This is a genomic window from Herbaspirillum frisingense GSF30, assembly GCF_000300975.2.
Lineage (GTDB): Bacteria > Pseudomonadota > Gammaproteobacteria > Burkholderiales > Burkholderiaceae_D > Herbaspirillum > Herbaspirillum frisingense.
In genome coordinates, this window is the sequence record NZ_AEEC02000013.1 from 56,542 (window position 1) to 114,212 (window position 57,671).

Here is a 57,671-nt window from a genome sequence, read left to right on the forward strand (position 1 = left end):
TCCCCACCGCCGACGAGACCAACGACAACATCGTGGCCTACTGGCTGCCGTCGCAATTGCCGGCCCGCGGCACACCGGTGGCCTACGACTACCGCATCCACTGGACCATGGACGAGCCGGCCATCCTCAACAACGAGGTGGGTTGGGTCAAGCAGACCTTCCATACCGATGGCGAGCTCACGCAGGCCAACCTGATCCGTGCCTTCGACGGTACCACGGCCCTGCTGGTGGACTTCACCGGCGGCCCGCTGGGCAAGCTGCCGGCCGGGACCCAGGTGCAGCCGCAGGTGAGCGTGTCCAACAATGGCGAGCTGATCGATGCGCAACTGCAGCCCAATCCAGCCATCAACGGCTGGCGCCTGACCTTGCGGGTGAAGATCCGCAACGTTGCACAGGCGGTGGAATTGCGGGCCGCGCTCACCGCCAACGGCAAGCCGCTGACCGAGACCTGGAGCTATCAGCTGCCGCCGCGTTCGGATGTGCAGCGGACCTTCTGATCCCGAGGTACAGAAACAGTAAATTGTTTATATCAATAAAAATGGGCTGCAAGTGATATCACTTGCAGCCCATTTTTTTCGGCATCGCATCTTGCATCGTGCCGTGCATCACATCAGGCGCAAACATGCGCAAGCTGGCGATCAGCTCTCCACCGACTCGCCGCGCAGGCGGGCGATGACGCCATCCAGGGCATCGAGGTCGTTGAAGTTGATGATCAACTGCCCCTTGTTGCGGGCGCCGGTCTTGATGCTGACCTGGGTCGCCAGGAGGTCGGAGAGCTCTTCTTCCAGCCGGGCGATGTCACGCGACTTGTCGCGGGCTTCGCGTGGCTTGGCGGCCTGTTCGGCGGAGGCGCGGGTGACCAGCTTTTCGGCGTCGCGCACCGACATGCGCTTGGCCACGATCTGGTTGGCCAGCTGGATCTGGGTCGCCGAATCCACCGCCAGCAACGCGCGGGCATGGCCCATGTCGATGTCGCCGGCCATGAGCATGGTCTGCACCGGCTTGGCCAGGTTCAGCAGGCGCAACAGGTTCGACACCGCACTGCGCGAGCGGCCCACGGCCAGCGCTGCCTGCTCGTGGGTGAAGGCGAAATCGGTGATCAGGCGATGGATGCCCTGGGCTTCTTCCAGGGGATTGAGGTCCTCGCGCTGCATGTTTTCGATCAGCGCCATGGCGGCGGTGGTCTGGTCGTCCACGTTCTTCACCAGCACCGGCACTTCGGTCAGGCCGGCGATCTTGGCGGCGCGGAAGCGGCGCTCGCCGGCGATGATCTCGTAGACGTCGCGGCCGTTCTTCTGGCCGATGGCGCGGATCAGGATGGGCTGCAGCAGGCCCTGTTCCTTGATGGAAGCGGCCAGCTCGTTGAGCGCGCCCTCGTCCATGCGGGTGCGCGGCTGGTACTTGCCGGCCTGCAGCTCGGTGACGGCCATCACGCTGGGCAGGCCGGCCTTGGCCGCTTGCGCCTGCGCTTCTTCGGTGATGTCGGAGGAGCCACCCAGGAGTGCGTCCAGTCCGCGTCCCAGTCCCTTGGATTTTTTCGGTAGAGTTGCCATGCGATTGCCTGATGAAAACGATGCCTGATTACAGCGTCTTGATGCGCTCGACCATTTCCGCGCCGAACGCGATATAGGCCTGCGCACCCTTGGAGGAAGGATCGAAGGTTACGCCCGGCAAGCCGTACGAAGGCGCTTCGGCCAGTCGCACATTGCGCGGGATGACGGTCTTGAAGACCTTGTCGCCGAAGTGCTGTTCCAGCTGGTCCGAGACCTGTTGCGACAGCGTCATGCGCGGGTCGAACATCACCCGCAGCAGACCGATCACCTTCAACTCCGGGTTCAGCTTGGCATGCACCTTCTTGATGGTGTTGACCAGGTCCGACAGGCCTTCGAGTGCGTAGTATTCGCACTGCATCGGGATGATCACGCCATGCGCCGAGCACAGGCCGTTCAGGGTCAGCATGGACAGTGCCGGCGGGCAGTCGATGAGGATGAAGTCGTAGTCTTCCGCCACCTCGGCGAAGGCAATCTTCAGGCGCGCCTCGCGCTGCTCCAGTTCGACCATCTCGACTTCGGCACCGGCCAGCTCACGATTGGCCGGCAGCACGTCGAAACCGCCCGCCTCCGAACGCTTGCGCACGCTGCGGATATCGGACATGCCCAGCAGCACTTCATAGATCGACGCTTCCAGCGTGGCCTTGTTGATGCCGGCACCCATGGTGGCATTGCCCTGGGGATCGAGGTCGGCCAGCAGCACGCGCTGGTTCAGCTGCGCCAGACCGGCGGCCAGGTTGACCGCGGTGGTGGTCTTGCCTACGCCACCTTTCTGGTTGGCGACACAAAATATTTTTGCCATATCTTTTTTATGTGAGCGTTATTGCGTGGTCAACTTGATGCCGAAACCGATCAGGAAGATCCCGGCCGCACGCGAGGCCAGCTTGGCGATGGTGCGATTGCGGGCCATGCGACGGGCGGCGGCATTGCCGACGAAGATCAGGAAACTGCCGTAGAACAAGGTGCAGGTACTGATCACGGCGCCCATCGTGAAGAAGGTGAGCGAGCCCTGTTGCGTGGCGGGGTCCAGGAACAGCGGGAAGAACGCCATGTAAAACACGATGGCTTTCGGGTTGAACAAGGTGACCAGAAAGCCGCGCCGGAATTCTGCGGCGTTGGAAAAGGGTACGACTGTACCACCGCCCTCGCCTCTTGCAAACAAAAGACGCCCGCCGAGGTAGGCCAGGTAGGCCGCGCCCAGGTATTGCAGGCCGTGGAACAGCAAGGGGTTGGCGTGCAGCAGCGCGGCCACGCCGGCCGCCGCCAGGAACATGAGCACGATGTCACCGAGCATGAGACCCGCCTGCGCCATGAAGCCACCGCGCAAGCCACCCTTGGCCGCGCAGGTCAGCACGCAGAAGGTACCGGGGCCGGGCAGCAGCAGGAACACCATGGTGGCGGCAATCAGTTGCCAGATATCGGTGATGCCGAGGGAATGAAAGATCGCCTGCATGGTGGGTCTCCTTGAATGTGAGCGGCCCGGGTTGCTGCCCGGGCCGCCGGCCTGATGTCAGGTGCCGTATTACGGCTTGCTCTTGACCACCCGCGCGGTATCGAAACCCTGCTTGGTGGCGTTGTTGAGTGCGTTCTCGTATTGCTCGTCGCTGATGGTCGGCGTGCGCGAGAGAATCCACAGGTATTCGCGCGAGGGGCTGCCGACGGTGGCCAGCGTGTATTGCTCGTCCAGGTCCATGATCCAGTAGTCGCCCCAGACCATCGGCACCCACGACAGCCAGGCTGGCGCAAAGCGCACTTCCAGCTTGCTGTTGTTGCTGCCCGGGACCACCCGTGCCACGCCTTTGGCTTCATCGATGCCATCGGCGGTCTTGCAGCGGTTGGTGACGTCGATCATGCCATCGTCACGGCCAGCATACTCGGCGCTGGTGCCGGAGATGCATTTTTTCTGGAAGCTGTTGGGAATCTTGGCGATTTCGTACCATTTGCCCGCATAGCGCTTCAGGTCCACGGAGGGCACGGTCTTGACTTCCTGGGCGCTGGCGGTGGCGATGACGCCATAGGCTGCCATCGAGACCATGGTGGCCACCAGGGCCTGTTTGAGTTTGTTCATCAGGTCGCTCTTTCCATGAAGATGAGATGCCGTTCGGCATCCAGGCCCGGCACCTGCAGGGGCTGCACTTGCTGCACCTTCCACCCCGCCGGCAACCGGTCGATTTCCTCTTGCGGCAGCACACCCTTGAGGGCGATGTACTTGCCACCTTGTTGCAGGAGGTGGTTCGACCATGTGACGAAGTCCTTCAGTTCCGCAAAGGCACGCGACGTGATGACATCGTACTGTTGCTCGACTGGCAACTGCTCGACGCGGGCATGCAGGACCGTCACATTGCCCAGTTGCAATTCAGCCTTGACCTGGTTGAGGAAGGCGGTCTTCTTCTGGACCGTATCGACGAGGGTGATCTTCATCTGCGGCTCGGCCTCGGCGGCCCAGATCGCCAGCACGATGCCCGGCAGGCCACCGCCGGCGCCCACATCCAGCACGCGCTGCGCGCCGGCAAAGGCGGTCATGGCCGAGAGCGAATCCAGCAGATGGTGCGACACCATCTGGGCCGGGTCACGCAAGGCGGTCAGGTTGTAGACCTTGTTCCACTTCGCCAGCAAGGCCTGGTAGGCCATCAGCCTGGCGATCTGCGCCTCCGAGAGCGTGAGCCCGAGGGCCTGGGCCCCCTCTTTCAGAGTGCGGGTCAGTGAGGACAGGTCTGCAGTGTTGCTCATCCGTGATGCCTTGTTATTGATCTGGGTCGGTAGTGCCGCGGGCAGTAATGTGAAGCTTTGCGCAGCTTCAGGCCGCCTGGTTGTCGCTGGCGGCCAACTGCTTCAGGCCGCCCTTCTTCAGATGCACCAGCAACAGCGACAGCGCCGCCGGGGTCACGCCGGAAATGCGCGAGGCCTGGCCCAGGGTCTCGGGGCGATGCTTGTTGAGCTTCTGGCGTACTTCGATGGACAGTGCCTTGACGTCCATGTAATCCAGATCGGCGGGCAGCTTCAGGTTTTCGCTATGGTCCTGGCGGCTGATCTCGTTGGCCTGGCGGGCGATGTAACCGGCGTACTTGACCTGGATCTCGACCTGCTCGCGCACCGGGCCGTCTTCGATGCCGGGGCCGGCCAGGGGCTGGCCTTCGGTACCGGTCAGGCTCATCAGGCTGTCGTAGTTGACGTTGGGACGGCGCAGCAGGTCCAGCAGGTTGTATTCGCGCTCAATGGCCTTGCCCAGCACGCGCTCGGCTTCGGCAGCGGCGAGGATGCGCGGATTCACCCAGGTGGATTTGAGGCGTTCCATTTCACGTGAAACGGCTTCGCGCTTGCGTTCGAAGGCTTCCCACTGGGCATCGCCCACGCAACCCAGTTCGCGGCCGATTTCGGTCAGGCGCAGGTCGGCATTGTCTTCGCGCAGCGAGAGACGGTATTCGGCGCGGCTGGTGAACATGCGATACGGCTCCTGCACGCCCTGGGTGACCAGGTCATCGACCAGCACGCCCAGATAGGCTTCGTCGCGGCGCGGAGTCCAGGCGTCGCGGCCCTGGGTCTGCAAGGCGGCGTTGATGCCGGCCAGCATGCCCTGGGCGGCGGCTTCTTCGTAACCGGTGGTGCCATTGATCTGGCCGGCGAAGAACAGGCCCTGGACCTGGCGGGTCTCCAGCGAGGACTTCAGGCCACGCGGGTCGTAGTAATCGTATTCGATGGCATAGCCGGGGCGCAGGATGTGGGCGTTTTCCATGCCCTTCATCGAGCGCACCAGCTCCAGCTGCACGTCGAATGGCAGGCTGGTGGAGATGCCATTGGGGTAGAACTCGTGGGTGGTCAGGCCCTCGGGTTCCAGGTAGATCTGGTGAGAATCCTTGCTGGCGAAGCGATGGATCTTGTCTTCGATGGAGGGGCAGTAACGCGGGCCCACGCCTTCGATGACGCCGGTGTACATGGGGCTGCGATCCAGGCCGCCACGGATGATGTCGTGGGTACGGCTGTTGGTATGGGTGATCCAGCACGGCATCTGGCGCGGATGCATGGCGGCGTTGCCCATGACGGAGAACACCGGTACCGGATCGAGATCGCCTGGTTGTTCTTCCAGGATGGCCAGGTTGATGCTGCGGCCATCGATACGCGGCGGCGTGCCGGTTTTCAAACGGCCTTGCGGCAGCTTCAATTCCTTCAATCGGGCGGAAAGCGAGACGGCTGGCGGATCACCGGCACGGCCGCCGGAATAATTGTTCAGTCCTACGTGGATTTTCCCGTCCAGGAAGGTACCCGCGGTCAATACCACTGCATGGCCCGCGAAGCGGATACCGGCCTGGGTCACAGCGCCGACGACGCGGTCACCTTCCAGCATCAGGTCATCCACTGCCTGCTGGAACAGCCACAGGTTGGGCTGGTTCTCCAGACGGGAGCGGATCGCTGCCTTGTACAGGATGCGGTCAGCCTGGGCGCGGGTAGCGCGCACGGCCGGCCCTTTGGAGGAGTTCAGGATGCGGAACTGGATGCCCGCCTCGTCGGTGGCAATGGCCATCGCCCCACCCATGGCATCGACTTCCTTGACCAGGTGACCCTTGCCGATCCCGCCAATGGAGGGATTGCAGGACATCTGGCCCAGCGTCTCGATGTTGTGCGTCAAGAGCAGGGTTTTCTGGCCCATGCGGGCTGCGGCCAGTGCAGCTTCGGTGCCGGCGTGACCGCCGCCAACGACAATGACGTCAAATTGTGTGGGGAATAGCATGATGCGGGCCTCGTGGTGAGGTGAGAACAGAGGCGAGATTATAAGACCTTTTATCCGGAGGGGTCGGCAGGCAGGTCCCTGGCTGTTGGTTTACCGCACTTCCCTGCCCTGTCTAACGCTATCGGCGATGACTTCCGATAGGTATAGCTGATCAATGAAACAGCATCGCTACTGTTTCACGTGGAACATCGGGAGGATGTCTTTGTGCTTGGATGAAATTCAACGAGCAAATAAAAACGGAGCCATCGGCTCCGTCTTCAACTTCATTCACGCTGTTTCACGTGAAACATCAAACATGCTTTCTAGCGAAGAAACGCGTCGTACCCGGACTTCAGGATCAACGCTCCGACCACGATCAGGAACAACTTGCGCACAAAGACGCTGCCATGCTTCATCGCCAGTCGGGTGCCAACCAGCGAGCCACCGATATTGAATATTGCCATCAGCAGACCCAATTGCCAGATCACATGGCCGCTATACCCGAACCAGCACAAGGCTGCGAGATTGGTCGCGATGTTGACGAACTTGGAGACCGCCGATGCCGACAGGAAGTCATAGCTGAACACTCGTACGAACAGGAAGACCAGGAAGCTCCCCGTACCCGGGCCGAACACACCGTCGTAGAAACCGACCGCACCACCGATCAGGGCGGCGTAGATCATTTCCCTGCTCCCACTCAACGTGGGCGCATGGGTCGTACCGAAATCCTTCTTCTTCAGCGTGTACAGCGCCACCGCGATCAATACAAAGGGCAAGGCCTTGCGGATCAGATCCGTCGGGATATGCGTCACCACGTACGCACCGAAGAAGGAAAAGGCAAACGCCGCCATGGCCGCCGGTGTCACGGTGCTCCAACGTACTGCCACCTTGCGCGCAAAATTGATGGCGGCAGCACTGGTACCCATGACGCCGGCCACTTTGTTGGTACCCAGCAGCGTGGCCGGTGCGGTATTGGGAAAGACCGAGAACAAGGTCGGCACCAGCACCAGCCCTCCCCCGCCCACCACCGCATCGATCAGACCGGCAACGAACGCAGCGCCGCACAGGATGACGTAATCAAGCATGCCTCACCTCCATGACGAAACGGACCGGACCGGCATAAGGTGATGTGGACAAGGGGAAGATGGGACCGATAGCAGTGACGCAAGGCTGTGCATAAGATAAGACGCGGATTGGTGATCTGGATAATCGGAGAACGGGAGCACGGGAACGGCAGACACGTGACGCCGAGCGCCCTCCGACCGGCCCACATTCTACCGCCCCGGCTCCGTCGGCATCAGCAACAGATGCGGCCAGCATATTGCTGTTCCGGAACATGAACGATCTGTTATGCCTGGCAGCACGACGAAAAGCCTGTGGACAAAAAATTACCGCCGGGAAATCACCTGATCGGTGACTTGCCGGCGGCAAGCGGATCATCCTGTGGGTGACCCGCGCTCTGTCGAAGATGGGCTAGTGCGAGCTCTTGGCCTGCCCTTTCCCGATCAGCGCCTGGATTTCCCCGACGATGCCCTTGCGGAAGGCCAGCACGCAGACGATGAAGATGAAGCCGGTCACGATGGTCACCGAGTCACCCAGCGTGTTGAACCAGTCGATACTGGTGGCATTGGCCAGCCAGCTGCCGATGTCACCAAGCTTGTTCTCCAACATGATGATGATGACCGCGCCGACGATGGGACCAAGGATGGTGCCCAGGCCGCCCACCAGAGTCATCAGCACCACCAGGCCGGACATGCTCCAGTGCACGTCGGTCAGGGTCTCGAAGCCCAGCACCAGCGTCTTGGTGGCACCGGCCAGGCCCGCCAGACCAGCCGACAGCACGAAGGCCAGCAGCTTGTAGCGCGCCACGTCATAGCCCAGCGAGATGGCGCGGGGCTCGTTCTCCTTGATCGCCTTCAACACCTGCCCGAAGGGCGAATGGATGGTGCGCACGATCAGGGCAAAGCCCGCCACCGCGATGGCCAGCACCACGTAGTACAGGGTCATGTCGCTTTCCAGGCTCAGGAAGCCCAGCAGCTTGCCACGCGGCACGCCCTGCAAGCCATCCTCGCCACCGGTGAACGGCATCTGCAAGGCCACGAAGAAGAGCATCTGCGCCAGTGCCAGGGTGATCATGGTGAAGTAGATGCCTTGCCGGCGGATCGCCAGCAAACCCATCACCAGGCCGATCAGGGCGCCCACCAGGGTGCCAATGATCAAACCCAGCTCGGTTGGCAGTCCCCATACCTTCAGCGCCTGGCCGCACATGTAGCCGGCCCAGCCGAAGAAGGCGGCGTGACCGAAGGACAGCAGGCCGGTGTAGCCGATCAGCAGGTTGAAGGCGCAGGCGAAGAGCGCGAAGCACAGCATCTTCATCAGGAACACCGGATAGATACCGAACGGTGCAGCCAACAACAATATTAGTAAAACAGCAATTCCGATTTTCTTGTTCATGCCGGTCTCCGATTATTTCTCTTTGCCGAACAGGCCGGCCGGACGGACCATCAGGACGATGGCCATGATGATGAAGACCACGGTGGCCGACAGCTCGGGGTAGAACACCCGGGTCAGGCCCTCGACCAGACCGAGCATCAGCCCGGTCAGGATGGAGCCGAGGATGGAGCCCATGCCCCCGATGACCACCACCGCAAACACCGTGATGATGAGGTTGGAGCCCATCAGCGGCGAGACCTGGATCACCGGTGCGGCCAGCACGCCGGCGAAAGCAGCCAATGCCACGCCGAAGCCGTAGGTCAGGGTCACCATCAGCGGCACGTTGATGCCGAAGGCTTCCACCAGCTTGGGGTTCTCGGTACCGGCGCGCAGGTAGGCACCCAGGCGGGTCTTTTCGATCACGAACCAGGTGGCGAAACAGACGATCAGCGAAGCCACCACGACCCAGGCGCGGTAGTTCGGCAGCACCATGAAGCCGAGGTTGGTGGCGCCCTGCAGCAGGTCAGGCACCGAATACGGCTGGCCGGAGACGCCATAGATGGAGCGGAAGATGCCCTCGATCATCAGCGTGATACCGAAGGTCAGCAGCAGCCCGTAGAGGTGGTCCAGCTTGTAGAGCCAGCGCAGCATGGTCTTCTCGATGACGATGCCGAATGCGCCCACCAGAATCGGTGCCACGATGAGCATGACCCAGTAGTTCAGGCCGAGATAGGACAGGCCCATCCACGCCAGGAAAGCGCCCAGCATGTACAGGGTGCCGTGCGCGAAGTTGATCACGTTGAGCAAGCCGAAGATCACCGCCAGGCCCAGCGAGAGCATGGCGTAGAAGGAGCCGTTGACCAGTCCCAGCAGGAGCTGGCTCAACAGGGCTTGCAGGGGTATGCCGAATAGTTCCATAAAAACCCGTTCATCCAGATGGGTGAAAATCACCATCGCCCGGCGCTTTACAGCAAAAATCTGCCATCCCCGCGTGAACAGAAATGACAGATTTTGCTGGGCTGTGCGATGGCCTTACTGCTTGTTGCGCGCTGCTCGGTGCGTCCTGCTTACTTCCAGGCCGCGCACTTGGATTCAGCCTTGGTAGTCCAGGCCTGCTCGGCAGGAATGGTCTGCACCAGCTTGTAGTAGTCCCACGGATACTTCGATTCCGACTGGGCCTTGACCTGGTACAGGTACATGTCGTGCATCACGCGGCCGTCGGCGCGCAGGTAGCCGTTCTTCTGGTACATGTCATTGAACTTGGCCTTGCGCAGGGCAGCCATGACCTTGTCCGAATCGTCGGTACCGATTTCCTTGACCACCTTCAGGTATTGCAGGGCGGCCGAGTAGTCGGCGGCTTGCAGGGACGACGGCATTTTCTTGCGCACGGCGAAGTAGCGCTTGGCAAAGGCACGAGTCTCTTCGTTGGCATCCCAGTACCAGCTATCGGTCAGGTACAGGCCTTCGGTGTTCTTCAGGGTCAGCGAGTGCACGTCGTTGATGAACACCAGCAGACCGGCCAGCTTGGCGGTCTTGGTGATGCCGAACTCGTTGGCAGCCTTCACCGAGTTGATGAAGTCGCCACCGGCGTTGGCCAGGCCGATGATCTGGGCCTTGGAGCTCTGTGCTTGCAGCAGGAAGGAGGAGAAGTCGGACGCGCCCAGCGGGTGCTTGACCGAACCCACCACGGTACCGCCGGATGCCTTCACGACGTTGGCCGTGTCGGATTCCAGGGAGTGGCCGAAGGCGTAGTCAGCGGTCAGGAAGAACCAGCTCTTGCCGCCCTGCTTCACCACTGCCGAACCGGTACCCTTGGCCAGGGCCACGGTGTCGTAGGCGTAGTGCACGGTATAGGGCGAGCACTCTTCATTGGTCAGACGGGCCGAACCGGCGCCGATCTGCATGTAGACCTTCTTCTTCTCGGCCGCTACCTTGGCGCTGGCCAGGGCGGTACCGGAGTTGGTGCCGCCGATGAGCATGTCCACGCCCTGCTGGTCGAACCATTCACGGGCCTTGCTGGCGGCCACGTCAGCCTTGTTCTGGTGGTCGGCCACGACCAGTTCGATCTTCTTGCCGTTGATGGCGCCGCCCATGTCGGCGATCGCCATCTTGATGGCTTCTGCGCCACCCTGGCCGTCGATGTCCGAATACACGCCCGAAATATCGGTGATGAAACCGATCTTGATCACGTCGCCCGAAATCTGGGCCGAAGCCGATGCCGTCGCGAATGCTGCCGCTGCTGCGGTGATCGCCAGTGCCATTGCCTTAAGTTTCATATTCATCTCCTCTGTTATGAAGCCCGCGTGTCATAGTGAAGCGAGACAACTTGGTGGAACGGGGAAAGGATCGCTCACCCCGCTGACGTACTTGTTTGGCAGTACTTCTTGTTCTGGTGATGCAGGTGCTACGGAAAAATCAGGAAGGCGGCGCAGCCGTGGCGCCGCTCACGCGAGCGTGGATCGGGATCAGACGCCCAGCAGCTCGTTCAGGGTCTGCATCTTCGCTTCCAGCTGCGAGGAGGCGAAGGACTCGACGATCTGGCCATGTTCCATGACATAGAAGCGATCGGCCAGGGGCGCGGCGAAGCGGAAGTTCTGCTCGACCATCACGATGGTGTAGCCCTTGGCCTTCAGGGTCGTGATCATGCGCGCCAGTGCCTGCACGATGACCGGTGCCAGGCCTTCGGAAATCTCGTCGAGCAGCAGCAGGCGGGCGCCGGTGCGAAGGATGCGGGCCACCGCCAGCATCTGCTGTTCGCCACCGGACAGACGCGTGCCCTGGCTGTTGCGGCGTTCCTTCAGGTTGGGGAACATGTCGTAGATCTCTTCGATCGACATGCCCTTCTCGGTCTTGGAGACGAAGGGCGGCAGCATCAGGTTTTCCTCGGCGGAGAGCGAGGAAAAGATGCCGCGTTCTTCCGGGCAGTAACCGACGCCGTGGTGGGCGATCTTGTGGGTGGCCAGGTTGATGGTTTCCTGGCCGTTGATCTTGATCGATCCCTTGCGGGTACCGACCAGGCCCATGATGGAACGCAGCGTGGTGGTGCGGCCGGCGCCGTTGCGTCCCAGCAGCGTGACCACTTCACCCTGGTGCACGTTCAGGTCGACGTTGTGCAGGATGTGCGATTCGCCGTACCAGGATTGCAGGTCACTGATCTGCAGTACCAGCGGCGCGTTGGAAGACGAGGTGCTGGTGGTGACATTCATGGTGGCGGTGCTCATCAGTGCGCTCCCTGCAGTTCGACCGAGGTGCTGCCCATGTAGGCTTCCATCACCTGCGGATTGCGCGAAACTTCTTCATAGCTGCCTTCGGCCAGCAGCGCGCCACGTTGCAGCACGCTGATGCGGTCGCAGATGCCGGAGATCACGCTCATGTTGTGCTCCACCATGAGGATGGTGCGACCGGCCGAGACCTTCTTGATCAGTGCCGTGACGCGGTCCACGTCTTCGTGGCCCATGCCCTGGGTGGGCTCGTCGAGCAACATCAGTTCCGGTTCCATGGCCAGGGTGGTGGCGATCTCCAGCGCGCGCTTGCGGCCGTAGGGCAGGTCCACCGTGGTGGTGTGGGCGAAACCGGTGAGGTCCACTTCTTCCAGCAGCTGCATGGCACGCTCGTCGAGCTGCTTCAGGCTCTCGCCGTTCTTCCAGAAATGGAAGGAGGTACCGAGCTTGCGCTGCAGGCCGATGCGCACGTTCTCCAGCACGCTCATGTGCGGGAAGACGGCCGAAATCTGGAAGGAACGGATGATGCCCTGGCGCGCGATCTGCGCCGGTGCATCCATGGTGATGTCTTTGCCGTTGAACAGGATCTGGCCCGAGGTCGGTACCAGGAACTTGGTCAGCAGGTTGAAACAGGTGGTCTTGCCGGCGCCATTGGGGCCGATCAATGCATGAATATGGCCGCGCTCAATTTGCAGGTTGACCGCGCTCACTGCCGTGAAACCCTTGAATTCCTTCGTCAGGTTTCGTGTCTCCAGAATGACGTCTGTCATGGTCTCTTCTTTCCCTTTGATGCCCGCGCCGGTTGATCCGGTCGTCAAGGCCTGCCTGCTGCGGTTGGCCGGCATCTTGTGGATGCAGGCGCCGCCGTTTTCTACCTGGCGAATCGAGAAGCTCGTTTTAATATTTGGCGCATAGTAGCCGGTTCGTACCATTCATACAATACGTATAAACACCGTATCCGCCAGCGGCTGAGAATACCCCGTTTACGCCCGGGAAAGCAGGCTGGAAGCGACTTTCTCGGCAATCATGACGGTCGGCGAATTGGTATTGCCGGAGGTGATGGAGGGCATCACGGAGGCATCGGCCACGCTCAGTCCCGACACCCCGCGCACGCGGCAATGCGCGTCCACGACGGCGGCGGCATCGTCGCTGCGCCCCATGCGGCAGGTGCCGACCGGATGGAAGATGGTGGTGCCCACGTCACCGGCGGCGCGGCGCAGATCCTCTTCGCTCTGGTACTGCACGCCAGGCTTGTACTCCTCGGGCCGATAGCGTGCCAGGGCGGGAGAGGCGGCGATGCGCCGGGTCAGGCGCAGGGCGTCGGCGGCGACCTTCAGGTCTTCTTCGGTGGACAGATAGTTGGTGGTGATGCGCGGCGCCAGCGCATGATCGGTGGAGGCCAGGCGCACGTGACCGCGCGAGGTCGGACGCAGGTTGCACACGCTGGCCGTGAAGGCCGGGAAGGCATGCAGCGGATCGCCGAATTTTTCCAGCGACAGCGGCTGCACGTGGTACTGCAGATTGGCGCTGGCCTGCTGCGCATCGGACCTGGCAAAGGCGCCCAGCTGCGAAGGCGCCATCGACATCGGGCCACTTTGCATCAACAGGTATTCCAGTCCGATCTTCATCTTTCCGAAGAGGGTCGAGGCCATGGCATTGAGGGTCCTGGTGCCGTTGACCTTGAACACCATGCGCATCTGCAGGTGATCCTGCAAATTCTCGCCCACGCCGGGCAAGGCGTGGATCACCGGGATCTGGTGCTGCTGCAACAGCGCAGGCGCACCGATGCCCGACATCTGCAGGATATGCGGCGAGCCGATGGCGCCGGCGCACAGGATGGTCTCCTTGGCCTCGGCCAGCCACTCGCTGCCACCACCGGTGAATTCGACGCCGGTGCAGACCGGTCCGTTGGCGCCCTGCTCCATGCGCAGCTTCCTGACGTGCGAGCCGGTCATGATGGTCAGGCTGCCATCCTTCATAGCGGGCCGCAGGAAGGCCTTGGAAGCGTTCCAGCGCACGCCGCGCTTCTGGTTGACGTCGAAGTAGCCACAGCCCTCGTTGTCGCCCCGGTTGAAGTCATCGAGCTTGGGGATACCGTTCTCGGCGGCGGCGTCGCGGAAGGCATCCAGGATGTCCCAGCGCAGGCGCTGCTTCTCCACCCGCCACTCGCCCCCGGCGCCGTGGAATTCGCTCTCGCCCAGGTGGTAGTCCTCGCTCTTGCGGAACCAGGGCAGCACCTGGTTCCAGCGCCAGCTGTCGTCGCCGGTGACGTCCGCCCAGTGCTCGTAGTCACGCGCCTGACCGCGCATGTAGATCATGCCGTTGATGGAAGAACAGCCGCCCAGCACCTTGCCACGCGGGTAGATCAGGCTGCGCCCGTTCAGGCCGGGATCGGCCTCGGTACGGAACATCCAGTCGGTGCGCGGATTGTTGATGCAGTAGAGATAGCCCACCGGAATATGGATCCAGATGTAATCGTCCTTGGCGCCCGCTTCGATCAGCAGCACCTTCTTGCCGGTCTTCCTGGACAGCCGGTTGGCCATGACGCAGCCGGCTGTCCCGGCGCCGATGATGATGTAGTCGTATTGCCCTGCCGATTGCATGTTGTCTCCGCTATGTTCTTGTTCTTGCCGTTGAGTTGCTTCGGCCGTTCAGCCTGAGTAGTCGCGTAGCGACGTATCGAAGGTGCGTCTACGGAGAATCTTCGATACGCGCCTGCGGCGCTACTCAGTCCGAACGGTCGGTATTGTCTCGTCGGCCTTACTTGGCCACCGGCATGGTGAACTCCGCCCCCTTGCCGATCGTCGCCGACCAGCGCTGCATGATGGACTTGTAGCGCGTATAGAAGCGGATGCCCTCCTCGCCATAGGCATGGGTATCGCCAAAGAGCGACCGCTTCCAGCCGCCGAAGGAATGCCAGGCCATCGGCACCGGGATGGGCACGTTGATGCCCACCATGCCGACCTGGATGCGGCGCGAGAACTCGTGCGCCGTATTGCCATCGGCGGTGAACAGCGACACACCGTTGCCATATTCGTGGGCGTTGATCAGCTGCACGGCCGAGGCGAAGTCCGGCACCCGCACCACGCACAGCACGGGGCCGAAGATTTCTTCCTGGTAGATCTTCATGTCGGTGCCGACGTTGTCGAAGAGCGTACCGCCGATGAAGAAACCTTCTTCATGGCCCGGCACCTTCAGGCCGCGGCCATCGACCAGCAGCTTGGCGCCGGCATCCACACCGCTCTGGATATAGCCTTCTACCTTGGCCTTGTGGGCCGCGGTCACCAGCGGGCCCATCTCGGCATCGTCTTCCATGCCGTTCTTGACCTTCAAGGCCTTCACGCGCGGGATCAGGGCGTCCACCAGCTTGTCGGCCACGCTGCCCACGGCCACCGCCACCGAGATCGCCATGCAGCGCTCGCCAGCCGAGCCATAGGCCGCGCCGATGAGCGCATCCACAGCCTGCTCCAGGTTGGCGTCAGGCATGACCACCAGGTGGTTCTTGGCGCCGCCCAGGGCCTGCGCGCGCAGCGGGAAGGTGCCGGCGCGTTCGGTGGCCTTGCGATAGATGTATTCGGCAATCGGGGTGGAACCGACGAAGGAGACCGCCTGCACCTCAGGATGCTCCAGCAGCGCATCCACCGCCACCTTGTCACCCTGCACCACGTTGAAGACGCCATCGGGCAGGCCGGCGCGCTTGAACAGTTCAGCCAGCATCAGCGAAGGTGAAGGATCACGCTCGGAGGGCTTGAGCACGAAGCTGTTGCCGGTGGCGATCGCAATCGGCGCCATCCACAGCGGCACCATCACCGGGAAGTTGAATGGCGTGATGCCGGCCGTCACGCCCAGCGGCTGGCGCAGGTTCCAGTTGTCGATACCGCCGCCGATGTTGTCGGTGAACTGGGTCTTGAGCAATTGCGGGATACCGGTGGCGAATTCGACGATTTCCAGGCCACGCGTCACCTCCCCTTTCGCATCCGAGAACACCTTGCCATGTTCCAGCGTGATGGCGCGGGCCAGGGCATCGTGGTTCTGCTCGATCAACTCCTTGAACTTGAACAGCACACGGGCGCGCTTCAGGGGCGCGGTCTCGGCCCAGGCCGGTGCGGCGGCACTGGCAGCGGCCACTGCAGCGTTGACTTCGGCCACCGATGCCAGCGACACCTTGGCTGCGACGGCGCCGGTAGCCGGATTGAAGACATCCTGGCTGCGACCGCTTTCCGAACGCGAAAGCTGGCCATTGATGAAGTGGTCGATGTGCGGGAGGCTCATAAGTTTTCCTTTGGTGTTGTCGATGTCGGGTGAAGGTGCCGTCTCCTGCGCCTTCCTGCGATGCGTCGACCAGGTCGGGGTCGGCATGGAACAGCAAGAATAGTCCTCGCCCGAGCCCGCATCCAATGAGGAATTATCAAGAGCAATATAAAGGATGCTTATAATCCGTCTTTATTGTTCACATACTACCCACACGATTCCCACAAGCTATTCACCAGGATATCCACGGCCTTATCCACAAGTGTGGCAAGCCAGGATAGACCTGTGATCGCTGGAGATGATGATGGATTTGACGCAATTACGCGCATTTATCTCGGTTGCCCATGAAGGCAACCTGACCCGGGCCGCTGAAAAGCTGCATCTGACCCAACCCGCTGTCAGTCTGCAGATCAAGGGGCTGCAGGAAAGCCTGGGCCTGCAATTGTTCAATCGCAGTGCATCCGGCATGGTCTTGACGGTGGAAGGCAATACCTTGCTGCCGCTGGCCGAGCGCATCCTGGCCGATGTCCAGGAATTGCGTCGCCATGCCAGCGGACTGCGCTCCAGTGACAATGTCCTGACCGGAACACTGGCCATCGGCACCATCCTCGATCCGGAATTCATCCGTCTCGGTGCTTTCCTGAAGTTGCTGGTCGAACATCATCCGCGTCTGTCGACCCAGCTATCGCATCACATGTCGGGATCGGTCCTCAACGAAGTGCGGGCCGGCCATCTGGACGTCGGTTATTTCCTGGGCGATCCCGGCAAGGGCTTCCACGCCATGACGCTGACCTCCTTCACCTACAACGTCATCGCCCCGGCGGGATGGAAGAACCGGGTCTCGGGCAAAAGCTGGAAGGAACTGGCACGCCTGCCCTGGATCTGGACTCCGGCAGAATCAGCACATCATCGCCTATTAAGCCGTATCTTCGCGCAGAATCAATCAAAACCGCACACGGTTGCACTGGTGGACCAGGAGTCATCGATGCTGGACCTGGTCAAGTCCGGTGTCGGGCTGTCCCTGGCGCGCGAGTCGATTGCCTTGAACCAGGCACAGGCGCATGGCCTGGTCATCGCGGATGCAGTCGAGTTGTCCACTGACTTGAGTTTTATTTCATTAGAAAAAAGACAACACGAAGATGCCATCAAGGCAGTGTTTCAACTATTACAAGAAGTCTGGCAAGCCTGATGAATTGAAATATCGACCAGACAGCGGCGTTGCCGATACTAATGATGTATCTGTATGGCAACAAACTGATTGATCTCACCGTTTTCCTGCCGAACCTAAAGGGCTGTCGTGCCGCTATATGCCTTTGCCAAGGGCTTTTTGCCTGGTTTTGGTGTTTGAAAGCCAAGTTTTTGGAAAGATGTCCACCGCGTGCGCTCTTCTGCTCTTTTAATTTAGATGTGGATATATATAAGTAGTAGTAGTAGTTAACGTCGCCAAAAACTGTGGATAACTCGGTTTACACGAAAAAAATCAAGCATTTAGCTTTCTGATAAACGCTTGGTAAGCTTATGCACATCAAAGGCACAGATTCTGGACAAAAAATCGGAGGTGGATAAATTATCCAGATATACCCAAAGCGCCCAGCAGATATGCAAAGACTTATCCACAGACGCCTTCAAACCCTGGCCAAACCGACAAGACCGAGATGACAGAAGCCAAACGCTACCGGGTTGTCCTGCAGCCCTCGGGTTTGCAATTTGAACAAGTACCGCATCTTTCCTTGTTGCAATCGGGACTAGCCGCCGGCATCCGCATGCCCAATTCCTGCCGCAATGGCAGCTGCCGGACCTGCATGTGCAAACTGTCCACAGGCGAAATCGCCTACCAGATCGAGTGGCCCGGGCTGACCCGGGAGGAAAAGGACGAGGGCTGGCTACTACCCTGTGTCGCCGAGGCCCGCAGTGACCTGGTGTTGCATGTGCCGGATGCGGTTTCGCTGCGCGGCGACTGATTTATCCACCGCCGATTTCTGCGAACGGCGGCAATTGGCTTTTTTCACCCTGGCTTGTGGATAAAAAACCTTCCCAGGCATCCCATTTGCCCACAGGCGGCGCGATCTGCCTGCGGTGACCTGCCCCCTGCATTGAATTTGGACGCTGTCCGTGGCGCGGCTCTGACGGCCCGTGCCTGGCAGAGAGCGATATCACGGCCTTTTTCAGCCGTGTGTGATTCCCCTATCTGCCAAACCAAAGTGCGTGGGTCCTGCCCTGCTGGCAGAGGGGGGGCGCTGCGAAAGCTCGCGCACCTAGACTTTATATCTAAGCTGTTTATAAGATTAGTAGTGATGGTTAACGTCACCGGTTTACTGTGGATAACTTGGTTTACTGGCGAAAAATCAATCGATTGCGCTCGGGATAAACACAAGGGCAAACTCTGTATGAGCCGATTACCAATCTTGGATAAAAATTCAGCTTTGGATAACTTTTCGAGTTTTCCCCAATCGATGAAAAAGTTATTCAGAACTTTATCCACAGGCGAATCGAATTTGGGGGAATGACGGGCTTGGAAACGGCAAAAGTGACGAAGTGGGTGAAATCAGTCATTTGGTCACCGATTTCGGTCTTTGACGGGGTAGTGACAGGGGTAAAGCGGGGGAATTTGTCTTGTAATGGCAACGACCCCCGAGGCGGTCAATTCCACTGTTGCGAAAAACGTGGCTAAAACGAGGCGGGGACAGGAAAGTTATCCCCTGCCCCCGCCGATAAAACAACAGTATTTTCGTGCTGCCTATTTTTTAGGCGCCACCTTGTCGGAGGCACTCTTGCCTGGTGGCGGCGCCTGCGGCGCCTTCTTCACTTCTTCGAGCAGGTGATCGCAGTCGGCCTTCTGGTCGCCGTCCACATTGATCAGGGGCAGGATGGCCGTCACCGGTGCCAGCAGGCCCAGCGCTACCGCGCCACCCGCCCGCAAGGCCAGCACCCCTTTGTTCACGCCTACGTCCGGATCCTTGAAGCTGCCCTTCACGTACAACGGCGAACGTAGCGAGATGATGCGCAGGCCCTTGCTGCGTGGATGCACGTTCAGGTTCAGCAATTCGCGCTTCATGTCGATGTCGCCGTCCACCACGATCAGGGCGTCTTCGGTGTCCAGCAACAAGGTCTTCACCTGCATCACGCCGTCCTGCACCGGCAGGTCACCGGCCAGGCAGTTCAGCTTCACCTCCTTGTCCCCGAACAGTTTGCTGATGACCACGTTGCCCACATTGAGCCCGGCGGCCTCCAGCAGGAACTTGCTGATCGCACCCTTGTTGACCAGGGTCTTCACCTCGCCGTTGGCCGAGCCCAGCATGGCTGCGACCGAATTGCCGGTGGCCGACAGCCTGGCGTCGCCGTTGATCTCGCCGAAGCTGGTGCGCGAGGCATCGAGCTGGGGATACAGCTTCTGGATCTTCAGGTTGCGGGCGGCCAGTTTCAGCTCCGATTTCATCTGAGCCGCCTGGCCGTCAAGCCGGATGGTGGAGCGCAGATTGCCGCCGGCCATGCCGAAGTTGAGCGGGTCCAGGCTCAAGACCTTGTCCTTCAGGATGAGGTGGGCCTGCAGGTCGGTGATCGGCAAGTCCTTCTGCCGGATGATGCGCTTGCCGGTGAACCGCACATCGGCATCCAGCGCGCCCCAGGCCTCGGTGCTGAAGGTCTTCACCGGCAGCACCTTGTTGCCCGGCTGGCGTTCCTCCGCGCCACGCTGCGCCTTCTCGGCGTTGGAGTCGGCGCCGATCAGCGGTGCCAGGTCATCGAAGCGCAGCACATTGGAGGTCAGCGCCCCCGTCAGTTGCGGACGCGCGCCCCCGGTGACGTAATCCAGGCTGCCGTTGAGATCGCTGTCCCCTACCTTGCCGCTGAAGTCCTGGTAATGCCACTGACTGCCACTCTCGCCGATCTTGCCCAGCAGATGACCTTCGGTGGCGAAGGGCGGCGTTTCAGGCAACAGGATGCCGGTCAGCGGATACAGGTTGCCCATGCTGGCCCCGGCCACCGACAGGCGCAGGTCCAGCGCAGCCAGTTCGGCCGGTTTGGTGAGCGTCCCCTGGATACCGATGCTGGTCTTGCCCACCTTGACCTGGGCCTGCAGCGGATACGGCTGCTGCTGGTCCTGCAGCGAGAGCACCCCGCCGGCCTTGCCCTGCCCGCTCACCGGGGCGCCGTTGAAGGTGCCGCCGAGCTTCCAGCCCAGTCCGTAGAGCTTCTCCTTGTCCGGGTCCAGGGTGTCGATATCGGCCTTGATATTGATCTTTTGCACAGCATCGTCCAGCGCCAGCTTGCCCTGGCTGAGACTGATGCGGCCCAGGCTGAGCTGCCAGGCCGAGGGAGCGCTGTTGTTGCTGGCAAACGTCCAGTTGTTCACAGCCTGACGGTTGCGCAGCAAGGAAACCGAGGGCGCCTGTACCTCCAGCGACGGCAGGGAAATCCTATGCACAAGCAGCGGCAGCGGATTGAGGGTGAAGCTGACCAGGCGCACGGTGGCCATCTGGCCAGCGCTGCTGAAGGTGGGGGGATTGCCGACCCGGATATCCTCCGCCTGCAGCCGGGGCCACGGCACCCAGCGCGCCCAGAAGCCCGGTGGCGCCGCACCTGGGGTGGCGTCCGTGCCAGCGCGCTGCCAGTGCAGGGAGAGATTGCCGTCGATGGCGAACTCGCGCCCGATCGCGGTCGAGACGCGTTCGTTGATCCAGGGTTTTGCCCGGTTCCAGTCGAAGGTGAGGATGAAAATGACCGCGGCGGCGATCAGGATGAGCAGACTGGCAAGCAGCCAGAGCAGGATGTTGGTCAGGCGCGACATCGCTTCGGCGTCCCCTATGGAGGGTTATCAACATGCGCCAACGCCCGCCGACAGCGGCTTTCCCGCGCGCCAGTCTCCATGGCGCCTGTGGATAGATCAGACCGGGAAAGCCGTTTGCTGCCAGCGCCGCATCAGCGCTTCATGTTGATACGACCGAATTCGTCATGTGTTGTTGCAGACAAGTGAGCTCGCAGCCACTTATGGGCCGGATTACGGGCGTCGCGTTCATGCCACAACATATCCACATGCTCTTCCGGCGTCTGGAAGGGCAGCTCCTTCACCACCAGCACCTCGGCCATGCCGGTGGCGGCCACCAGGTGGCGCGGCAGCACGGTGATGAGCTCCGAACTGGCCACGATGCGACCGGCCGTGAAGAACTGGTTCACCGTCAGCAGGATCTTGCGCTCCCGGTTCATGCCGGCCAGCACGTCGTCGATCACCGCGTGCGGCTTGCCCGACAGGCTCACCAGCAGGTGGTCGGCGCTGCAATAGCTGTCCAGCGTCAGCGGTTGGCCGGCCAGCGGGTGGTTCTTGTGCATCACGCAGACATATTGCCCGGTGTAGAGCCGGGCATGGCTGATCTGGCTCTTGGCCATGCCCTGGCCATCGGCCAGCTGTGCAGTCACGCCGGGGAAAAAGCCCACGGCCAGGTCGATATCCCCGCGCAACAGCATGGCACGCGGGTCACGCGTGGTCAGCGGCATCATCCGGATCTTGATGCGGGGGGCGTCGCGCATGATGGTGCGCACCAGCGAGGGCAGCCACAGCGCGGCCGTGGCATCCACCATGGCCATGCGGAAGGTGTTCTGGGCGCGCGAGATATCGAAGCTTTCCGGCGCGATCACCGCTTCCAGCTCCGACAGCGCCCGGCGCACGGTGGGCCACAGTTCCTCGGCGCGGGGCGTGGGCTTGACGCCATGGGCGGTGCGGATCACCAGATCGTCATTGAGCGTGTCGCGCAGCCGGCGTAGCGCATTGGAGACAGCCGGCTGGGTCATGGCCAGCAAGTTGGCCGCACGCGTCAGATTCTGCTCGGTCATGACGGCGTCGAATACGCGCAACAGGTTCAGGTCCAGGGTGAGAAAGCTCATGGGGCGGGCCTTTGCGGCAGGAAGGAAGTCGTGGGGGCGGCAGATGAGCGCGGGTGATCGCCGGCCAAAATATTATTCACAGATTATATAACTGATATCCGAAATGGAAAGTGGTCAAACAAATGTGAGTTCTCTACACTGCAATGCAACATAACACACAACGTCAAGGATCGAATCATGGCAACCATCGCACAAAGCACCAACAGCACCTTCAAGAGCAAGTTCGCCGCCGTCATGCGCAACATCTTCATCCACTTCGTCAAGGCCCATGAGCTGCAAGCCGTTGCTCTGGTCGCCGCCGAACAGGATCGCGCATCGGGCACCCGCCAGCTGAACCGCATGGCCGACAAGTTCGAAGCCACCCAGCCGAACCTGGCTGCTGAACTGCGCTTCATCGCTTCGCGCGGTTAATCGAAGGTTTCTGCTTCACCAGATTCAGGTTTTACCCGTCGCGCATGACACTTGCGTGACGCTGGCATCAGGTCCTGGAGACCGGTGCCGGTATCAAGGATTTCGGTAGTTCCGGCGCGTACGGCGCTTATGTTGACGCTGATTCGATCAACGCGTCAGGACACCGATCCGTTGTCTCCTCCTCCCTCTTTAGGAAGGATTAACCCCGTAGGCCATGCCTGCGGGGTTTTTTTTCGTGCATTGCGAACAGGCTGTTCACTATCCGCGACGACTTCCGTTCGAGATATTCACAGGCCCTTCGCGCTCAGTCAAACGGCGTTGCAAATTTGCCGCATAGTGGTCAGACAAGCCATCGCCATCTTGCCAGCCGGCTAATGTAAAAAATGCAATGAAGGCCAGCCATCAAGGGTTTGCGGGAGATTGTCCGGTGCTTGCTGGTCGCTGAAGACCTATATTCACAAACCCTATATCTGATATGAGAACTCTAAAGTAGTCATACAGGAGGCCAAACTGCATACTGCGACGCAACAACAGTGAACTTGAACGCCGCGCAGTCGTGTCGCGGCCTGATTATCAGAGGTAGAAATATCATGTCCTTCCTGAACCTGGCCTTTCCTGCTGAAGCAGCCCTGCCCTTCGCGCAATCCCTGATGGGCATGCTGGTGGCGTATATCCGCCCGGCACTGGGTCTGGGCGCACTGGTCACGCTGGTCATGGTGTTCAAGCCGCTGATCCTGGGTCTGGCGCAAGCCGCCGTCCTGCTGGTCAAGCCCCGCAAGTCGCTGGAGCAACGCATCCTGGCGCACAAGTTCAGCGGCAAGCGCATGCTCAACCGCATGGCCAACGAATACAGCATGACCCAACCGAATTTTGCAGCCGAGCTGCGCAACATGGCCGCGCGCGACTGAAGTCCGGTCCCCGCATGTGGTGCGACCTCTGATCCGTCTTCTGGTCGTTTTGTAGTTTTGTAGTACGTACTGTGTCTCCTCCTCCCTCTTTAGGAAGGATTAGCCCCGCCAGCGCAAGCTCGCGGGGCTTTTTTTATCCACAGCCCGGACCCGGGCCGGCGGCAACGTGATAACTTGTTCACCCGCCAACCTTCACAGCGTTTCTGCAACACATCATGTGCCAGCTCCTCGGGATGAACTGCAATACCCCCACCGACATCGTCTTCAGCTTCACCGGCTTTGCCACCCGGGGCGGCCTGACCGACCACCACCGCGATGGCTGGGGCATTGCCTTCTTCGAGGGCTCGGGCGTGCGCACCTTCGTCGACCACCAGGCGGCCGTCGATTCCCCGGTGGCCGAACTGATCAAGCGCTACCCGATCAAGTCGCAGCACGTGATTGCCCACATCCGCAAGGCCACCCAGGGCCGTGTCACACTGGCCAACTGCCACCCCTTCGTGCGCGAACTGTGGGGGCGCTACTGGGTATTTGCCCACAACGGCGACCTGAAGAACTTCACGCCCGAGCTCGATGGCCCCTACCGCCCGGTCGGCACCACCGACAGCGAACTGGCCTTCTGCTACATCCTGCAGGAAATGCGCAAGCGCTTCGGCGACACCCTGCCTCTGCTGGCCGACCTGCGCGCGGCCCTGCGCGAGATCGTCGACGGCATCGCCAGCCACGGCACCTTCAACATGCTGCTTTCGGACGGCTCGGCGCTGTTTACCCACTGCTCCACCCATCTCTATTACATCGTCCGCCAGCACCCCTTCACCACCGCCAAGCTGTCCGACGACGACCTCTCGGTCGACTTTGCCCAGGTCACCACCACCAATGACCGGGTTGCCGTGATCGTGACCCAGCCCTTGACCGACAATGAAGTCTGGACCGCTTTCCAGGCCGGTGAAATGAAGGTCTTTGTCGACGGCAACGTGGTCGACTGAGCAAGCCGACTGCCCACCACAGTCACCTGTCCACAGCCAAATCCGCCGCCAAAATCCACTTTTGCACAGGCTGTTACAAAAAAGGCGGGCAGATTGCCCGCCTTGTCTTATCCACAGATCATGACTCTGTCCCCCTAACACCGCCCGCTCACGGGCTTTCCGGTGTCAGGGTGACGATGCGCTGCTGCGCAGCCTGTGGATAGTTCAGATTTTTCAGGGATTTTTGCCGGTCGACCTGTGGATAACTTGGGTTTACCGGAGTAAAATGCGTCCCTCGTTTCGCGCCCGGACGACTTCGTCCATCCAGGCCCGTCCTCCGGACGCGGCAGGCGGGCGCCGCACTTATCCGATAAGAAAGCTTCATGGAAAACTTCTGGCAGGCTTGCTCCCATAAACTCGAGCAGGAGCTGACCCCTCAGCAATACAGCGCCTGGATCAAGCCGCTGGTGCCGCTCGACTTCGAGGATGGGCTCTTGCGCATCGCCGCGCCCAATCGCTTCAAGCTGGACTGGGTCAAGACCCAGTTCGCCAACCGCATCACCGCACTGGCCTGCGAATACTGGGACGCACCGACCGAAGTCCAGTTCGTGCTGGACCCGCGCGGCAACCAGGGCCGGCGCCCGGCCGCCAGCCCGCAAGCGGCCGGCGGCGGTGCCAACGGCCTGGGTTTGCCCAACCACGAACAGTTGCACCTGGATCCCGAACCGGCCCAGCCCGTGCGGGCGGTGGCGCCGCGTCAGGAGCAGTCGCGCATCAACCCGGTCCTGACCTTCGATAACCTGGTCACCGGTAAGGCCAACCAGCTGGCCCGCGCGGCCGCCACCCAGGTCGCCAACAACCCCGGTACCTCGTACAACCCGCTGTTCCTGTATGGCGGCGTGGGTCTGGGTAAGACCCACATCATCCACGCCATCGGCAACCAGGTGCTTGTGGATAACCCGGGCGCCAAGATCCGCTACATCCACGCCGAACAGTACGTGCGCGACGTGGTCACGGCCTACCAGCGCAAGGGTTTCGACGACTTCAAGCGCTATTACCACTCGCTGGACCTGCTGCTGATCGACGATATCCAGTTCTTTGGCGGCAAGAGCCGCACCCAGGAAGAATTCTTCTACGCCTTCGAAGCCCTGATCGCGGCCAAGAAGCAGATCATCATCACCAGTGATACCTATCCCAAGGAAATCAGCGGCATGGATGACCGCCTGATCTCCCGCTTCGACTCCGGCCTGACGGTGGCCATCGAGCCGCCCGAGCTGGAGATGCGCGTGGCCATCCTGATGAAGAAGGCCGCCGCCGAGGACGTGGTGTTGTCCGATGACGTCGCCTTCTTCGTCGCCAAGCACCTGCGCTCCAACGTGCGCGAGCTGGAAGGCGCGTTGCGCAAGATCCTGGCCTACTCGCGCTTCCACGGCAAGGACATCACCATCGATGTCGTCAAGGAAGCCCTTAAGGATCTGCTGTCGGTGCAGAACCGCCAGATCTCGGTGGAAAACATCCAGAAGACGGTGGCCGACTTCTTCAACATCAAGGTCGCCGACATGTATTCCAAGAAGCGTCCGGCCAACATCGCCCGCCCGCGCCAGATCGCCATGTACCTAGCCAAGGAGCTGACCCAGAAGAGCCTGCCGGAGATCGGCGACCTCTTCGGCGGCCGCGACCACACCACGGTGTTGCACGCGGTCCGCAAGATCGCCGCCGACCGCGCCAAGAGCCCGGAATGCAACCACGAGCTGCACGTGCTGGAGCAAACCCTCAAGGGTTGATCCTGGCTGCCACCGGCAGCGCCTGTGGATAAGATGACAATGCCGCCCGCGTCCGCGCCGGCGGCATTTTCTTTTCCACAACGAAACTTCCAGGTTCCCCTCGTCGCGCAAGCCTGTGGATAAATCAACTGCTCCGCATGCGACGCTTCCTCTGCCCGGGGAGCGGGAATTTTCCCTCCCCAACCACCGGATTTTTGATGCCCAGGCGCCCACCCTCCCCCCTGGCGGACTACTCCGAAGAGGGGATGATTGGTACAATGGAAGGCGTTATTTCGCAGGCGGACGCAAGGGCCGGCCACGGAGCAGGAAATCCGCGGGATAGCACGGAAACTTCGAATAAATACCCGGAAACACCCGGCAAAAGTATTCAAATGTTCCAAACGTATAGCCAAGTGTTTCTGGCTGCCCGCCATTGTCTTACCTACCTGGACAATCGCGGGTCGCTGTATCACCAGCTTTGCGGGAACGGATTCCGGACCGGTCGCTTACCGGTCATGCCACATGCAGGAGCGTTGCATATTCAGGCAGGTTGCAGTGCAGACAGCGTTTTTCACCAGAGGAGGAACACGCGCAAGATGGGCATGACGCAAAGCCGGCCGACGGCATCCTTTAAACCATTACTAGCAAGGACAAACTGACTATGCAATTGGTTAAAACCCAACGAGACACGCTCCTGCGTCCTCTGCAGATCGTGAGTGGTATTGTCGAGCGTCGGCACACATTGCCGATTCTGGCCAATATCCTCATCCGCAAGGACGGCGAGAAGGTCTCTTTCCTGTCCACCGACATCGAAGTGCAGATCACCACGCACGCCGACGTCGGCTCCGGCGATGAAACGACCGCCACCACCGTGGCCGCCCGCAAGCTGCTCGACATCCTGCGCGCCCTGCCCGACTCCGGCGAAGTCGCCATCTCCCTGTCCAACAAGCGCCTGACCGTGCAATCGGGCAAGTCCCGCTTCGCGCTGCAGACGCTGGCCGCCGAGGAATTCCCGACGGTGGCCCAGGCCGAGCACTACAACGCCCAGGTCAACCTGCCACAGAAGACCCTGAAGCACCTGTTCAACATGGTCCACTTCGCCATGGCCCAGCAGGATATCCGTTACTACCTCAACGGCCTGCTGCTGGTGGTCGAAGGCAAGAACGTGATCGCGGTCGCCACCGACGGCCACCGCCTGGCCTTCTGCCAGGTCGAGACCGAGCAGGACTTCCCGCGCCAGGAAGTGATCATCCCGCGCAAGACCATCATCGAACTGCAGCGTCTGCTCGACGACAGCGACGATGAAGTCCAGCTGCAGATCGCCAACAACCAGGTCAAGCTGACCTTCGCTGACATCGAACTTATCTCCAAGCTGGTCGAAGGCAAGTTCCCCGACTACACCCGCGTGGTGCCCAAGGGCTACAAGAACAGCTTCACCATCAGCCGCGACCAGCTGCTGCGCTCGCTGCAACGCGCCGCCATCATGACCAGCGACAAGTTCAAGGGCGTGCGCTGGGTGATCGCCCCCGGCAGCCTGAAGATCAGCTCCACCAACGCCGACCAGGAAGAAGCGGTCGAAGAACTGGAAATCGACTACGGCGGCGACACCGTCGACATCGGTTTCAACGTCAGCTACCTGCTCGACGTGCTCAACAACCTGAAGAACGACTACGTCAACATCGCCCTGGGCGATGCCAATTCCTCGGCCCTGATCACCATCCCCGAGAACGCCGACTTCAAGTACGTCGTCATGCCGATGCGGATCTGAGCAACACCGCTCCACGCGCCCGAGGGGCCGTCCCAGACGGCCCCTCGGTTGCTTTTAAGAATTCCAAGAATCCTCCGACGAATTCCGTTTTTTGCAGTCCCCTAGTCGTTTGGCTAGCAATTTCAGAAGGTAACCATGTCCTCCAGCCCCGCAGACAACACCAATTCCGCGCAACAAAGCTATGGCGCTTCTTCCATCCAGATCCTGGAAGGCCTGGAGGCGGTGCGCAAGCGTCCCGGCATGTACATTGGCGACACCTCTGACGGCACCGGCCTGCACCACCTGGTGTTCGAAGTGCTGGACAACTCCATCGACGAAGCCCTGGCAGGCTACTGCAGCGAGATCCACGTCACCATCCACGCCGACAACTCCATCTCCATCACCGACAACGGCCGCGGCATTCCCACCGGCCTGAAGATGGACGACAAGCACGAACCCAAGCGCTCCGCCGCCGAAATCGTGATGACCGAGCTGCACGCCGGCGGCAAGTTCGACCAGAACTCCTACAAGGTCTCCGGCGGCCTGCACGGCGTGGGCGTGTCCTGCGTGAACGCACTGTCGAAGAAACTGAAGCTGACCATCCGCCGCGACGGCAAGCACTACGCCATGGAATTCGCCAAGGGCATCGTCCAGAACCGCGAACTGGAAATGATCGATGGCGTGCAGGTCTCGCCCATCAAGGTCGTGGGCGAATCCGACAAGCGTGGCACCGAAGTCCACTTCTGGGCCGATGAAGAAATCTTCACCCACGTCGAATTCCACTACGAGATCCTGGCCAAACGCATCCGCGAACTGTCCTTCCTCAACAACGGCGTGCACATCAAGCTGACCGACCAGCGCACCGGCAAGGAAGAAGACTTCGCCTTCGAAGGCGGCACCCGCGGCTTCGTCGAATACATCAACAAGAACAAGAGCATCCTCAACCCGACCATCTTCCAGGCCACCGGCGAGAAGCAATCCGACCAGGGCACGCTGGTCTCGGTGGACGTCTCCATGCAATGGAACGACGCCTTCAACGAACAGGTGCTCTGCTTCACCAACAACATCCCCCAGCGTGACGGCGGCACCCACCTGACCGGCCTGCGCGCCGCCATGACCCGCGTCATCAACAAGTACATCGAAGAAAACGATCTCGCCAAGAAGGCCAAGGTCGAAATCTCCGGCGACGACATGCGCGAAGGCCTGACCTGCGTGCTCTCGGTGAAGGTACCGGAACCCAAGTTCAGCTCCCAGACCAAGGACAAGCTGGTCTCCAGCGAAGTGCGCGGCCCCGTGGAAGAAATCGTCGCCAAGACCCTGACCGACTTCCTCGCCGAGAAGCCCAACGACGCCAAGATCATCTGCGGCAAGATCGTCGAAGCCGCCCGTGCCCGTGAAGCCGCCCGCAAGGCCCGCGAACTGACCCGCCGCAAGGGCGTCATGGACGGCCTGGGTTTGTCGTCCAAGCTGGCCGACTGCCAGGAACGCGACCCGGCCCTGTGCGAGCTCTACATCGTCGAGGGTGACTCCGCAGGCGGCTCCGCCAAGCAAGGCCGCGACCGCAAGTTCCAGGCCATCCTGCCGCTGCGCGGCAAGGTGCTGAACGTGGAGAAGGCACGCTTCGAGAAGATGCTCTCCTCCGAGCAGATCACCACCCTCATCGCCACCCTGGGCACCAGCATCGGCGCTGACGAATTCAACCCGGACAAGCTGCGCTACCACCGCATCATCATCATGACCGACGCCGACGTCGACGGCGCCCACATCCGCACCCTGCTGCTGACCCTGTTCTATCGCCAGATGCCGGCCCTGGTCGAACGCGGCCACATCTACATCGCCCAGCCGCCGCTGTACAAGGTCAAGGCCGGCAAGGACGAGCGCTACCTCAAGGACGACATCGAGGAAGCGCAATACATGATGCAGATCGCCCTGAACGACGCCGAGATCAAGCCCGCTGAAGACGCCCCCGCCATCAGCGGCGATGCACTGATCGAACTGGCCCGCCAGTACAACACCGCCAACGCCATCATCATGCGCCTGTCGCGCGCCATCGATGACGCCGCCTTGAGCGCCATCATGACCGGCGGCGTGGTACTGAAGATGGAAAACATCGAACAAGCCACCGCCACCGCGGCCGAACTGAAGAAGGCCATCAACGACAGCAACATCGACGTGCAAGCCCGCGTGGACGAGCTCAGCGAAAAGGTCGCCCTGCACATCCACCGTCGCCAGCACGGCAACATCAAGGCCACCGTGATCGATGCCGACTTCGTCAGCGGCCCCGACTACCAGGTGCTCTCCACCGCCGCCGAGACCTTCAAGGGCCTCATCCGCAAGGGCGCCACGGTGGCCCGTGGCCAGGGCGAAAAGCGCAAGGAATCCGCCATCACCGACTTCCGCCAGGCCATGGGCTGGCTGCGCGACGAAGCCGAACGCGGCGTCAACAAGCAGCGCTACAAAGGCCTGGGCGAGATGAACCCCGAGCAGCTGTGGGAAACCACCATGGACCCGACCGTGCGTCGTTTGTTGAAGGTGCAGATCGAGGATGCCATTGCGGCTGACCAGATCTTCATGACGCTCATGGGCGATGATGTGGAGCCGCGTCGGGCGTTTATTGAGTCTAATGCGTTGCAGGCGGGGAATATTGATGTTTGATGTCGTCAGTAGATAGCTACATAATCTGAGAAAAAGAGGGCCCATATATGAGAAATATATGGGCCCTCTTTTCTTAATTCCGATGCCTCATGGACAAATTACGCGATTCCTTACGTAACGGATCAAGAGATCGTATTCCAGTTTAACTATCCTGGGGAAGGGCGCTTAGCAGTGCGAGAGTCTCGTCTAGCATGGTGGTACGTATCAGAGGCCGATCAACAATATCACCCAGCAATGATTGCGCCGACTGTTCTTTGCGCAAGAGACGTTGATATTCGACTTCCTCAATAGAGTTTTCACATATAAGTACGATGTACTCAACAGGGCGTTGCTGTCCACGTCTATGTATTCGATCTAAACTCTGTAGATAGTGTGCGGCTTGATTGGACATCGACTCATAGATCGCAAAGCGAGCGCTATGTAGAGTAAGGCCAGCACCTGCAGCAGCAGGGTTTGCAATAAACAATTTCGTATTTGGATCTTGTTGAAACCGTGACACAGCAGACTGTCTATCTTCGACAGATGATACAGCTCCATCGTAGCGAACAGCCCCATACCTTTCATATCGTTTCATCAGGAGGTCAATAGTTCGCGTGTAAAACGACCAAAGTACGACCTTCTCATTCTGGACGACGATTAATCGCTCAAGAATATCGTCCAATGCCTGCACCTTAGCTGGGGTGGCATCATAACGTTCTGTTGCTGCCGCCGGATTCGAGCATATCTGAAGAAGCATCGAGCGCTGGCTAAGGAAGTTAGTAATGGTTCGCTTAAACTCTATGTCGGATGTCGCTTGGATTTGCTGCACTAAGGCCGCTAGCGCAGCTCGATAGAGTTCTGCCTGCTTGGCCTCCATTTTTACAAGGACTTGCTGAAAAGACTTCGTTGGCAAGCCAGGTAAAACATCTGCTTTTAAATTTCGTAGATAAAGACCACGTGTCTCGATGGTGGTTTGAACGATAGGAAGCGCAGCTTCCCGATCATCTGGGATATCTATGCCATTAAATGCAAGACCAAAATCAACGAAGCTGATTTGCTGCACAAGATCAATCGGAGAGTTTGGTGCAGGCGTGCCACACAGAACGTAGGCTCGACCGCACCATTCTCGGAGACGACGTAACGTAAGAGTACGGCGAGCATCGGCTGACTTGATAAAGAATGACTCGTCTACAACGATAATGGCTCGACCTTCAAATGATCTTAGAAATGCCTCCAGTTCTCGCTCAAGAGAGACTGCCGTCTCGAAGTTTGTAATTACTACATCAGGCCTCTGATTTAACGTTTCAGCCTTCTTTCTCACGCTACCTTCGGCCACCGATACACGGTACGTATCATCCATAAATCGGTGCAAGTCCTTGGGCCATTCTCCGACCATACTTTTTGGAGCAACGATGAGCATGAAATCTACTTCGTTTCGATGTACTAATTCATCGTAGGTATAAATCATGCTCACGGTTTTTCCTGCCCCCTGCTCATCAAACAAGCAAAGACCTGGTCCCGTAGCAAGAGTCATTGCCGCCACATTCTTCAATTGATGTTCGTCCAAGACTTCAAATCGACCATCGTCGTTTAAAAGTCGAGCGACGATACTTCTGTCACCGTCGCGCACGGCAGCCACTTGGGAAACTAGGGCCTCATATTTTTGCTTTAGCTTGTACCTATTTTTTATGTACTGCTTTGCATCTCCGGACCACTTGAAGGCGCTACTTTTAAACTTCCAAAGTTTTTCAGCGGCGGGGAGCGATAGCGCCACGCCTTGCGCAGTTCTCCGAATATCTTCATCAGGAAAGATCCGTTTTAACGTCGTCAGAAAAAAATGCGGATCGACATGACGGTAAGGCACAAGATAAAGAGAACTGAGATCGGCGGCCCGAACCACATCCGCAATAACTGCGCCCTCCAATATAGTTGGTTGCATTTTTTTGATTGCGCTATCCATAGATTTATTGATAGGTGCTATCTGTGGAACTATTGCGATCCATGATATCCGTAACAAACTTTAGGGCATCGTGCAGATCTTTAACATTCGCTGGACTAATTTGGTTGGGATCTTGAAAGATACCAACAGGGAGCTCGAGTAGCCATTTCACGAACACCTCAATGCGAGCGTTTTTTCCTATTTGCCGTTGTTCGGCCTGTTTGGCTTTTCCCAGTGCGATCGCGCGATCTACATTGTCCTGGATCTCTTCTCTTTTCTCGACGCTTGTTATTTCAATCTCTGCCTGCTCATGAAGCGCATCAATAGCGACCTGGTTGTCCATGATGTAAATGAGGTCACGAATTTGGCGCCAATTTTTGAATTTCCCGGCATACAGAAGTTCGAATACGAGATGCTTGAAAGTTGGGTTTCGTCCCAGCTCATATCCTAATTTTCCGGAAGAAACGCCTTTTGTAAGCTCATCAAAGTACTGGAAGTATTGAGCCGCCTTATGCTTGACTTCGTACTTGTCACGTCGTTTTTCAATGATGTGATAATCCTCGAATTCGGTCGCGCTAGTGACCATTCGGATGTAGCGTGTGACGACGGAGACATCAGATCCGAGCGCAAATTTTTTAGAGATATCACGCCGAATTTGTAGCTGACGACTTGATCCAGCTGTTGGGTCAAGAGCCAAAGCAGATTCCCATTCCAGATGAACCTTTCTCGCCTTCACGTATTCAGGCCACTCCTGTTTGTGATCATTTTCAAAATTTAAAGAAACAATGATTGCTTGTTCGTCATCTTCGTCTGAATGCTCGGTGAGCCTCCAAACTAAAATATATTCGACGCGCTTTTTCTGCTCGATTGTGAATTCATCACTGGTGAGAATGTAGTAGCAGGCAGCCAAGCGCCGATTTCCATCCAAAAGTCTGCCGTTGAAAGAAAGAATTGGATATTTTCGGAGGCCATTCGCCGCGATACTTCTGGCCAATGCGGGAATGCCGAATTGATCTTCCTCCGTAACGCCATCGAGCTTCAAATGGCAGAACATGATGTCAAGAAGCTCTTGCGGAGAAGGTTTACGGCCATATTTTTTGGCGAACTGCTGAAGATGAATCTCGATACGCTCGTTCGAATCCCAAAGATCAATATCTTTAGTTCTTACAAAGCCTTCCGTCAGCGCTACTTCGCGCATATGGAATGTGGGAGTGGGTTTGACAGGATGTGGAGATATTCCCTTGTGTTCCACCATTTCAATCGGATTATTACCTACTTGTAGATCTCTGGAATTCAACTCGCGCACCTTAATCAATTCATCGGCCAATGATGAAAGTTGCTCTACAACCTGAGACTTATGGTCGCCAGAATCCAGCTTGCGTTGAATCGCATTAATAACCTTGTCAATGAGCTTGCGTATTTCTACCGAGTTAAGCAATTCGCTATCTTCTTCTTGGAAAATCAAGTCGATTTCCGTTCCAACGTCTGCTGAAATCTCATGCGCCCGTTCGATTAAACGAGTGAATTCACGATTCAGTTCTTCAGTAATCTTTTCCATTTTTCTTTTCCCTATCGTATTGGTTATAGTGAATCATCTTCGTCAGCAACCTGATATTGCTCAAAGTGATATCCCGCAGCTTCTGCAAGTTTGGTGAGTCGTTCAATTGCACGATTTTTCAATCGTCGAACTGTGTCTTCTTTCAAGTCGGTTATTTCAGCTATCTGGCGATCTGTGATGTCAGGTATTCCTTTCTCGATAGCATCTAAGAGGACGTCCATTACCCGACGGATGTTTTCCTGCCCTATTTGAGGTAGGAGTTGGCGCGCTTGTGCTAACGCTCTCTGCCTCAATGTATCCCTCATATGATTTTCAACCTGTGATTTCGAGCTTGAAGGTGCTTCTATTCTCTCCTCAGCTCCAGGCAGAAATGGGAGTGGCTTATCTGCCGCAAGATCGCTTGCGAGATTCTTTGTTGCTTTAAGAAGATATGAATGCAACGAATTAATGTTGCGCCCTTGGCGTAAAGCCTCAAATGCACCAGAAACGGCTTCCGCTAGACAGTCATCAACTTCTTCGGAGGATAAGGCTCCAAAATATTGCTTTCGGACAAAATGTGCCAATTTGTCCATGAGAGAACTTTCGAAGAGGTGTTTAACCATTCCAGCGGCATTGCCCGCTCGGCCAGCTTCTTTTGCGAGTCTTTGTTCCGCATCGATTTTTTCTTTATCTGCTAGCGCCATCCTCTTTCCTTTTGAGCATTTCTTGTGCTCCCTATCCTAGAGTCTCTGGCTGGGACAGGCATTACTCTCGACGGCTTCTTTGCAGGAGCTCGTCTTAGCCCGCGATCTTTTAGTGGTACGGTATTTCGGTATCCAGTCCGTACAGGAGAGTCTGCATTTGGGACAGGATATGGGTGCTAAATCCATGGTCATCTGAAATTTCCTATCTGGCAATCTATGCAACTTTGTTTTCTGACACACAAGTACAAATAAAAACGCCAGGCATCAATGCCTGGGGCGTTTTTGTTTATCTTGACTAAATGTTAAGCGCTACAAGAAAAGCGATGAATCATGCTGCCTTGGTGACTTGAGTTGTCGCAGAGTATTGCGTGGAGTCAGAGCGTTTTTTGAGACGCGACTGATCCCATTCAGTAGAGTTCTCATTTCCATTCTTTTTCCGCATCGAAGGTGGATTAAGCATGGTGACGGGTCTAGAAGCCATCCGCCTGACAAGGTCTTCATTGTGCGTTTCTACAGTACCTAGTTGCGCAAGCCCATTTCTACGATTCCATGCATCAAGGATGGCCATCCCTAACGCTTGACCTAAACCGGTAGGTACGGCATTGCCAATCTGACGGTATTGGCTAGATATAGATCCAGAAAACTTCCAATCATCAGGGAATTGCTGAATTCGCGCATATTCTCGAACGCTCAAGGGGCGCAATTCGGTAGGGTGGCATAGCATCGTAGCCTTGGCGTTGGGTGTCGTAGGCAGTGCTGGGCTAGGCTTGTCCCAGCTTAATCTGCGGAAGAAACCGCTGCGCCCTCCCCATGAGTGATACGCACCGCCCAATGCTTCCTTTTGATCTGCTTCCGGAAGATCTCGCCAGTTGCCACCTTCTGGGATCATCTTTAGATATTTCTCTTGCGATGCAATTAACTTGGCTCCGGGTGAATCGATTTCGCTAAATCGCCCGATTGCACTTCTCAAGCTAGCCCATTTCTTCTGATGCTTCTTTGGATGCTCAGCATGAGTTGGCTTCGGTAAAGTAATGCGCTTTCCGTCGCGAGAACCGATAAAAATTATTCTCTCTCTTGACTGGGGCGTGCCGAAGTCGGCCGCATTCAATACGTCAAAGGCGGTGTAGTAATTTAGACGTCTGAGTTCGGTCACGATCACTCTGAAAGCAGATCCCAGTTCTTCTTCCGCTTCCAGCGGCGGGAAGCCTGGCCCTCTCTCGTTAAGAGGACGGTGCTTTATCGCGGCCGAAAGCATCCCCTTCACGTTCTCCATAAGGAAGAACTTGGGCCGCGTTTCCTCCACCACTCGCATGAAATGGCGGAACAGGCCGCCTCTAGGGTCACCGAGGGATCGACGAGCTCCTGCAGTGCTAAAAGATTGGCAGCTTGGTCCGCCGGAAACCACAAAGGCTCCGCCAGCTTTTAGTCCGGCCTTCTTGAGCATCTCGGCGGTAGAAACGTCTTCAATTTTGCTTTTGATGACCGGAAGGCTTGGTCTATTAGCTTTAATTGTAGCGACCGCCTGTTCATCGCATTCAACAGCAAGTACAACCTCGAATCCAGCAGCTTCTAGGCCAAGATCGAGCCCCATTGCGCCAGAAAATAAAGATATGACGGGTATCTTCTTTGGCATCTTCATTGTTCCTTTGACGACTTTGTTTCCTGATTCTTACTGTCTCTACGTCGAGGAGTATCCCAATATGGACTTTTGCAATGAGGGCAAACCTTCGGCAACGTGGACGAGCGACGAACCCAGGTATGTTCGCATCGGCAGCAGCGTAGGCCAGGTAAAAGCACTTCAAAAGGATTCGCGGGCATAGGTGTAGGTGGCAAAGCAATTTTCTGACACTATAACCGCGAAAATAAAATATTACCAAACATCAAATTTAAATATATTCTCTTAATTATAATAAATAAAAAATATTGTTTTAAACATGTGTTTATTAAAATATTTTTATTGATATATAAATATAAATATATACCTATTAGGAAGTGTTTGCGATCTCTACAGCCGCTAGGTCTGCAAACCTTTAATCGGAAAGTCCAGAGCCGCGGCCTTTGAACAGCGAGCAAATGGACGAGCGGTTTAGATCTCTGGTTCGAGACATATCAGCTTCCGATAGACCTAAAAGGATATGAATGGGACTTCGGCAACGCCTCACCTAAATTGCTGAAAGAACAATCGTCATTCAGATCTAAGAACTCTGTTCATCCCAGCTCGTGCATCGTTGAGAGCATGATGTTCTTCAAGTTTATTCTGACCTGCTTATCGCCCTAGTCCGACCAGCGGCCGCACAGCAGCTCTTCCGTCCTGCGCTCGACCTGCCTGCCCACTATTTCGGCACCTGGCCGCTGGTCTTCCAGGCCCATGGTGTGGGCGACGCCAGCCACTTCTTCCCGGGCGATCGCGCGGGCCTGTTCCTGCACGACCTCAGTGAGAGGGCGGCGCGGAACCAGAGCGTACACCAGCTCGCAGTCCAGCCCGTCGGCAAGCTTGCGAAGTTGCCCGAGCGTGATGCGCTCGTCGGCCTCGGATTGTTCGGACTTGTGCAGGGTCGGTCCGGAAATGCCAAGCCGCTGCGCCTGTTGGCGTTGGGTACGACCTAATGCTTCGCGGATAAGCTTCAGCCATCCTCGAGGCGGGACCTGGCGTTTGGCCAGATCCGCGTACGCGGATAGCTTGGCTTGCAACTGCTCAAGGCGAAGCTGGTTCAGTTCAGGTGACATTGCTAGCCTATAAGCTACTGAGATGACCATTAATGATAGCTGATAGGCTAGCAAGTGGAAATTTTATGCTTCCGTTTAAGGCAGCTAAAACTGTAGATTTGCTTCCGTTTGATGAAGCAATTGTCTGGCCGTGGAGACCACATCGGGCCTGTACCTTCCCCGCTGATGGCTAGAAACAAGAATCCGGTCTGAGCAGGGCAAATCAGCCCCCTTCTCTTCACACAAAATCTCACATCCTCACGCAAAACACCAATTACATCGCCGATTTCCCACCCATTGCGCACAGCTGTGCCATCCCGCCACACCCCACCCCCTCCCCGCCCCACAAAATCTTGCACATCCCCTGATGCTTGCATACCATCGAATCTCACTTCGATCACACCGCCCTGTATGAGTAACATCAAGACGAGCGCCCGAACAGTTGCCGCAGTCTTGCTCGTCCTGGTGATGGGTGCGTTCTGCGCCAATATTGCCCGCGCCCAATCCAACGCCAGCCCCGACCCCGCCCATCACGTCATCGAGATCAAGCTGGCCGATCTCAACGATGACAACCCCCTCATCGATTACCGCAAGGCCGTCCTCGAACTGGCGATGCGGGCGACCGGCAAGCGCTTCTCCATCAAGGGTTGCCAGGTGGCCGATGTGGCCACCTCCGACCAGCGCTTCGTCCAGCTGATCCAGGCCGGCCAGTACTGCAACCTGATGACCACCTCCGCCGGCAGTTCCATGACCCGCGGGCTGGAAGGCATTCCCTTTCCGATCTACCTCGGCGGCGGAGGCTACCGTGTGCTGATGGCCAATACCGCCAGCCTGCAGCGCGCCCGGGATATCCGTACCCTCGACGACCTGCGCAGGTTCCGCATCGGCTCCGGTATCGGCTGGACCGACACCCACATCATGCAGGCCAATGGCCTGGACGTCGTGCAGGGCAACTATCTCAATCTCTTCGAGATGCTCAAGGCCAGGCGCTTCGACTTCTATAACCGCTCGGTCTTCGAAGCGGGCGGCGAGCTGGAGACCTACGACCGCGACCACCAGCTGGCCATCGTGCCGGACCTGGTGCTGTACTACCCGGTGGACCTGTTCTTCTACACCACGCCGGGGCGCGACGATATCCGCGACGCCCTGCTCGACGGCCTGCGCAAGATCCACCGCAGCGGCGAGCTGGCCGAGCTGATCCGGCAGCATCGCTCCACGCGCCAGGCGCGCCAGTTGCTGAAGTCGACCCACCCGCGCGTCATCGTCCTCAACAATGATCGCCTCACGCCCCTGGAGCGCAAGGCCATCGAGACCTATCGCCTGGACTGGTTCAAATAAGCGGGCTTCGCCCTCGTCACGTTCTCTGCACGACCATGAATAAGAAACTCAATAGCCTCGGCGTCTATATCGCCATTGCCATGCTGGTGGCGCTGTGCCTGCCGGTGGTGCTGGCGCTGACCGTGCTCAACGGCGTGCGCGAAAAGCAGATCGGTATCGAGATGCAGGCACTGGTCAACGAAAAGGCGCAGACCATGCAGCACAGCCTGGTGCTGCCGGTGTGGAGCCTGGACAAGTCCGACATCAACGCCGTGCTGCAAGGGGCCATGCTCGATCCGCAGGTGGTGTCGGCCGAGATCACCGATCCCGATGAAAAGATCATCGCCCGCGTGGAAGACGGGCAGCGGCGCCTGGGCAATATCATCTCGCGCAGCGTGCCTTTGGTAATGCAGCAGAACCATCAAAACGTGAGCCTGGGCAGCCTGCAGCTGATCGTGTCGGACTACCAGCTGCAACGCAAGCTGGCCGCTGACAAGAGCTTCCACACCCTGGTGCTGCTGGCGCAGGCGGTGGCTTCGCTGATCATCATCGGGCTGCTGGTCTATCGTCGCATCCTCCGGCCCATCGGCATGCTGACTACAGCCACCGAGCGCATCGAGCGCGGCAGCTTCGATGAACGCATCGCCATCCCGCAGCAGGATGAAATCGGTCAGCTGGCGCGCCATATGGAATCGATGCAAAGCAGCCTGAAGGCGCTCTTCGATGAACAGGCGGCCATTCTCGGTAACATCCCGGCGGGGGTGCTGTTCGTGCGCGACGGCAGCATCGTTTTCGTCAACGAGGCCGCCCAGGTCCTGCTCGGCAGTGCGGACAGGAATCTCGTCGGCCAGCCCGCCGAAGAAGTCTTTGTCGAACCAGCCCAGCAGGCGGCCTACGTGGCGCAGGCGGTGGCCCGTTCCAGTGGGGCGGCCGGCGAGATCGTGCTGTTGCGCCGGGGTGATGGCGGCAGCTTCCCGGCGGAGTTGCATACCTCGCTGATCGATCCGGCGCGGCCGGCGGACCAGATCTGGGTGGTCATCGATGTCAGTGCACGGCTGGATGCGGAGAACCGTATCGACCGCCTGGCCTTCTATGACCCGGTCACCCAGCTGCCCAACAAGACGCTCTTCATGGACCGCCTGCGACGCGGTCTGGCGCGACGTCGCAGCAACGGTACGGCCGGGGCGGTCTTTGTGATGGAGATCAGTCGGGCCGATCTCTCCTATGGCGGCGCCAGTTCGGAGGAGATCGAGCAGTTGCTGGTCGAATGTGCGCGCCGCTTCTCCGGGTGTGTCACGCCCGAGCAGACCGTGGCACGCCTGGAGGGCGCGAAGTTCGCGCTGGGCAGCGAGATCCGGACCCAGGACCTGGCCGAATGCCTCCGCTTCTGCGAGGCGCTGGCCCATCGCATCATCGCCACCTTCACCGATCCCCATGCCCTCGCCGCTGCGCGCTTCCCTTGCGCGGTCAACCTGGGTATCAATATCGTCCATGACGATCATCACGGCGCGGCCGAACTGCTGATGCAGGCCGAGCTGGCGATGGTGCAGTCGCGCCTGGCCGGCCGCAATACCTTCCGCTTCTTCGACCCTGCGATGCAGGCGCTGGCCAACCAGCGCAGCCTGCTGGAAGCCGAACTGCGCCAGGCGGTCGCGCAGCGCCAGTTCATCGTGTATTACCAGCCGCAGGTGACCTATGAGGGTGAAGTGGTCGGGGCCGAGGCCTTGCTGCGCTGGAAGCATCCGGAAAAGGGCGTCGTCGCGCCGGGCGGCTTTATCTCGGTGGCCGAAGACATGGGCCTGATGGAGCAGATCGGTCAGCAGGCATTGCATGCCATCTGTGCCGATCTGCAGGCCTGGCAGCGCCGGGGGCTGGCGCATGAGCTGGTGGTGGCGGTGAATGTGTCGGCGCAGGAATTCAAGGTGGACAATTTCGTGGGCCGCTTCCGCGAGATCATTGGCAAGTATCGCCTCCACAGCCATGCACTGAAGGTGGAGCTGACCGAAAGCATGATGGTGGACCAGGTCGAAGACGTGATCGCCAAGATGCAGATGCTGAGGTCCAGCGATATCTCGATCTCGCTGGATGATTTCGGGACCGGTTACTCGTCGTTGTCCTATCTGGGGCGCTTCCCCATCGACCAGATCAAGATCGACCAGAGCTTCGTGCGTGAAATGGAGAAGGATGCGGCCATGGCCAGCATCGTGCGCAGCATCATCATGCTGGGCCAGAGCCTGAACCTGTCCATCATCGCCGAAGGGGTGGAGACGCAGCAGCAGCGCGACCTGCTGCATGCGCAAGGCTGTTCGCTGTACCAGGGCTACTGGTACGGCAAGCCCATGCCGGGCGAGCAATTCGTCGAACTGCTGACGACGCCGGATCGCTTCCGCTGATCCGCCTGGCAGGGCTGCCGCTGGACATCAGCGCCGGGCAGTCCGATAGCCAGGCAACCACTTCATCCAGCGCGGGCTGCGCGTCGTTGCGCCCGGGCGCTCAGCTTCGCCCTCCTGGACCTCCTCGTCCCCCTCGTCCTCCCTATGCGTCATCCGATACAGCAGCGGCAACACCAGCAGCGTCAACGCGGTGGAGGACAGGATGCCGCCGATCACCACCGTAGCCAGCGGGCGCTGTACCTCGGCACCGGTGCCGGTGGCCAGTGCCATCGGCACGAAGCCCAGTGATGCCACCAGCGCCGTCATCAGCACCGGGCGCAGGCGTGTCATGGCACCTTCGTGGATGGCTGCATCCAGGCTGCGACCTTCCTCGCGCAGGCTGCGGATGAAGGAGATCATCACCAGCCCGTTGAGCACCGCCACGCCCGACAGCGCGATGAAGCCCACCGCTGCCGAGATCGACATCGGAATGCCGCGTGCGGCCAGCGCCAGGATGCCGCCGGTCAGCGCGAAGGGAATGCCGGTGAAGACCAGCAAGCCATCCTTGACGTTGTTGAACATCGCAAACAACAGCACGAACACCATCAGCAGCGCCACCGGGATGACGATCTGCAGGCGTTGCGTGGCCGATTGCAGGTTCTCGAACTGGCCGCCCCAGGTGGTCCAGTAACCGGTGGGGATGCGTACCTCTGCCTGCAGTGCCTGTTCCGCATCGGCCACGAAGGAACCCAGATCGCGGCCTCGTACGTTGGCGCTGACCACGATGCGGCGCTTGCCGTCTTCGCGGCTGACCTGGTTGGGACCGGGGGCGATGTTGAGCGTCGCCACCTCGGCCAGCGGGACATAGCTGATGCGGCTGGCGCCCTCCTGCAGCGGCAGCGCGATGGGCAGGCGGCGCAGGGCGTCCAGATCGGCGCGGGCGGCCTCGGGCAGGCGCACCACGATGGCGAAGCGGCGGTCGCCCTGGAACAGCGTGCCGGCCTGGGTGCCGCCGATGGCGGTGGCGATCGTGTCCTGCAGGTCGGACACGTTCAGGCCATAGCGCGCCAGTTTCTGACGGTCGATGTCCACGCTCAGCATCGGCAGGCCGGTGGTCTGCTCCACCTTCACTTCGGTGGCGCCGCGGGTCTTCTGCAGCACGGCGGCGACCTTGGCGGCGGTGTCGTTGAGCACGGCCATGTCGTCGCCGAAGATCTTGACCGCGACATCGCTGCGCACGCCCGAGATCAGTTCGTTGAAGCGCAGCTGGATGGGTTGCGAGAACTCGTAGCTGTTGCCGGGGATGCCGGCTACTGCCTGCTGGATCGCCTCGCGCAGTTGTGCATGCGTCTTGCGTGGCTGTGGCCATTGCGACTCCGGCTTCAACATGATGTAGCCGTCGGAGATATTGGGCGGCATCGGGTCCGACGCCACCTCGGCGGTGCCGGTGCGGGCGAAGACGCGTTCGATCTCGGGGAATTGCCGCATCAGCGTCTTCTCGATCTGCTGCTGCATCTCCAGCGATTGCGACAGGCTGGTGCCGGGGATGCGCAAGGCCTGGATTGCCATGTCACCTTCGTTCAGGCTGGGCACGAACTCGGTCCCCAGGCGCGTGGCCAGCACCGCGCACACCACGATCAGCGCACCGGCAAAACTGAGCACCACCGGCTTGTTGTCCATGACGCGTACCAGCAGCGGCGCATAGAGCCGCTTGGCCCATTGCATCAGGATGTTCTCCTTCTCCGAGACGCGTTCGCCGATGAACAGCGCAATGGCCGCCGGGATGAAGGTCACCGACAGGATCATCGCGCCCAGCAGTGCCGCCACCACGGTGAAGGCCATGGGCGTGAACATCTTGCCTTCCACCCCGGTCAGCGCAAACATGGGCAGGTACACGATCATGATGATCAGTTGCCCGAACAGCAGCGGCCGGCGCGCCTCGCGGGCGGCGGCGAAGACCTCATGGAAGCGCTCGCTGCGCGTGAGCGGGCGGCCGTGGTGCTGCTGCGCATGGGCCAGGCGGCGTACGCAGTTTTCCACGATCACCACCGCGCCATCGATGATGATGCCGAAGTCCAACGCACCCAGGCTCAGCAGGTTGGCGCTGACCTTGTTGGAGACCATGCCGGTGAAGGTGAACAGCATGGCCAGTGGAATCACCATGGCCGTGATGATGGCGGCGCGGATGTTGCCGAGGAAGACGAACAGCACCGCAATCACCAGCAGCGCGCCTTCGATCAGGTTTTTCTTGACCGTGGCGATGGCCTTGTCCACCAGCACGGTGCGGTCATAGACGGTGATGGCCTCGACCCCGGCTGGCAGGTTGCGGTTGATCTCGCGCAGCTTCTTGTCCACCGCCTGCGAGACCGTGCGGCTGTTCTCGCCGATCAGCATGAAGACCGTGCCCAGGACCACTTCGCGCCCGTTCTCGGTGGCCGCACCGGTACGCAGTTCACGTCCCATGCCGACCTCGGCCACATCACGGATGCGGATGGGCACGCCGCGCACATTGGCCAGGATGATATTGCCGATGTCTTCCAGCGAGGCCACCTGGCCCGGTGCGCGGATCAGGTATTGCTCGCCGCGCCGTTCGATGTAGCCGGCGCCGACATTGCTGTTGTTCTTTTCCAGGGCCTTGATGATGCTCTCCATGGTCATGCCATAGGAGGCCAGGCGTTCGGCCGAGGGGGCGACGTGGTATTCGCGGGCGTAGCCGCCGATGGTGTTGATCTCGGTCACCCCCGGCACCAGCCGCAGCTGCGGCTTGATGACCCAGTCCTGAATCTCGCGCAGGTCGGCTGCGCCATAGGGTGTGCCATCGGGTTTGCGGGCGTCCTCGCGGGCTTCCACGGTCCACAGGTAGATTTCACCGAGGCCGGTGGAGATCGGCCCCATGGCCGGATCGATGCCAGCGGGTAGTTGGCTCCTGGCCTGCTGGATGCGCTCGTTGACCAGTTGCCGCGCAAAGTAGATGTCGGTGCCGTCCTTGAAGATGACCGTTACCTGCGACAGGCCGTAGCGCGACAGCGAGCGCACCTGTTCCAGTTGCGGCAGGCCCGACATGGCGGTCTCGATGGGGTAGCTGATGCGCTGCTCGGTTTCCAGCGGTGAATAGCCGGGGGCGGCGGTGTTGATCTGCACCTGCACGTTGGTAATGTCGGGCACGGCGTCGATGGGCAGCTTCTGGTAGTTGTAGACCCCATAGGCCGCCATGCCCAGCACCGCCAGCAGGACCAGCCATCGATGCTCGATGGCGAAGCGAATGATGCGTTCAAACATGATCGTCGTCTTTCAGAATGGTGGGAGTGGTGTGACGCGATGGTCGCGATCCGCGTCAGTGGCTATGCTCCGCCGCGCCCTTGCCCAGCTCGGCCTTGATGGCGAAGCTGCCGCTGGCGGCGTACTGCTGCCCGGCTTGCAGGCCGGAGAGGATTTCCACCGACTTGCCGTCACTGCGCCCGGTGCGCACTTCCTGCGCCTTGAAGCCATCGTCCACCCGCACGAAGACCACGCTCTTGTTGTCCACCGTCTGTATCGCTTCCGCATCCACGGCCAGTGCCACCTCGCTGGCCTCGGTCATCACATCGACGGTGACGAACAGGCCCGGACGCCAGCTCTCTTGCGGATTGGGCAAGACCACATGGGCCTTGGCGGTGCGGGTTTGCTCCCCGATCAGGGCGCCGACATAGGAGATGCGGCCGGTAGCGTTCGCCTCGAAGGCGGTGGCGCGCACCGCGGCGGCGCTGCCCACGCGGACCTTCTGCAAGTCCTTGGGCGAGACGATGATCTCGGCCCATACGCTGGAGAGGTCGGCGATGATGAAGGCGTTGGCATCTTCGCGCACGGCCTCGCCCAGGCCCAGGTGCTTCTCGACCACGGTGCCGTCGAAGGGGGCGCGGATCTCGTGCCGGTTGAGGGCGCCGCTACCCGTTCCGGTGACGCCGATGGCGCGCAGCTTCTGGCGTGCATTGCGCACAGCGACCTCGGCTTCCTGCAGGGAGAGTTGCGCCTGCTGGTAATCCTGTTCGGCCGAGATCTTCTGTTCCCACAACTGTTTCTCGCGTTGCCAGGTGCTGCGTGCCAGGCTCAGGCGCTGTTCGGCGTTGAGCAGTTCGGAGCGCTGCTCGGAGACGGCGCTGCTGCTGATGACGGCCAGTACCTGGCCCTTGCGCACCTTCTGGCCCAGCGTGGCCGAGACCGATTCGACCACGCCGGCGACCTGCGGCACCACATGCGCGGTGCGGTCTTCGTTGAAGCGAATCTCGCCCGGCAGCTGTAGCCCGCTTTCGATGCGCGTTGCGCCGACCTGCTTCAGGGTGATGGCGGCGGCAGTGATCTGTTCCTGGCTGAGGGCGACCTTGCCTTCTTGCTCTCCATGTCCTTCCTTGTCCTCGTCGTGGTCTTGATGGGCTCCGTGGTCGTCATGGGCTGGCTTGCCGTCGGACCCGTTTTTTTCCTGATGGTCATCCTCCTTGTGGGCGCCCTCTTCCTGATGCGTAGAGGTGGCTTCGGTGCCGCCCTGGCCCTTCATCAGGGTCCATCCGCACAGCAGCGCGGTAATGGCGATGATCGCGGCGATGGCGAGTTTCTGTTTGCTGGTCATGGTGGTTCTCATTGCAGGTTGAGGGGGGCGTCGCCGGCCAGGCGATCCAGTTCGGCGGCGGCCTGGAAGGCGGTCGACAGGGCTTTCCAGTACTGCGCCCTGGCCTGGAAGTAGGTGCGCTGCGCGTCGAGCACGTCGAGGAAGCCGAACTTGCCCAGCGTGAAGCCGGTGCGGGCGGCCAGATAGGCGCTCTGTGCGCCGGGGACGATGTCCTGGCGCAATGCCAGTGCTTCGGCCCGTGCATTGCGCAGGCGCTCGTAGGATTGCGCGGCGTCGTTCTGCATCTGCAGTTCGACCAGGGCCAGTTCGTCACGCGCCTTGTCGGTGCGCTTGATGGCTTCCAGTTCATTGCCGCGATTGCTGTCCAATACCGGGATGGGCAGCGAGAAGCCGACCACCCACATGTTGCGTGCGGCCTCTTCGTCGCGCTTGTTGCCCAGCGAGAGCGTCAGGTCGGGAACGCGCTTGCTGCTTTCGATGCGTGCCAGCGCGGCGCGCCGTTCCACCTCCAGTCGCGCCAGCTGCACCGCCGGTCCCTTGCCCACGCGTGCGGTGAGGTCGGCGATGGCCGGCAGTGGCGGCAGGGTCTCAAGCGCGGTATCGGCCAGCACGAAGTCGGCCTGCCGGGCGTTCCACAGGCTGGCTAGCTGGCCGCGCGCGAGAGTGGCGTCACTCTCGGCCTGCTGGCGTTCCAGTTGGGCCGTGGAGAGCGCCAGTTGTGCCTTGGTCTGTTCTACCGGCGAGACCTTGCCGGCCTGCACGCGCCGCGCAGTCATATCGGCAGCGGTCTGCGCCAGCTGCACCAGTTCGGCCGCCAGGCGCTGGCGCTCACCGGCCAGCAAGGCCTCGTGATAGGCGCTGGTGACGCGGCTGCGCATTTGCTGGCGCAGGCTGGCGTATTCCAGCCTGGCCATGTCCAGCTGGCGCTGCGCCGCATCGATGCGGGCGCTGCGCTTGCCACCCAGTTCGATGGGCTGGTTGATCTGGTAGGTGGTGGTGCGGCTGGCCTTGCGGGTGTCTTCCATCAGCGCGGAAAACTCCGGATTGGGGCGCGCGCCGGCTTGCATCAGGCTGCCTTCGACCGCTTCGATTTCCAGGCGGGCGGCCGACAAGGCCTTGTTGTGGGCGGCCGCCAGGTCCAGTGCGGCGGCCAGGGTGAGGACGGGCGCCGCGTCGGTGGATGGTGCCGAAAACGGGACAGCAACGGGCGGCGTGGCCTGGGCCACGGCCAGGGTCGGCGCGAGCAGGGCAAGCGCCAGCATGGGGATATGCCGGTACATCGAATTCTCCAGTGGTGAAAAGGGGAATCCGGCGAGTGCAGAAAGAAGGGAAGCGTGCTCGCCAGGCTAGGCGGCGAGCGGCCAGTTGGGCTTGTCTGGCCCGTCGGCGATGTGGGAGTTGGGATGGGGCGCGATGGTGCTGAAAACGTCAAGCGTGGTGCAGGTCTGTTCAGCCATCGGCGCGCCCTGCCATTGCATGGATTTCATGCAGGACAGCTGGCAGACCGCGCAGGCCGCATCGGCGTCGCCACCCTGCCCCGCGTTGCCACGGCCGTCGGGGGAGGCTTCGTCGCCGGCTGGTGCAGCAACGTGTTCATGGTGGCCGGGATGGTTGGTGGGTGCGGCACCGTGGCTTTCCTTTTCCGGCTGGCAATAGCTGGCCACTGCAGCCCACGAGAGCTGCAACGGCAACAACAAGGCCAGGAAAAGAATCAATGCACGCATGAAGAAGACGTGGGTTTGGCTACCGGCCCGGGACAGGCAGGTAGCCACGATGGGGGCTGTCACCGCAGTCACGGCCACAGCCGCCGTTACCGCTGCGGTAACGACCGGCGCCGATTATGCCCCGTTGTAGAGCGAGGAGTCAAAGGCCTGGTTCTGGGTGCTGCTGTCCTGCAGGGAGGGCTTGGCGCCGGCGGTCTGCATCGGCTGGCCGAGTTCGGCCGCCTTCAGTTCGGCGACCACGTCGGCGCGGGTCTTGGTGCCTTGGTATTGCACCACCGGATAGTTGTTGCGGGCCGACAGGTTGGCCTGGTCGCGGGCTGCTTCGGTGGGGACGGTGGACTGGGCGAAGGCCGACAGGGAGAAAGCGCTGACCAGGGTGCCGATGACGAGATGCGAGATTTTCATGATGAAGCTCCTTTGAGAAGTGGTTCCACAAGGCCCAGTTCGATGCCCGCCCGGATGGGTGGCGTGCATCGGCCAGGGCCGACGCGATGACCAGTGGTGTGTCTGGCGTATCGTTGGAATGGATTCTAAGGAGCCGGTCCGCTCAGAAAGATTGCCCAGTCATTACAGATTTGTAATGAATGCCCGACGGGGCTAGTTCACAATATCGGCTTATCCGTCAGGAATCCGATCATGCATATCTTGTTGGTGGAAGACGAGCCCAAATCCGGCGACTATCTGCAGCGCGGGCTGACCGAGTCCGGCTTTGTCGTGGACTGGGTGCAGACCGGCGTGGATGGCCTGCACCATGCGCGCACGCTGGACTACAAGCTGATCATCCTGGATGTGATGCTGCCTGGCATGAACGGCTGGGATATCCTGCGCGAACTGCGGCGCAGCCACGATACACCGGTCCTGTTCCTGACCGCGCGCGACGAGGTGGAAGACCGCGTCAAGGGCCTGGAACTGGGCGCCGACGATTATCTGGTCAAGCCCTTTGCCTTCACCGAACTGCTGGCGCGGGTGCGCACCCTGCTGCGCCGTGGCCCCAGCCGCGAGGCCGATGTCATTGATTACGACGATGTCGTGGTCGATGTGGTCAGGCGCAAGGTGACGCGGGCCGGCCAGCGCATCGACCTCACCGCCAAGGAATTTGCGCTGCTGCACATGCTGATCCGGCGGCCGGGCGAAGTGTTGTCGCGCCCGCAGATCGCCTCCCAGGTGTGGGACATGAATTTCGACAGCGATACCAATGTGGTCGACGTTGCCGTGCGCCGCCTGCGTGCCAAGCTCGATGACGGTTTCGACAAGAAGCTGCTGCATACCGTCTGGGGCATGGGCTACGTCTTCGAGGCGCGCCAGTGAGCCAGCGCGCACCGGCCTCGATGAGCCTGCGGCTGGTGGTGCTGTTCGGGCTGCTGGCCTTGCTCATTTTCACGGCGGTGGGCAGCTATCTCTCGCATTCGCTGCATGTGCAGCTGGAGCGGCGCGACGATGAGGAACTGGCCGGCAAGTGCCGCTCCATCAATCATCTGGTCGAACATGCGGCGTCGCTGGACGACATCCTGGCGCGCCGTCATCTGGTACTCGATACCCTCTCCGGTCACGATCAGCTGCTGGTGCGCATCGCCCGTGCCGACGGCAGTACGCTCATGGAAAGCCACGACCCGTCCAGCGGCACGCCGGGTCTGGACCTCTCGCGCATCGACCTGCGCACCTGGGACAGTATCCAGTCGCTGCACATCGGCGATCTGCGCGCCCGCTATATCGCCAGCAAGCCCGTCACCCTCTCGGGGGAACAGGCCGTGGTGCTGGTGGTGCGCACCGCCTCGGACCGCATGCAGTTGCTGGCCGACTATCGTTCCGACGTATGGTGGGCGGCCAGCATCGGGACGGTCCTGGCGACCTTGCTTGGATTTTTCCTGGTGCGCAGCGGCTTGCGGCCCTTGCGCATGATGGCCCTGCAGACGCGCGCCATTTCCGCCAATCGTCTTGATACCCGGCTCGATCTGCAGGCCGCGCCGCGTGAACTGCACGAGATCGTGCAATCCTTCAATGAGATGCTGGACCGGCTGCATCGCAGCTTCCAGCAACTGAGCCAGTTTTCGGCCGATCTGGCGCACGACCTGCGTACGCCATTGAACAACCTGATGGTGCAGACCCAGGTGGCGTTGGGCAAACCTCGCGGAATCGATGAATACCAGGCCCTGCTCAGTTCCAATATCGAGGAGTACGAGCGTCTGTCGCGGATGATGGAGAGCATGCTGTTCCTGGCCCGTGCCGAGAACGCCCATGTGGTGCTGCAGATTCAGGACCTCGATGTGGCGCAGGAATTGAATCGCATCGCCGAGTATTTCGAGGGCATCGCCGAAGACGCCCAGGTGGGCATCGCGGTCATCGGCAACGGGCGCATCCAGGCCGACGTGATGTTGCTGCGGCGCGCCGTCGGCAATCTGGTGGCCAATGCCATCCGCTTTACGCCGGCGCAGGGCAGCATCACGATCGCAGCCAGCACCGTCGATGGCGCCACCGTCATTGCGGTATCCAACCCCGGCCCGGGCATCCAGGCCGACCTGCTGGAGCGCATCTTCGATCGCTTCTATCGGGCCGATCCCTCACGCAGCAGCGCCAGTGGCTCCAGCGGGCTGGGACTGGCGATCGTGCGGTCGATCATGGTGTTGCATGGTGGCCAGGCGGGCGTGAGCAGCATGCCGGGCCGTGAGACGGTGTTCACCCTGCGCTTTCCCATGGCGCAGGCAGGTTCGTCAGGTAAGGCCTGAAGGCCAGGGGCATCGGCCGGACCGGGGTCTCAGCGGGAATCCTCGCTGGGCAGCGCCAGCAGGGTATGCCGCATGAGATCGGGCAATTCCATCTCCAGGGCGATGGCGGGGCTTCCATGTTGTCCACGGAGATATTGCGATCTCCGCGTTCAACCTCGCTCAGGTAGGTGCGACTGATGTCAGCGCGGAATGCCAGTTCTTCTTGTGACATCTCTTTAAGCCGGCGAACTCTGCGAACGTTTTGTCCGAAGATGATGCGGGCGCTTGGTGGAGTCTCTGTATTTTTCATGTGCGCAAGGATCGGGCGGCTAGGGGTGACGGTCGATTAGCTACAATTACAAACGCACAAACTATCCGTGACAAACACTTATACCTGCGAATCTCTCGCGGAATAATCGAAAAATAACGAGATTGTTATCGTAGTTTGGTTGAGTATTTCTTCGAAAAAGCTCTAGTTTTTCTTCGAAATAATCAGAACTTTCGCTGTTGATTGTTGCTCTTTGTCTCATCCCGCGAGCAAAAGGACCTTCATCACACGCACTGCATCGACATGGACAAATCACAAGCCTTGCGTCGCGCCAAACGATTGGCCCTGATCTGCCTGCTGGCGGCGATGACGCTGTTCGTCGGCGCGTCGCTGGCGCCGCCTTCGCCGTGGAGCGGCCTGCTGCGGGCCATGGCCGAAGCGGCGATGGTGGGCGCGCTGGCCGACTGGTTTGCGGTGAGCGCCTTGTTCCGCCATCTGCCACTGCCCTGGTTGTCGCGGCACACCGCTATCATCCCGCGCAACAAGGATCGCATCGCCGACAACCTGGCGGTGTTCGTCGAAGAGAAATTCCTGAGCCCGCAATCGCTCGCTGCGCTGGTGCGTCGGCACGATCCGGCGCAGCGCTTGTCGGCCTGGATGGCCGCACCCGAGAATGCCGCCCGCCTGGGCAGCTACATGGCGCAGGCGGTCGGTGCCGTGCTCACGCTCACCGACGACCGTCGCATCCAGGCCTTCGTGCGCGACGCCTTGCATGCGGCATTGGGCAAGCTGGACCTGTCGCGCTCGCTGGCGACCATCCTCGATACCCTTACCCTGGACGGCCGTCACCAGCAGTTGCTGGACCGTGCCATCGTGGCACTGGCCGAACTGCTCAATCGCGAAGAGACCCGCGCCTTCATCGCCGAACGCATGGTGGAATGGTTGCAGCGCGAATATCCCAAGATCGAAAAGCTGCTGCCATCCAACTGGATCGGCGAGAAATCCGCCACCACCCTGGCCGATATCCTGGACAAACTGCTGAGCGGCATCGCCGAGGACCCGCAACACTCGCTGCGCCAGGCCTTCGACCGCCAGTTGGCAGGCTTCATCGAGCGTCTGAAGCAGGACCCCGCCCTGCGCGAGCGTGCCGAGCAGATCAAGCGCGAGGTCCTGCAAGGCGAGGCCGTGAACGCCTATGTCGGCAGTCTCTGGGAGAGCTTGCGCACCTGGCTACGGCAAGACCTGGAACGACCCGATTCGGCCCTGCAAGCGCAGGCTGCTGCCGCCACGCAGTGGATAGGTCGCGCCCTGCAGGAGGACGCGGCTTTGCGCGCCTCCCTCAACGATCACCTGGAGCGGGCCATGGCCAGCCTCAGCCCGGAGGTAGCGCAACTGCTCACGCGCCACATCAGCGACACCATCAAGCAATGGGACAGCGCCGAGCTGTCGCGCCAGATCGAACTGAACATCGGGCGCGACCTGCAGTACATCCGCATCAACGGCACGCTGGTGGGGGGATTGATCGGCGCCCTGCTGTTCGGCCTGTCATGGTTGATGCAATGGGCCGCACACGGGCCATGACGCCTGGGCAGGGTGAACCGGACTACTGATCCATCTCCTTGAGGGTCTTGCGCATGATCTTGCCGGTGGCCGTGGTGGGCAGCGCATCGACGAAGGCGATCACGCGCGGATATTCATGGGCTGCCAATTGTGCCCGCACATGCTGCTGCAGCTCGGCCACCAGTGCCTGGCCCGGTGCATGGCCCTCCTTGAGCACCACGAAGGCTTTCACCACCTCGGTCCGCAATGCATCCTTGGTGCCCACCACCGCCGCGATGCGCACCGCCGGATGGCGCATGATGCACTCCTCGATCGGCGCCGGCCCGATGCGATAACCGGCGCTGGTGATGACATCGTCATTGCGGCCCAGGTAACGGATATAGCCCTGTTCATCCATGTTGCCCAGATCCCCCGTGAGGAGGAAGTCGCCGGTGAATTTCTCCTGTGTGGCCTCTTCGTTGCGCCAGTAGCGCAGGAACATCACCGGGTCCGGCGCACGGATGGCGATGTTGCCGACGGCACCGCGCGCCACGATCCGGCCATCCTCGTCGACGATCTGCACATCGTGGCCAGGCACGGCGCGGCCCATGCTGCCCGAAGCACTGGGATAGAGCTTCGACGAGGATGAGACCACCAGATTGCATTCGGTCTGGCCATAGAATTCGTTGATGGTGATGCCCAGTGCTTCGCGTCCCCAGGCGATCAGGTCATCACCCAGTGTCTCGCCGCCGCTGGCCACGCTGCGCAGCGAGAAATTCCACTGTTCCCGGGGTGAGGGTGTCCCGCGCAGCATCTTCAGGGCGGTCGGCGGGAAGAACACATTGCGGATGTCATGCCGCGCCAGCAGGCCGAACACGGCCTCGGCATCGAACTTCTCCAGGCGCCGCGCCACCACCGCCACACCGTGATACAGCGACGGCAGCAAGACGTCCAGCAGCCCTCCGATCCAGGCCCAGTCGGCCGGCGTCCAGAAGCGGTCGCCAGGCTGCGGGAAACTGTCGTGCGAGACCTCCACCCCCGGCAGATGCCCCAGCAGCACGCGATGTGCATGCAGCGCTCCCTTGGCCTTGCCGGTGGTGCCGGAGGTATAGATGATCATGGCCGGATCGTCGGCCCGTGTTGCCAACGCCTGCGGCAGCGGTGCCGCCGCGCGCAGGCGATCCCAGAAGTCGGTGGTCTGCGGCAGTACGATATCGGACTGCTCCACACAGAACACCACCTTCAGCGCCGGCAGTTCGCCGGCCAGGTGGACCTTGTCCATGCCGCTGCTGTCGGTCACCAGCGCCGCCGCTTCGCTGTTCTGCAGCCGATAGGCGATGGCCTCCGGCCCGAACAGGTAGAACAGCGGCACCGTGATCGCCCCCAGCTTGTAGGCGGCGATATGGGTGATCACCGTCTCGATGCGTTGTGACAGGTAGATACCGATGCGGTCCCCGCGCCCGATGCCGGCCTCCGCCAGCACCTGGGCAAACTGGTCGCTCAGGGTCTTGAGCTGGTCGTAGCTCCAGGTGGTGACGCTGCCGTCGGCCTCCTCGCTGATGATGGCGGGACGGCCACTGCCATCGGCCCAGCGGTCGCAGGTGGCGATGCCGATGTTGAAGAATTCGGGGATCTGCCATTGGTACGGCGCCGCTTCCTCGTGGCGGTAGTGCGTGCCATTGATCACGGTGCGTGGCGGGATGGTGGGATTCACTTCTGGTCTCCTTCGGGTGTCGGGGCCGTACGGTCCCGGGTGGTCCGGTGGGCGCTGCCTACGCGGGCGCGCCTCTGATTTGTGGGTCAGGCCGGTATGAGCCTGTCTTTCACCGCCTTGGCCTTGTCGCAGCATGCGGGACTGCGTGCAGGCCGTCCATTGCTGCATGCATGTGCGGCAATGCGTGTTATCGAATTCTAACGAAAATACCCTTCAACAGTCTTCCTCGCCGCGAAGCTTGCGTATGCCGCCGCTAGCATAACCGCCTCAATCGCATTGCGTCCTACCCCATTCCATCTATAGCTCTGCCGTCCTGCATGCCCCCGGCACCCAGGCGGATTCGCATCGAGGACCCTGGCATGGTTTTCCGCTCTCTGAAGGAGTCGCTTACGGGCTACTCCGACATCGCACGCAGTATCCATTTGCGGCTGATGCAGCCGCCACCCGCCGAACCCGGGCCGGCTTCCGCGCCGCGCCTGGACGAGCTCCTGCTGGTGACCCACGTCTCAGGCCATGAGGCCGTCTGCGGTGCATTCGAATACCGTCTGCACTGCATCTCCGCCCAGGCCGATCTGCCGCTCAAGGACTTTATCGCGCTGCCCGCCGAGATCCGCTTCGTGACCGATCGTGGCCAATTGCGCCGGGTGTCCGGCCTGATTGCCGAGGCCAGTGCCGGTGAAGTCGAGGACGGCCTCGCCAGCTATCGGCTGATCCTGCGTGATGCCCTGGCGCTGATGGGCCAGCGGAGCAATACGCGGGTCTTCCTGCATGCCAATGAGCTTGATGTCACGCAGGTGTTGCTCTCCGAGTGGCGCACCGTCAATCCCGTGCTCACGTCCTGCTTCGACGTCGACTGGAGCCTGCTGGCCGAAGGCTATCCCTTGCGCGAATTCACCATGCAGCACAACGAGTCCGATGGCGACTTCCTGCGCCGGCTCTGGAAGCGGCGCGGCATAGGCTGGTTCATCCGCCCGGGCGAGCCGGCACCCGAGGACCGCACAGGCCGGCCGACCCACACCCTGGTGTTATTCAACGATGCCTTCCAGTTGCCGGCCAACGCCGCCGGCACGGTGCGCTATCACCGAGATCATGCGCCCGGCGAACAGGACAGCATCACGCACTGGAGCGCGATGAGAACCCTGCGGCCCGGCAGCGTCAATCGCTATGGCTGGGACCACGCCAAGGGCGGCCCCATGCACAGCCGGGAAACGACCCGGGCGGACCAGGGCATCCTCGGCAGCCGCTTCGCCGCCAGTGTGGATGACTACCGGATCGATGCCCCGCGTACCGGCAACGACGCGGAAGACTATCGCCAGCTTGGCAAATTGCGCATGCAGCGCCACGCATACGAATCCAAATCCTTCCAGGCCCGCTCCACTGTGCGCGCACTGCGCGTGGGCGAGTGGATCACCGTCGAAGATCATCCGGAGCTGGACAGGCATCCCGCCCACGAGCGGGAATTCATTATCACCAGCCTCGACGTCGAGGCCGAGAACAACCTGCCGCATAGCCTGGCGACCAAGGTGAAGGCCTTGTCGCTTCGAAACCGATGGGAAATAGGCGACGAGGATGGACACCAGGGCGTTGAAAGCGCGAATCAAGGTGCGCCCACCCGGACGTTCCGCTACCGCAACCATTTTTCCTGCGTACGGCGCGGCACCCCGGTGGTACCGGCCTTCGATCCGCAACAGGATGTGCCAACGCCCCGCCTGCAGAACGCGCACGTGGTCGGTCCCCCCAACGAGGCGGTGTTCTGCGACGCGCTTGGCCGGGTCAAGATCCGGTTTCCCGGTACCCGCATCGAGGATCATCACCACGCCAATGGCGCCGGTGCCAGCGACAGCGGGCGCGACTCGGCCTGGGTGCGCGTGGCCAGTACCTGGGCCGGCAACCAGTGGGGCGCGATCAGTCTGCCGCGGGTGGGCGAGGAAGTCATCGTCGATTTCCTCGGCGGTGATCCCGACAAGCCCATCATCATCGGTCGCGTACACGGCGCCACCTCCCTGCCGCCCAGCTTCAGCGACATCGGCGCCCTACCGGCCAACCGCTTCCTCGCCGGCATCAAAAGCAAGGAAGTCCGAGGCCACCGCTACAACCAGCTACGGCTGGACGACACGCCGCGCGAAATCAGCGCGCAGCTCGCCTCCCAGCATGGCTACAGCGAACTGAACCTGGGCTGGCTCACCCATCCCCGCGACCAGGGTTTTGGGACCGCGCGGGGTGAAGGCGCGGAGTTGCGCACCGACCAGTCACTGGCCCTGCGCGGTGGACAAGGCGTACTGATCAGCGCCGCCGCACGCCCGGCCGCCAGTGGAGGGCAACTCGACAGGCAGGAGTTGCTCGGTCTCATGACGGCGCTGCAGGACGTCCAGCAGCAACTGGCTTCCCTGGCACAGACCCACCGCGCCGGCGACACTGAGGCCCGCGCCCTGAGCACATTGCGTGAACGCCTCGAACGCTGGGAAGCCGGCAGCAACACCGACAAGGAAGGCAGCGGCGGTGGGCGCCCCATGGTCGCCATGACCGCGCCCGCCGGCGTCGCCATCAGCAGCGAAGACAGTATCGCCATCGGCGCACAGACCCAGATCGACATGATCAGCGTGGGCAACACCCAGCTTTCAGTGGGCAAGAAGCTGCTGGCCCGCGTGGCCGAAAGCATCAGCCTGTTCGCCCATCGGTTGGGGATCAAGCTGGTCGCCGCCAGCGGCAAGCTGGAACTGCAGACGGACGCCGACAACATCGAAGCCACCTCTGCCAAACGCATCGTTCTCACCGCCGCAGAAGAAATCGTGCTGCAGGCACCGCGCCTGCGCTTCGTTGCACAGGGCGCGCAGATTGATCTCGGCGGCGGCGCGATCACCCAGCAGAGCAGCGGCGACCACGTCATCCGCTCGGCCGATTTCCATCACCTGGGCGGTGCAGACGCGCACGTTCCCGAGGTCACCCTGCCGGTCAGCAATGTGCCGACTGACGAGCGCTTCATATTGGCCCGCCGCGGCAGCGGGCGACCCCATGCGCACCAGCGCTACCGCATCGAACTTGATGATGGCAGCGCCATGGAAGGCATCACCGACGAGCAGGGCCGCACCGAGCTGAGCCAGGACATGGCCTTGCGCATCGCCCGGCTGCATCTACTGAAGGAGTAGGCAATGAATCAGACAGTGAAGCAGGCAAACAACCCGGAACCCACCCGCCTGGTCGGCACCAGCTGGGACGATCAGGGCAACGATGTGGCGCAGTCGGTCCTGACCGGCAAGAGCATGAAGGTGCGCGCCCTGTGCCTCACCTCGCCGGATGCGGTGCTGCCCATCGTCTTCGTGCCGGGGATCATGGGGACGCGGCTCAAGGTCAAGGGCCGTGATAAAGGGGCGGCATGGTTTCCGCCGGAAGGTAAATGGGACGGCATCGCCCTTCTGCTTGGGCATACAAGACGCACCGCAGCAGACCGGCAGCGGCTACTTAATCCCAACAATACCGAGGTCGATGATGAAGGCCCCGCCTACCCTGATGACATAAGCAAAACTTTGTTATCGTTTGCGCCGGGCAAGACCGACGCCGAGCGCGTCCGATGGCGGGGCTGGGGACAGCTACATGGCGATAGCTATGAAAAGATCCTGGATTTTTTGGAAAAGAGCATGGCGCTCATTTTTGACCCGGCCAGCCAAGGCAAGAAGCTCACCTCGCAGTGGCAGGAACTGGTGATGAATCGTCAGGATGCCGGGAAGCTGGGCGCGCAGAAGCCCTTCGTTGTGTTGAAGGAGCAGCAGCTCCGCGACGCGGCCGAATTACTTTATCCAGTACATGCGGTGGGTTACAACTGGTTGCAGAGTAACAAGGTCTCGGCGAAGCGACTGGCTACAGAGATCGAGCGCATTACCGCCTATTACCGTAGTAAGAGGAAGTCTTGCGAGCAAGTGATCCTGGTCACGCACAGTATGGGCGGTCTGGTCGCCCGCGCCTGTGTACAGCTACCAGAAATGCAGGAGCGCATCCTTGGTGTAGTGCATGGAGTTATGCCGGCCTTGGGAGCACCGGCCACCTACAAGCGCATACGCGCTGGCTTCGAAGGGGCGGCACAGGTGAT

General features: G+C 60.5%; 45 protein-coding genes (2 of these 45 only partly in view). 16 read left to right on the top strand and 29 right to left on the bottom strand.

The features are described 5' to 3' along the window. On the top strand, positions 1-497 hold the final stretch of the coding sequence (locus HFRIS_RS11055) for a glucan biosynthesis protein G (RefSeq protein WP_006463425.1). It extends 1,048 nt beyond the left edge of the window; the window shows 497 of its 1,545 coding nt (coding positions 1,049-1,545); its start codon lies beyond the left edge, outside the window; it ends in the stop codon at positions 495-497. Between the two features lie 141 nt (positions 498-638). Here the strand turns inward: HFRIS_RS11055 and HFRIS_RS11060 are convergent, their stop codons facing one another. The 14 genes from HFRIS_RS11060 to HFRIS_RS11125 all read right to left on the bottom strand — a co-directional run bounded on the left by HFRIS_RS11060 (position 639) and on the right by HFRIS_RS11125 (position 16,181). Next, complete coding sequence (locus tag HFRIS_RS11060) at positions 639-1,553, bottom strand: ParB/RepB/Spo0J family partition protein (RefSeq protein ID WP_006463426.1); 915 nt, start codon at positions 1,551-1,553, stop codon at positions 639-641. A gap of 28 nt (positions 1,554-1,581) precedes the next feature. Then, positions 1,582-2,352 carry a ParA family protein gene (locus HFRIS_RS11065; RefSeq protein ID WP_006463427.1) on the bottom strand — a complete coding sequence of 257 codons (771 nt, stop codon included), beginning with the start codon at positions 2,350-2,352 and terminating at the stop codon, positions 1,582-1,584. An 18-nt stretch (positions 2,353-2,370) separates the two neighbouring features. Continuing rightward, positions 2,371-3,003, bottom strand: a complete 633-nt coding sequence (gene leuE / locus HFRIS_RS11070) for a leucine efflux protein LeuE (protein WP_006463428.1) — start codon at positions 3,001-3,003, stop codon at positions 2,371-2,373. A gap of 69 nt (positions 3,004-3,072) precedes the next feature. Further along, positions 3,073-3,618 (bottom strand): lipocalin family protein, encoded by a 546-nt coding sequence (locus HFRIS_RS11075; RefSeq protein ID WP_006463429.1) that lies wholly within the window; start codon positions 3,616-3,618, stop codon positions 3,073-3,075. Then, complete coding sequence (gene rsmG, locus HFRIS_RS11080; RefSeq protein WP_006463430.1) at positions 3,618-4,280, bottom strand: 16S rRNA (guanine(527)-N(7))-methyltransferase RsmG; 663 nt, start codon at positions 4,278-4,280, stop codon at positions 3,618-3,620. The genes HFRIS_RS11075 and rsmG overlap by 1 nt, the downstream gene beginning before the upstream one ends. Before the next feature lie 67 nt (positions 4,281-4,347). Next, positions 4,348-6,276, bottom strand: coding sequence for a tRNA uridine-5-carboxymethylaminomethyl(34) synthesis enzyme MnmG (gene mnmG / locus HFRIS_RS11085; RefSeq protein ID WP_006463431.1), 1,929 nt, complete (start codon positions 6,274-6,276; stop codon positions 4,348-4,350). 302 nt (positions 6,277-6,578) lie between these two features. Further along, positions 6,579-7,340: a sulfite exporter TauE/SafE family protein gene (locus HFRIS_RS11090; RefSeq protein WP_006463432.1), complete on the bottom strand. Its 762-nt coding sequence runs from the start codon at positions 7,338-7,340 to the stop codon at positions 6,579-6,581. A gap of 388 nt (positions 7,341-7,728) precedes the next feature. Then, positions 7,729-8,709, bottom strand: coding sequence for a branched-chain amino acid ABC transporter permease (locus tag HFRIS_RS11095; RefSeq protein ID WP_039875323.1), 981 nt, complete (start codon positions 8,707-8,709; stop codon positions 7,729-7,731). Positions 8,710-8,721: 12 nt separating this feature from the next. Continuing rightward, entirely contained in the window at positions 8,722-9,606 is an 885-nt protein-coding gene (locus HFRIS_RS11100; RefSeq protein WP_006463434.1) for a branched-chain amino acid ABC transporter permease, read from the bottom strand. A 149-nt stretch (positions 9,607-9,755) separates the two neighbouring features. Continuing rightward, the gene (locus HFRIS_RS11105; RefSeq protein WP_006463435.1) at positions 9,756-10,964 is read right to left on the bottom strand and encodes an ABC transporter substrate-binding protein; all 1,209 of its coding nucleotides are present in this window, start codon (positions 10,962-10,964) and stop codon (positions 9,756-9,758) included. A 189-nt stretch (positions 10,965-11,153) separates the two neighbouring features. After that, positions 11,154-11,909 (bottom strand): ABC transporter ATP-binding protein, encoded by a 756-nt coding sequence (locus HFRIS_RS11110; RefSeq protein WP_006463436.1) that lies wholly within the window; start codon positions 11,907-11,909, stop codon positions 11,154-11,156. Next, positions 11,909-12,679 (bottom strand): ABC transporter ATP-binding protein, encoded by a 771-nt coding sequence (locus HFRIS_RS11115; protein ID WP_006463437.1) that lies wholly within the window; start codon positions 12,677-12,679, stop codon positions 11,909-11,911. Before HFRIS_RS11115 ends, HFRIS_RS11110 begins: the two co-directional genes overlap by 1 nt. A 213-nt stretch (positions 12,680-12,892) precedes the next feature. Then, on the bottom strand, positions 12,893-14,512 hold the full coding sequence (locus HFRIS_RS11120; RefSeq protein WP_006463438.1) for a GMC family oxidoreductase: 1,620 nt from the start codon (positions 14,510-14,512) through the stop codon (positions 12,893-12,895). Positions 14,513-14,669: 157 nt separating this feature from the next. Beyond that, the gene (locus HFRIS_RS11125; RefSeq protein WP_006463439.1) at positions 14,670-16,181 is read right to left on the bottom strand and encodes a CoA-acylating methylmalonate-semialdehyde dehydrogenase; all 1,512 of its coding nucleotides are present in this window, start codon (positions 16,179-16,181) and stop codon (positions 14,670-14,672) included. A 283-nt stretch (positions 16,182-16,464) separates the two neighbouring features. Here HFRIS_RS11125 and HFRIS_RS11130 point away from each other — a divergent pair, with 283 nt between their 5' ends. Both HFRIS_RS11130 and HFRIS_RS11135 read left to right on the top strand, forming a co-directional pair. After that, a complete protein-coding gene (locus HFRIS_RS11130; RefSeq protein ID WP_039875326.1) occupies positions 16,465-17,349 on the top strand; it encodes a LysR family transcriptional regulator in 885 nt (294 codons plus the stop codon). Between the two features lie 466 nt (positions 17,350-17,815). After that, entirely contained in the window at positions 17,816-18,121 is a 306-nt protein-coding gene (locus HFRIS_RS11135; protein ID WP_006463441.1) for a 2Fe-2S iron-sulfur cluster-binding protein, read from the top strand. A 776-nt stretch (positions 18,122-18,897) separates the two neighbouring features. Here HFRIS_RS11135 and HFRIS_RS11140 read toward each other — a convergent pair. Beyond that, positions 18,898-20,946 (bottom strand): AsmA family protein, encoded by a 2,049-nt coding sequence (locus tag HFRIS_RS11140; protein ID WP_006463442.1) that lies wholly within the window; start codon positions 20,944-20,946, stop codon positions 18,898-18,900. A gap of 131 nt (positions 20,947-21,077) precedes the next feature. Then, on the bottom strand, positions 21,078-22,037 hold the full coding sequence (locus HFRIS_RS11145) for a LysR family transcriptional regulator (protein WP_006463443.1): 960 nt from the start codon (positions 22,035-22,037) through the stop codon (positions 21,078-21,080). Positions 22,038-22,214: 177 nt separating this feature from the next. On the opposite strand from HFRIS_RS11145, the gene HFRIS_RS11150 reads away from it, so the two are divergent. From HFRIS_RS11150 to HFRIS_RS11160, 3 genes are all read left to right on the top strand, one after another. Then, entirely contained in the window at positions 22,215-22,448 is a 234-nt protein-coding gene (locus tag HFRIS_RS11150) for a hypothetical protein (protein ID WP_006463444.1), read from the top strand. A 590-nt stretch (positions 22,449-23,038) separates the two neighbouring features. Continuing rightward, the gene (locus HFRIS_RS11155) at positions 23,039-23,356 is read left to right on the top strand and encodes a hypothetical protein (RefSeq protein WP_006463445.1); all 318 of its coding nucleotides are present in this window, start codon (positions 23,039-23,041) and stop codon (positions 23,354-23,356) included. Between the two features lie 215 nt (positions 23,357-23,571). After that, a complete protein-coding gene (locus HFRIS_RS11160) occupies positions 23,572-24,339 on the top strand; it encodes a class II glutamine amidotransferase (protein ID WP_006463446.1) in 768 nt (255 codons plus the stop codon). Positions 24,340-24,487: 148 nt separating this feature from the next. Here the strand turns inward: HFRIS_RS11160 and HFRIS_RS25230 are convergent, their stop codons facing one another. After that, a complete protein-coding gene (locus HFRIS_RS25230) occupies positions 24,488-24,703 on the bottom strand; it encodes a hypothetical protein (RefSeq protein ID WP_146012878.1) in 216 nt (71 codons plus the stop codon). Here HFRIS_RS25230 and dnaA point away from each other — a divergent pair. The 3 genes from dnaA (at position 24,702) to gyrB (ending at position 30,483) form a co-directional block, all read left to right on the top strand. After that, the gene (dnaA, locus tag HFRIS_RS11165; RefSeq protein ID WP_006463447.1) at positions 24,702-26,102 is read left to right on the top strand and encodes a chromosomal replication initiator protein DnaA; all 1,401 of its coding nucleotides are present in this window, start codon (positions 24,702-24,704) and stop codon (positions 26,100-26,102) included. The two genes, HFRIS_RS25230 and dnaA, sit on opposite strands and share 2 nt — an antisense overlap. A gap of 640 nt (positions 26,103-26,742) precedes the next feature. Further along, positions 26,743-27,849, top strand: a complete 1,107-nt coding sequence (gene dnaN, locus HFRIS_RS11170; RefSeq protein WP_006463448.1) for a DNA polymerase III subunit beta — start codon at positions 26,743-26,745, stop codon at positions 27,847-27,849. Positions 27,850-27,984: 135 nt separating this feature from the next. Then, the gene (gyrB, locus tag HFRIS_RS11175) at positions 27,985-30,483 is read left to right on the top strand and encodes a DNA topoisomerase (ATP-hydrolyzing) subunit B (protein WP_006463449.1); all 2,499 of its coding nucleotides are present in this window, start codon (positions 27,985-27,987) and stop codon (positions 30,481-30,483) included. 142 nt (positions 30,484-30,625) lie between these two features. Here gyrB and HFRIS_RS24780 read toward each other — a convergent pair whose 3' ends face one another. From HFRIS_RS24780 to HFRIS_RS11205, 5 genes are all read right to left on the bottom strand, one after another. Then, the gene (locus HFRIS_RS24780) at positions 30,626-32,422 is read right to left on the bottom strand and encodes a DEAD/DEAH box helicase (protein WP_006463450.1); all 1,797 of its coding nucleotides are present in this window, start codon (positions 32,420-32,422) and stop codon (positions 30,626-30,628) included. Positions 32,423-32,426: 4 nt separating this feature from the next. Continuing rightward, positions 32,427-33,959 carry a hypothetical protein gene (locus tag HFRIS_RS25235; RefSeq protein ID WP_006463451.1) on the bottom strand — a complete coding sequence of 511 codons (1,533 nt, stop codon included), beginning with the start codon at positions 33,957-33,959 and terminating at the stop codon, positions 32,427-32,429. A 23-nt stretch (positions 33,960-33,982) separates the two neighbouring features. Beyond that, positions 33,983-34,642 (bottom strand): sigma-70 family RNA polymerase sigma factor, encoded by a 660-nt coding sequence (locus tag HFRIS_RS25240; protein ID WP_152486684.1) that lies wholly within the window; start codon positions 34,640-34,642, stop codon positions 33,983-33,985. A gap of 328 nt (positions 34,643-34,970) precedes the next feature. Further along, positions 34,971-36,275, bottom strand: a complete 1,305-nt coding sequence (locus tag HFRIS_RS24785; protein ID WP_081626847.1) for a DNA cytosine methyltransferase — start codon at positions 36,273-36,275, stop codon at positions 34,971-34,973. Positions 36,276-36,916: 641 nt separating this feature from the next. Continuing rightward, complete coding sequence (locus HFRIS_RS11205; protein ID WP_006463454.1) at positions 36,917-37,369, bottom strand: mobile mystery protein A; 453 nt, start codon at positions 37,367-37,369, stop codon at positions 36,917-36,919. 390 nt (positions 37,370-37,759) lie between these two features. Between HFRIS_RS11205 and HFRIS_RS11210 the strand changes: the two genes are divergently transcribed. Both HFRIS_RS11210 and HFRIS_RS11215 read left to right on the top strand, forming a co-directional pair. Next, positions 37,760-38,686, top strand: a complete 927-nt coding sequence (locus HFRIS_RS11210) for a type 2 periplasmic-binding domain-containing protein (protein ID WP_039875339.1) — start codon at positions 37,760-37,762, stop codon at positions 38,684-38,686. A 35-nt stretch (positions 38,687-38,721) separates the two neighbouring features. Further along, positions 38,722-41,058 (top strand): putative bifunctional diguanylate cyclase/phosphodiesterase, encoded by a 2,337-nt coding sequence (locus tag HFRIS_RS11215; protein ID WP_006463456.1) that lies wholly within the window; start codon positions 38,722-38,724, stop codon positions 41,056-41,058. Positions 41,059-41,085: 27 nt separating this feature from the next. Here the strand turns inward: HFRIS_RS11215 and HFRIS_RS11220 are convergent, their stop codons facing one another. The 5 genes from HFRIS_RS11220 to HFRIS_RS11240 all read right to left on the bottom strand — a co-directional run bounded on the left by HFRIS_RS11220 (position 41,086) and on the right by HFRIS_RS11240 (position 47,769). After that, entirely contained in the window at positions 41,086-44,316 is a 3,231-nt protein-coding gene (locus HFRIS_RS11220; RefSeq protein ID WP_006463457.1) for a CusA/CzcA family heavy metal efflux RND transporter, read from the bottom strand. Positions 44,317-44,371: 55 nt separating this feature from the next. Continuing rightward, entirely contained in the window at positions 44,372-45,640 is a 1,269-nt protein-coding gene (locus HFRIS_RS11225; RefSeq protein WP_006463458.1) for an efflux RND transporter periplasmic adaptor subunit, read from the bottom strand. A gap of 8 nt (positions 45,641-45,648) precedes the next feature. Further along, complete coding sequence (locus tag HFRIS_RS11230) at positions 45,649-46,920, bottom strand: TolC family protein (protein WP_006463459.1); 1,272 nt, start codon at positions 46,918-46,920, stop codon at positions 45,649-45,651. A gap of 66 nt (positions 46,921-46,986) precedes the next feature. Further along, positions 46,987-47,427 carry a cobalt transporter gene (locus tag HFRIS_RS11235; RefSeq protein ID WP_244436287.1) on the bottom strand — a complete coding sequence of 147 codons (441 nt, stop codon included), beginning with the start codon at positions 47,425-47,427 and terminating at the stop codon, positions 46,987-46,989. Between the two features lie 51 nt (positions 47,428-47,478). Next, positions 47,479-47,769, bottom strand: coding sequence for a DUF4148 domain-containing protein (locus tag HFRIS_RS11240; RefSeq protein ID WP_006463461.1), 291 nt, complete (start codon positions 47,767-47,769; stop codon positions 47,479-47,481). A 231-nt stretch (positions 47,770-48,000) separates the two neighbouring features. Between HFRIS_RS11240 and HFRIS_RS11245 the strand changes: the two genes are divergently transcribed. Then, complete coding sequence (locus HFRIS_RS11245; protein ID WP_006463462.1) at positions 48,001-48,672, top strand: heavy metal response regulator transcription factor; 672 nt, start codon at positions 48,001-48,003, stop codon at positions 48,670-48,672. Continuing rightward, positions 48,669-50,087, top strand: coding sequence for a heavy metal sensor histidine kinase (locus HFRIS_RS11250; protein ID WP_006463463.1), 1,419 nt, complete (start codon positions 48,669-48,671; stop codon positions 50,085-50,087). The genes HFRIS_RS11245 and HFRIS_RS11250 overlap by 4 nt, the downstream gene beginning before the upstream one ends. Here HFRIS_RS11250 and HFRIS_RS24790 read toward each other — a convergent pair. Further along, the gene (locus HFRIS_RS24790) at positions 50,038-50,376 is read right to left on the bottom strand and encodes a helix-turn-helix domain-containing protein (RefSeq protein ID WP_006463464.1); all 339 of its coding nucleotides are present in this window, start codon (positions 50,374-50,376) and stop codon (positions 50,038-50,040) included. The two genes, HFRIS_RS11250 and HFRIS_RS24790, sit on opposite strands and share 50 nt — an antisense overlap. A gap of 261 nt (positions 50,377-50,637) precedes the next feature. On the opposite strand from HFRIS_RS24790, the gene HFRIS_RS11255 reads away from it, so the two are divergent. Further along, positions 50,638-51,915, top strand: coding sequence for a DUF445 domain-containing protein (locus HFRIS_RS11255; RefSeq protein WP_006463465.1), 1,278 nt, complete (start codon positions 50,638-50,640; stop codon positions 51,913-51,915). 22 nt (positions 51,916-51,937) lie between these two features. Here the strand turns inward: HFRIS_RS11255 and HFRIS_RS11260 are convergent, their stop codons facing one another. Continuing rightward, a complete protein-coding gene (locus HFRIS_RS11260; protein WP_420865061.1) occupies positions 51,938-53,560 on the bottom strand; it encodes an acyl-CoA synthetase in 1,623 nt (540 codons plus the stop codon). Positions 53,561-53,946: 386 nt separating this feature from the next. Between HFRIS_RS11260 and HFRIS_RS11265 the strand changes: the two genes are divergently transcribed. Both HFRIS_RS11265 and HFRIS_RS11270 read left to right on the top strand, forming a co-directional pair. Beyond that, a complete protein-coding gene (locus tag HFRIS_RS11265; RefSeq protein WP_006463467.1) occupies positions 53,947-56,733 on the top strand; it encodes a type VI secretion system Vgr family protein in 2,787 nt (928 codons plus the stop codon). Between the two features lie 3 nt (positions 56,734-56,736). Beyond that, a protein-coding gene (locus HFRIS_RS11270) for an esterase/lipase family protein (protein ID WP_006463468.1) crosses the window boundary here: on the top strand, positions 56,737-57,671 show its 5' portion. Its footprint extends 811 nt past the window's final position; only the first 935 of its 1,746 coding nucleotides appear in the window; the start codon lies at positions 56,737-56,739; the stop codon falls past the right edge of the window.

Bases quoted from the DNA above. Each gene is read 5' to 3' on its own strand.
- HFRIS_RS11060 (WP_006463426.1), bottom strand. From the start codon at position 1,553: ATGGCAACTCTACCGAAAAAATCCAAGGGACTGGGACGCGGACTGGAC.
- HFRIS_RS11065 (WP_006463427.1), bottom strand. From the start codon at position 2,352: ATGGCAAAAATATTTTGTGTCGCCAACCAGAAAGGTGGCGTAGGCAAG.
- leuE (WP_006463428.1), bottom strand. From the start codon at position 3,003: ATGCAGGCGATCTTTCATTCCCTCGGCATCACCGATATCTGGCAACTG.
- HFRIS_RS11075 (WP_006463429.1), bottom strand. From the start codon at position 3,618: ATGAACAAACTCAAACAGGCCCTGGTGGCCACCATGGTCTCGATGGCA.
- rsmG (WP_006463430.1), bottom strand. From the start codon at position 4,280: ATGAGCAACACTGCAGACCTGTCCTCACTGACCCGCACTCTGAAAGAG.
- mnmG (WP_006463431.1), bottom strand. From the start codon at position 6,276: ATGCTATTCCCCACACAATTTGACGTCATTGTCGTTGGCGGCGGTCAC.
- HFRIS_RS11090 (WP_006463432.1), bottom strand. From the start codon at position 7,340: ATGCTTGATTACGTCATCCTGTGCGGCGCTGCGTTCGTTGCCGGTCTG.
- HFRIS_RS11095 (WP_039875323.1), bottom strand. From the start codon at position 8,709: ATGAACAAGAAAATCGGAATTGCTGTTTTACTAATATTGTTGTTGGCT.
- HFRIS_RS11100 (WP_006463434.1), bottom strand. From the start codon at position 9,606: ATGGAACTATTCGGCATACCCCTGCAAGCCCTGTTGAGCCAGCTCCTG.
- HFRIS_RS11105 (WP_006463435.1), bottom strand. From the start codon at position 10,964: ATGAAACTTAAGGCAATGGCACTGGCGATCACCGCAGCAGCGGCAGCA.
- HFRIS_RS11110 (WP_006463436.1), bottom strand. From the start codon at position 11,909: ATGAGCACCGCCACCATGAATGTCACCACCAGCACCTCGTCTTCCAAC.
- HFRIS_RS11115 (WP_006463437.1), bottom strand. From the start codon at position 12,679: ATGACAGACGTCATTCTGGAGACACGAAACCTGACGAAGGAATTCAAG.
- HFRIS_RS11120 (WP_006463438.1), bottom strand. From the start codon at position 14,512: ATGCAATCGGCAGGGCAATACGACTACATCATCATCGGCGCCGGGACA.
- HFRIS_RS11125 (WP_006463439.1), bottom strand. From the start codon at position 16,181: ATGAGCCTCCCGCACATCGACCACTTCATCAATGGCCAGCTTTCGCGT.
- HFRIS_RS11130 (WP_039875326.1), top strand. From the start codon at position 16,465: ATGGATTTGACGCAATTACGCGCATTTATCTCGGTTGCCCATGAAGGC.
- HFRIS_RS11135 (WP_006463441.1), top strand. From the start codon at position 17,816: ATGACAGAAGCCAAACGCTACCGGGTTGTCCTGCAGCCCTCGGGTTTG.
- HFRIS_RS11140 (WP_006463442.1), bottom strand. From the start codon at position 20,946: ATGTCGCGCCTGACCAACATCCTGCTCTGGCTGCTTGCCAGTCTGCTC.
- HFRIS_RS11145 (WP_006463443.1), bottom strand. From the start codon at position 22,037: ATGAGCTTTCTCACCCTGGACCTGAACCTGTTGCGCGTATTCGACGCC.
- HFRIS_RS11150 (WP_006463444.1), top strand. From the start codon at position 22,215: ATGGCAACCATCGCACAAAGCACCAACAGCACCTTCAAGAGCAAGTTC.
- HFRIS_RS11155 (WP_006463445.1), top strand. From the start codon at position 23,039: ATGTCCTTCCTGAACCTGGCCTTTCCTGCTGAAGCAGCCCTGCCCTTC.
- HFRIS_RS11160 (WP_006463446.1), top strand. From the start codon at position 23,572: ATGTGCCAGCTCCTCGGGATGAACTGCAATACCCCCACCGACATCGTC.
- dnaA (WP_006463447.1), top strand. From the start codon at position 24,702: ATGGAAAACTTCTGGCAGGCTTGCTCCCATAAACTCGAGCAGGAGCTG.
- HFRIS_RS25230 (WP_146012878.1), bottom strand. From the start codon at position 24,703: ATGAAGCTTTCTTATCGGATAAGTGCGGCGCCCGCCTGCCGCGTCCGG.
- dnaN (WP_006463448.1), top strand. From the start codon at position 26,743: ATGCAATTGGTTAAAACCCAACGAGACACGCTCCTGCGTCCTCTGCAG.
- gyrB (WP_006463449.1), top strand. From the start codon at position 27,985: ATGTCCTCCAGCCCCGCAGACAACACCAATTCCGCGCAACAAAGCTAT.
- HFRIS_RS24780 (WP_006463450.1), bottom strand. From the start codon at position 32,422: ATGGATAGCGCAATCAAAAAAATGCAACCAACTATATTGGAGGGCGCA.
- HFRIS_RS25235 (WP_006463451.1), bottom strand. From the start codon at position 33,959: ATGGAAAAGATTACTGAAGAACTGAATCGTGAATTCACTCGTTTAATC.
- HFRIS_RS25240 (WP_152486684.1), bottom strand. From the start codon at position 34,642: ATGGCGCTAGCAGATAAAGAAAAAATCGATGCGGAACAAAGACTCGCA.
- HFRIS_RS24785 (WP_081626847.1), bottom strand. From the start codon at position 36,275: ATGCCAAAGAAGATACCCGTCATATCTTTATTTTCTGGCGCAATGGGG.
- HFRIS_RS11205 (WP_006463454.1), bottom strand. From the start codon at position 37,369: ATGTCACCTGAACTGAACCAGCTTCGCCTTGAGCAGTTGCAAGCCAAG.
- HFRIS_RS11210 (WP_039875339.1), top strand. From the start codon at position 37,760: ATGAGTAACATCAAGACGAGCGCCCGAACAGTTGCCGCAGTCTTGCTC.
- HFRIS_RS11215 (WP_006463456.1), top strand. From the start codon at position 38,722: ATGAATAAGAAACTCAATAGCCTCGGCGTCTATATCGCCATTGCCATG.
- HFRIS_RS11220 (WP_006463457.1), bottom strand. From the start codon at position 44,316: ATGTTTGAACGCATCATTCGCTTCGCCATCGAGCATCGATGGCTGGTC.
- HFRIS_RS11225 (WP_006463458.1), bottom strand. From the start codon at position 45,640: ATGACCAGCAAACAGAAACTCGCCATCGCCGCGATCATCGCCATTACC.
- HFRIS_RS11230 (WP_006463459.1), bottom strand. From the start codon at position 46,920: ATGTACCGGCATATCCCCATGCTGGCGCTTGCCCTGCTCGCGCCGACC.
- HFRIS_RS11240 (WP_006463461.1), bottom strand. From the start codon at position 47,769: ATGAAAATCTCGCATCTCGTCATCGGCACCCTGGTCAGCGCTTTCTCC.
- HFRIS_RS11245 (WP_006463462.1), top strand. From the start codon at position 48,001: ATGCATATCTTGTTGGTGGAAGACGAGCCCAAATCCGGCGACTATCTG.
- HFRIS_RS24790 (WP_006463464.1), bottom strand. From the start codon at position 50,376: ATGAAAAATACAGAGACTCCACCAAGCGCCCGCATCATCTTCGGACAA.
- HFRIS_RS11255 (WP_006463465.1), top strand. From the start codon at position 50,638: ATGGACAAATCACAAGCCTTGCGTCGCGCCAAACGATTGGCCCTGATC.
- HFRIS_RS11265 (WP_006463467.1), top strand. From the start codon at position 53,947: ATGGTTTTCCGCTCTCTGAAGGAGTCGCTTACGGGCTACTCCGACATC.